This window comes from Acanthopleuribacter pedis, assembly GCF_017377855.1.
Taxonomy (GTDB): domain Bacteria; phylum Acidobacteriota; class Holophagae; order Acanthopleuribacterales; family Acanthopleuribacteraceae; genus Acanthopleuribacter; species Acanthopleuribacter pedis.
The window spans coordinates 57,672-115,342 of the sequence record NZ_JAFREP010000031.1; the positions used below are offsets into that span (position 1 = coordinate 57,672).

The 57,671-nt window shown below is 58.4% G+C and carries 37 protein-coding genes (1 of these 37 only partly in view); 21 read left to right on the top strand and 16 right to left on the bottom strand.

All coding sequences use genetic code 11. The annotated features are described in order from the left end of the window. Positions 1-266, bottom strand: partial view of a bifunctional adenosylcobinamide kinase/adenosylcobinamide-phosphate guanylyltransferase gene (gene cobU, locus J3U88_RS26655; RefSeq protein ID WP_207862056.1) — the 5' portion only. It extends 274 nt beyond the left edge of the window; 266 of the gene's 540 nt are visible here — the first part of the coding sequence; its start codon is at positions 264-266; its stop codon lies beyond the left edge, outside the window. Between the two features lie 750 nt (positions 267-1,016). Between cobU and J3U88_RS26660 the strand changes: the two genes are divergently transcribed. The 3 genes from J3U88_RS26660 to J3U88_RS26670 all read left to right on the top strand — a co-directional run bounded on the left by J3U88_RS26660 (position 1,017) and on the right by J3U88_RS26670 (position 7,247). Next, positions 1,017-3,977: a PKD domain-containing protein gene (locus tag J3U88_RS26660; protein ID WP_207862057.1), complete on the top strand. Its 2,961-nt coding sequence runs from the start codon at positions 1,017-1,019 to the stop codon at positions 3,975-3,977. A gap of 942 nt (positions 3,978-4,919) precedes the next feature. After that, on the top strand, positions 4,920-5,927 hold the full coding sequence (locus tag J3U88_RS26665) for a winged helix-turn-helix domain-containing protein (RefSeq protein ID WP_207862058.1): 1,008 nt from the start codon (positions 4,920-4,922) through the stop codon (positions 5,925-5,927). Between the two features lie 303 nt (positions 5,928-6,230). Further along, the gene (locus tag J3U88_RS26670; protein ID WP_207862059.1) at positions 6,231-7,247 is read left to right on the top strand and encodes a DUF2804 family protein; all 1,017 of its coding nucleotides are present in this window, start codon (positions 6,231-6,233) and stop codon (positions 7,245-7,247) included. Here J3U88_RS26670 and J3U88_RS26675 read toward each other — a convergent pair whose 3' ends face one another. Further along, entirely contained in the window at positions 7,248-7,793 is a 546-nt protein-coding gene (locus tag J3U88_RS26675; protein WP_207862060.1) for a pyridoxamine 5'-phosphate oxidase family protein, read from the bottom strand. Between the two features lie 203 nt (positions 7,794-7,996). On the opposite strand from J3U88_RS26675, the gene J3U88_RS26680 reads away from it, so the two are divergent. The 7 genes from J3U88_RS26680 (at position 7,997) to rodA (ending at position 16,642) form a co-directional block, all read left to right on the top strand. Continuing rightward, positions 7,997-9,055: a mechanosensitive ion channel family protein gene (locus J3U88_RS26680; protein ID WP_207862061.1), complete on the top strand. Its 1,059-nt coding sequence runs from the start codon at positions 7,997-7,999 to the stop codon at positions 9,053-9,055. Between the two features lie 208 nt (positions 9,056-9,263). After that, positions 9,264-10,940: a methyl-accepting chemotaxis protein gene (locus J3U88_RS26685; protein WP_207862062.1), complete on the top strand. Its 1,677-nt coding sequence runs from the start codon at positions 9,264-9,266 to the stop codon at positions 10,938-10,940. A 248-nt stretch (positions 10,941-11,188) separates the two neighbouring features. Further along, positions 11,189-12,232: a rod shape-determining protein gene (locus tag J3U88_RS26690; protein WP_207862063.1), complete on the top strand. Its 1,044-nt coding sequence runs from the start codon at positions 11,189-11,191 to the stop codon at positions 12,230-12,232. A 123-nt stretch (positions 12,233-12,355) separates the two neighbouring features. Next, positions 12,356-13,258, top strand: coding sequence for a rod shape-determining protein MreC (mreC, locus tag J3U88_RS26695; protein WP_207862064.1), 903 nt, complete (start codon positions 12,356-12,358; stop codon positions 13,256-13,258). After that, positions 13,255-13,737, top strand: coding sequence for a hypothetical protein (locus tag J3U88_RS26700; RefSeq protein WP_207862065.1), 483 nt, complete (start codon positions 13,255-13,257; stop codon positions 13,735-13,737). Before mreC ends, J3U88_RS26700 begins: the two co-directional genes overlap by 4 nt. Beyond that, entirely contained in the window at positions 13,734-15,536 is a 1,803-nt protein-coding gene (gene mrdA, locus J3U88_RS26705) for a penicillin-binding protein 2 (protein ID WP_207862066.1), read from the top strand. The genes J3U88_RS26700 and mrdA overlap by 4 nt, the downstream gene beginning before the upstream one ends. Further along, entirely contained in the window at positions 15,533-16,642 is a 1,110-nt protein-coding gene (rodA, locus tag J3U88_RS26710) for a rod shape-determining protein RodA (RefSeq protein ID WP_207862067.1), read from the top strand. The genes mrdA and rodA overlap by 4 nt, the downstream gene beginning before the upstream one ends. A gap of 107 nt (positions 16,643-16,749) precedes the next feature. On the opposite strand, the gene J3U88_RS26715 is transcribed toward rodA, so the two are convergent. The 3 genes from J3U88_RS26715 to J3U88_RS26725 all read right to left on the bottom strand — a co-directional run bounded on the left by J3U88_RS26715 (position 16,750) and on the right by J3U88_RS26725 (position 19,800). Next, the gene (locus J3U88_RS26715; protein ID WP_207862068.1) at positions 16,750-17,493 is read right to left on the bottom strand and encodes a LytR/AlgR family response regulator transcription factor; all 744 of its coding nucleotides are present in this window, start codon (positions 17,491-17,493) and stop codon (positions 16,750-16,752) included. Next, positions 17,474-18,583 carry a sensor histidine kinase gene (locus tag J3U88_RS26720; RefSeq protein WP_207862069.1) on the bottom strand — a complete coding sequence of 370 codons (1,110 nt, stop codon included), beginning with the start codon at positions 18,581-18,583 and terminating at the stop codon, positions 17,474-17,476. Before J3U88_RS26720 ends, J3U88_RS26715 begins: the two co-directional genes overlap by 20 nt. Before the next feature lie 98 nt (positions 18,584-18,681). After that, the gene (locus J3U88_RS26725) at positions 18,682-19,800 is read right to left on the bottom strand and encodes an acyltransferase family protein (protein ID WP_207862070.1); all 1,119 of its coding nucleotides are present in this window, start codon (positions 19,798-19,800) and stop codon (positions 18,682-18,684) included. A 184-nt stretch (positions 19,801-19,984) separates the two neighbouring features. On the opposite strand from J3U88_RS26725, the gene J3U88_RS26730 reads away from it, so the two are divergent. The 5 genes from J3U88_RS26730 (at position 19,985) to J3U88_RS35440 (ending at position 23,124) form a co-directional block, all read left to right on the top strand. After that, positions 19,985-20,266 (top strand): hypothetical protein, encoded by a 282-nt coding sequence (locus tag J3U88_RS26730; RefSeq protein WP_207862071.1) that lies wholly within the window; start codon positions 19,985-19,987, stop codon positions 20,264-20,266. Positions 20,267-20,358: 92 nt separating this feature from the next. Then, entirely contained in the window at positions 20,359-20,691 is a 333-nt protein-coding gene (locus J3U88_RS26735) for a hypothetical protein (RefSeq protein ID WP_207862072.1), read from the top strand. Positions 20,692-20,710: 19 nt separating this feature from the next. Next, a complete protein-coding gene (locus J3U88_RS26740; protein ID WP_207862073.1) occupies positions 20,711-22,384 on the top strand; it encodes an ABC-F family ATP-binding cassette domain-containing protein in 1,674 nt (557 codons plus the stop codon). 228 nt (positions 22,385-22,612) lie between these two features. After that, a complete protein-coding gene (locus tag J3U88_RS26745; protein ID WP_207862074.1) occupies positions 22,613-22,840 on the top strand; it encodes an addiction module protein in 228 nt (75 codons plus the stop codon). Continuing rightward, positions 22,837-23,124, top strand: coding sequence for a type II toxin-antitoxin system RelE/ParE family toxin (locus J3U88_RS35440; protein ID WP_207862075.1), 288 nt, complete (start codon positions 22,837-22,839; stop codon positions 23,122-23,124). The genes J3U88_RS26745 and J3U88_RS35440 overlap by 4 nt, the downstream gene beginning before the upstream one ends. A gap of 47 nt (positions 23,125-23,171) precedes the next feature. Here J3U88_RS35440 and J3U88_RS26755 read toward each other — a convergent pair whose 3' ends face one another. The 6 genes from J3U88_RS26755 to acnA form a co-directional block, all read right to left on the bottom strand. Further along, positions 23,172-25,001, bottom strand: coding sequence for a phosphopantetheine-binding protein (locus J3U88_RS26755; RefSeq protein WP_207862076.1), 1,830 nt, complete (start codon positions 24,999-25,001; stop codon positions 23,172-23,174). Between the two features lie 242 nt (positions 25,002-25,243). After that, positions 25,244-29,335, bottom strand: a complete 4,092-nt coding sequence (locus J3U88_RS26760) for an SDR family NAD(P)-dependent oxidoreductase (protein ID WP_207862077.1) — start codon at positions 29,333-29,335, stop codon at positions 25,244-25,246. Between the two features lie 40 nt (positions 29,336-29,375). Further along, a complete protein-coding gene (locus tag J3U88_RS26765) occupies positions 29,376-32,198 on the bottom strand; it encodes a type I polyketide synthase (RefSeq protein ID WP_207862078.1) in 2,823 nt (940 codons plus the stop codon). 408 nt (positions 32,199-32,606) lie between these two features. Continuing rightward, positions 32,607-32,789 (bottom strand): hypothetical protein, encoded by a 183-nt coding sequence (locus tag J3U88_RS26770; RefSeq protein ID WP_207862079.1) that lies wholly within the window; start codon positions 32,787-32,789, stop codon positions 32,607-32,609. Positions 32,790-32,839: 50 nt separating this feature from the next. Further along, complete coding sequence (locus J3U88_RS26775) at positions 32,840-33,706, bottom strand: RNA-binding domain-containing protein (protein ID WP_207862103.1); 867 nt, start codon at positions 33,704-33,706, stop codon at positions 32,840-32,842. A gap of 154 nt (positions 33,707-33,860) precedes the next feature. Beyond that, positions 33,861-36,545, bottom strand: a complete 2,685-nt coding sequence (acnA, locus tag J3U88_RS26780; protein WP_207862080.1) for an aconitate hydratase AcnA — start codon at positions 36,543-36,545, stop codon at positions 33,861-33,863. 814 nt (positions 36,546-37,359) lie between these two features. Here acnA and J3U88_RS26785 point away from each other — a divergent pair. After that, positions 37,360-37,722 (top strand): STN domain-containing protein, encoded by a 363-nt coding sequence (locus tag J3U88_RS26785; protein ID WP_207862081.1) that lies wholly within the window; start codon positions 37,360-37,362, stop codon positions 37,720-37,722. A gap of 9 nt (positions 37,723-37,731) precedes the next feature. Here J3U88_RS26785 and rfaD read toward each other — a convergent pair whose 3' ends face one another. Continuing rightward, complete coding sequence (rfaD, locus tag J3U88_RS26790; RefSeq protein WP_207862082.1) at positions 37,732-38,694, bottom strand: ADP-glyceromanno-heptose 6-epimerase; 963 nt, start codon at positions 38,692-38,694, stop codon at positions 37,732-37,734. A 241-nt stretch (positions 38,695-38,935) separates the two neighbouring features. Between rfaD and asnS the strand changes: the two genes are divergently transcribed. The 4 genes from asnS to J3U88_RS26810 all read left to right on the top strand — a co-directional run bounded on the left by asnS (position 38,936) and on the right by J3U88_RS26810 (position 44,990). Further along, a complete protein-coding gene (gene asnS, locus J3U88_RS26795; protein ID WP_423842085.1) occupies positions 38,936-40,228 on the top strand; it encodes an asparagine--tRNA ligase in 1,293 nt (430 codons plus the stop codon). Positions 40,229-40,675: 447 nt separating this feature from the next. Further along, the gene (gene rimO / locus J3U88_RS26800; RefSeq protein ID WP_207862083.1) at positions 40,676-42,034 is read left to right on the top strand and encodes a 30S ribosomal protein S12 methylthiotransferase RimO; all 1,359 of its coding nucleotides are present in this window, start codon (positions 40,676-40,678) and stop codon (positions 42,032-42,034) included. Beyond that, positions 42,031-43,287, top strand: a complete 1,257-nt coding sequence (locus J3U88_RS26805) for a carboxypeptidase-like regulatory domain-containing protein (RefSeq protein ID WP_207862084.1) — start codon at positions 42,031-42,033, stop codon at positions 43,285-43,287. The genes rimO and J3U88_RS26805 overlap by 4 nt, the downstream gene beginning before the upstream one ends. 398 nt (positions 43,288-43,685) lie before the next feature. Continuing rightward, the gene (locus tag J3U88_RS26810) at positions 43,686-44,990 is read left to right on the top strand and encodes a Rossmann-fold NAD(P)-binding domain-containing protein (protein WP_207862085.1); all 1,305 of its coding nucleotides are present in this window, start codon (positions 43,686-43,688) and stop codon (positions 44,988-44,990) included. Positions 44,991-45,098: 108 nt separating this feature from the next. Here J3U88_RS26810 and J3U88_RS26815 read toward each other — a convergent pair whose 3' ends face one another. Next, positions 45,099-46,160, bottom strand: coding sequence for a TIGR00266 family protein (locus J3U88_RS26815; protein ID WP_207862086.1), 1,062 nt, complete (start codon positions 46,158-46,160; stop codon positions 45,099-45,101). Between the two features lie 534 nt (positions 46,161-46,694). On the opposite strand from J3U88_RS26815, the gene J3U88_RS26820 reads away from it, so the two are divergent. After that, on the top strand, positions 46,695-53,645 hold the full coding sequence (locus tag J3U88_RS26820; protein ID WP_207862087.1) for a hypothetical protein: 6,951 nt from the start codon (positions 46,695-46,697) through the stop codon (positions 53,643-53,645). A 401-nt stretch (positions 53,646-54,046) separates the two neighbouring features. Here the strand turns inward: J3U88_RS26820 and J3U88_RS26825 are convergent, their stop codons facing one another. The 3 genes from J3U88_RS26825 to J3U88_RS26835 form a co-directional block, all read right to left on the bottom strand. Next, positions 54,047-55,486 (bottom strand): serine hydrolase domain-containing protein, encoded by a 1,440-nt coding sequence (locus J3U88_RS26825; RefSeq protein ID WP_207862088.1) that lies wholly within the window; start codon positions 55,484-55,486, stop codon positions 54,047-54,049. Positions 55,487-55,556: 70 nt separating this feature from the next. Next, positions 55,557-56,954: a sensor histidine kinase gene (locus J3U88_RS26830; protein WP_243436174.1), complete on the bottom strand. Its 1,398-nt coding sequence runs from the start codon at positions 56,952-56,954 to the stop codon at positions 55,557-55,559. A 2-nt stretch (positions 56,955-56,956) separates the two neighbouring features. Beyond that, positions 56,957-57,634, bottom strand: coding sequence for a response regulator (locus J3U88_RS26835; protein WP_207862090.1), 678 nt, complete (start codon positions 57,632-57,634; stop codon positions 56,957-56,959). Positions 57,635-57,671: the final 37 nt, after the last annotated feature.

The window sequence follows — 57,671 nt, forward strand, 5'->3', positions numbered from 1 at the left end:
ACCCACAGGGTGAGGCAGTCGACCAAAACAACCGGGACCGATGCGTTTTGGGACAAGGCGCCGGCCAGATCGGTTTGTTCCTCCACTGTCCGCCAGTGTGCCCCGCGTTCCTCCCGATGGCGGCGAATGCGTTCCTTCATTTCTTCGTCCAGCGCGGGGCTGGTGGCGATAAAGGCATGGGGACCGGGATGTGCTTCTCCCTGTTGCAGGGCAAAACGGCTTTTCCCTGAACGACTTCCCCCGGTGATCAGGGTGATATGGCGCATGAACGGCTCTCCGATCTCTTGAATGTCCCCATCCTACACCCTTCTCGGCAAGCGATGGGCGGCCTCGCGGAGGTGAGCCCTTAACCCAATTCGAGACCCTTTTTCATTTTTGTAAAGGTTGTGTAATCGACAGGCAAGGACCTGTTTCCTGGATCGAGGCGTGAATGGGCGTGCACGGATGTGAAAAGAAGTTGAACACGGGTGTCAACATTTTTTGGGTCGATGTCTGAAGTGTCGCTGAAATACCTGAAAACGAATCTGAAAGCCTTATGTAAAAGTCAGTTATCTTTATTAGAAAAAGAGGTTTGGCGCGAAATGTTGCCGGCCGAATTGCGTTTCCCGAAATCGTCCGGGTCTTTCAACCCGTTTCAAGCATCTTTCATTAGGACGGAATTCTCCGCGCTGATAGCTTTGGGTAACACACCTGTAAAGCGAATTTCGATTCTGTGTGGATGTTTTGTGGTTTTAAAGATTGATGTGGTGGCATGATTTTTTGAGTATTCCTTTATTTACTCAGGTTTTGTTTGGCCGCACATTCCCTTTTGCTCACCTGCCGCGTTCAGCATCTACATTGCCGCTTTATGGGTTTCCGCCGCCTCCCGGTTTTGGTAACGAACCGACCCGATCAAAGGACTGCGACTCGGTTGGTTTTTAGGTACGGGGTGGGTACGGCGGTTTCCGGTTCTCTCCTAAGCCCTTGCGACCCTTGCGGGCTTTTGATTGAGAGGCCGACCATTTTGGAGGAACACCATGAACCAGTTTCAATGGAGCCGTTTGGCTCTGATCTTGGGTTGTTTGCTGCTACCGATGATGGTGGTTGCACAAGATACCCAGACGGCTCGTAGCGCCCGCGACTTGGGCTTTTCACGCGTATCTTTGGATCAATCCGGCAGCCCGCGTTTCCTGGGCGGTCAGACCAATTTGATTGTCCGCGACAGCAAAGATGCCGAGGGCTTGTTTCAAGGCAAATTGGCCAAAATCTACCAGTTGGGTAAAGCCGATGCGGTGCGATTTGTAAGTATGGAGAAGTTTAACGGGACCCGTACCTATCGCATGCAACAAACCTTTCAAGGCCTCGAGGTGCGCGGCGGCGACCTGGTGATTCAAATCGGTGCCGACGGCCAAGTCCTCGCGGTCAGCGGCCGTGTGATTAACAATATTAATGTAAACGTCCGCCCGGTTCACTTCTTCAACGGACTCTACGAAAACGCAATCAGCGACTTGCTCGGTATCGACGGCATCGCGGCCGGCGCCATTCCCTACAACGTTTTGAAACCGGCCGACTTGGTCATTTACGCGCATCCCGAGGGCGGCGTGCATCTGGCGTTTGAAACGGATGTCGAGTTCGCCCACGACGACCACTTCTACATGGAACGCATGATGATCGATGCCGAAACCCAAGGCTTGATCGGTTCCGAAACCCTGATCCACAGTGCCTTGGACCGTCGCGTTCATACCGCCAACAATGGCTGTTTCGCGCCCATCTTCGGTACCTCTTTGCCAGGCCGCCAGGTGATAAGCGAAGGCGGAGCTTCGGATGATTATGTGGCGCAAGGCGCTTATGACAATACCGGTACCACCTACTGGTTCTTCTACCACATGTTCGGCCGCGATTCTTACGACGGCCGCGGTATTCCCCTCGTCTCCACGGTTCACATCACGTTTGCCACCGGTTTGTTTCCTTCCAACTGCTCACCCAACAACGCGGCATTCTTGCAAGCGCCTTATAACCAAATGCTTTACGGCGACGGTGACGGCGAAATTTTGCGTGAGACCGCTTTGTCCCTGGACGTAACCGCTCACGAATTGGCCCACGGTTTCACCAACAGCACCTCGCGTTTGGTGTACCAGCGAGAGTCCGGCGCCATTAACGAGGCGATGTCCGACATCTTCGGTGCCGGCGCCGAGGCGTGGAAAATGTCCCTCGATGCGGAAGGCAAACGGCCTGAAGACGGCAATCCCGCCAACTACCAAACCTTCCGCGAAACCTGGCTGCTGGGCGACGACATCGCGGGCTCCCAGCTCGGCGAAGCGCTGCGTTACATGAACAACCCCACCCTTGACGGTCGCTCCCCCGACTTTTACCCCGAACGCAACTACCCCAACAACTGTAGCCCCGGCGCCGGCAACGACAACTGCGGCGTTCACACCAACAGCGGCATCGCCAACCTGGCTTTCTTCCTCCTGGTTGAAGGCGGCACCCACCCGCAAGGAAAAACCACCGTCAACGTGCCGGGCATCGGCATGATCGACGCACTCAACATCTTCTACGAAACCAACGCCCAGCTTTTGTCGCAAAACGCCACCTTTGAAGATTTGCGTTTCGCATCCGCTCAAGCCGCGGCCAACCAGTTCGGCGAGAACTCCTGTCAGTTCAGCGCGGTCATGAAAGCCTGGGACGCCGTGGGTGTCAACGGTTCCTGGAACGATCCCGGCGGCACTTGCGGCGGTCCCGTTAACGAGGCGCCCACCGCTTCGTTCTCCTTCACGACCGACGAACTCAGCGCTGCGTTCGACGGCTCCGCCAGCACCGACAGCGACGGTTCTATCGCTTCTTATGCGTGGGACTTCGGTGACGGCAACCAAGGCAGCGGTGTTTCCGCCGCCCACACCTACCGTTCCGAGGGCACCTACCGCGTCGTCCTGGTGGTTACCGACAACCAAGGCGCCACCGGTCGTGCCGAAGCGGACGTCACCGTATCCGAAACCGACATCATTCCCCCCACCGCCGCGTTTACCTTCAGCGCGGATCGCCTGAATGTCAGCTTCGACGGTTCCGCCAGTTCGGGCCCGAATGGCGCGATCACCGATTACGCCTGGGATTTGGGTGACGGTTCAAGCGCCTCCGGCGCCCAGGTTAACCACCGCTACGGCGCCGCCGGCAGCTACAGCGTGACCCTGACCGTGACCGACGCCGCCGGCCTGCAAGGCAGTACCAGCCAAACCGTCACCGTCGACGATCCCGGCGACGATTGCGGCAACGGCTTCCAAATCGGTTCCTCCGTGGTTACCTTCAACAACAACGGTCGTTCCATCCAAACCGACCTTTATTACCCCAGTGCAAGCGGCGGTTCCAACGCCGACATGATCGAAGGCTGCGGCTTCCCCGTCGTGGTCTTCGGACACGGTTTCACCATCGGCACCAACGCCTACGACTATCTGTTCGAAGGATTGGTTCCCGCCGGTTACATCGTCGCCATGCCCCGCACCGAGTCTGGTTTCTCCCCCAGCCACGGCCGCTTCGGCAGCGACATCGCCTTCTTGGCAAGCGAAATCATCCGCGCTTACCCCAACAGCACGAGCGGCACCTCGGCTGTTTCGGGCCACAGCATGGGCGGTGGTTCCGCGTTCCTGGCGATGGCGGAGAACCCCTCCATCACAGCATTGTTTTCCCTTGCTGCTGCTGAAACCAATCCCTCGGCCATCGAAGCGGCGGCTTCGATTGACCGACCCAGCCTGGTGATCGCTGCGAGCCGTGACTGTGTGACTCCGGCTGAAGATCACCAAACCCCGATGTTCGAGGCGCTCGCCGCCGCGGATAAAGAATTCGTCATGCTTGACGGTGCCTCGCACTGTCAGTTCACCACGGGCAACTTCAACTGCTCGTTTGGCGAATTCTTCTGCGGTCAGCGACCCTCGCTCAGTGAAGCCGAACAACACGCCCAAACCCTGGCGACGATCCTGCCTTGGTTGGATCGCGTGTTGCGGTAACACAGCTCGTCTTTTGGGCCCGACACCTGGTGTCGGGCCTTTTTTTATTGGGGTTATCTTGAGGTGTTGCCGCGTCGCGTCAGAGGGTGGAAGCCGTCAGGGGTTCTGGAACTAGCCTACTTTTATTCGTCAATATGCGGAAAATGAACGCCGTCTTTAGGTGTGATAGTAGGTTGCTAAACTTATGTTCTGGGTATTTGTTTTTTGCCTTCTTAGTTGAAGTGAGAGAGTTGACACGTTACGGCAGATTTTGACTTGATAACCAGCCGCTGAGGACTATAATAATCCTTAAGTAAACCGACTGTAAAAGCTATGTAAAGTGGATGCTTTTGGTCGTCCGTCCTGCCCTTTTCGTCCTGGGCTTTTGCCCCAAATGGTGCTTTTCAATTGCTTTGCCCTTTGTTCCATGTTTGCTCAAAGGTCTCTTAACGGATTCGTTTTCACACGGGTTTTTCGGGCCGACCACTACCCAGCATCGACGTGTTGGGTAACGCGGGGTTCACCTTGCAGAAATCGCCCGAAGACATGGTGTGAAGGTTTTGCCACTGTGCCTGTTTCTCCCCGCACGTTTTGCCGGGTGGTGTTTCTTTGTGTGTCGGTTCCTCTAAAGGCACGAACGGCATCCCTGGATCTGGTAACCGCGCGTTACGTGAAACCGCTGCTGGGCGTTGGTCAAGGTAGAACCCGTTCCCCACGGTCCTTGTGTCGCGAAACGCCGGTGCTGCTCCGGTGCTTGTTCGCGGTGTTTTGTTCACGGTCGTTTTCTCCCCCCGTTGACCGGCCGACTGCTCCTAAGGAGGGGATCCCTGCCCCCGATTCGGTTGTTTTCGCGTTGCTCACCGCGCTCCTCCTATGGCACCGAATCGCTTCCTTCAAACGAACAGACCCCGCAAGGATTGCTTAACTTTTCATCAATCCAGCTTCAATAAGGTAGGTTGCCCCATGAAAATTTATTCATTCGATACATACCTATTCGAACCCGACTCCGGTAAACTCTCATGGCCGGGTGGGGAAGAATTGCTTCGCCCCAAAACTGCTCGTTCTTTGGAAGTTCTGATTGAAAATCGCGACCGCCCCCTGTCGCGTCAAGAGTTATTGGAAATTGTCTGGAAAGAGACATCCGTAACCCCTAATGTGCTTTACCAAAGTATTAAAGAAATTCGTCATTGCCTCGGTGGTCGTGAACCGTCGCAAGCATACCTGACCAGCTCCCGCAATCGGGGTTACCAGTGGGTGTTTCCCGATACCGAAGCCCACCAGGAACCGCCGCCCCGTTTGACGCCCGCCGTCACGGTCGCGGCGCCCAACCCCACGGTAGAAGCGGCGCCTGTCGCCGTTGCCGAGGAGGCCTCCGCGGAAACCGTGACCGCCCCATCGACCGAAACGGCCGGTCCCGCGCGCCGGTTCGCGCGCCATTTTAGCTTTGCCCTTGCCATGCTGGTCTCCACCACCGCCGGCTTTACCTTCCACTCCTTGCTCGGTGATTCGGTTCTGCGTCCTGAAATGCCGCGCCCCGCGGCCATGCGTGCGGTGATCCCCGAACACACGCCGCGTTTGCCGGGCACCCTGAAAATCGGGGTGGTCCACAAGCAGGTCGAGGCCATGCAGCCGGTTTCCTGTATGGTTCGTCAGCGTTTGGATGCGCGTTTTGAGTTTGTCTGTATCCCCGAGGTTCAGATCGACCAAGCCCTCAAAGCCGCGGGGAAAACCCTCGACCAGCGGGAACACGTCAACCTTGCCGAGTTGCTTCACTGTGATTTGTTGTTGGATCCCACCTGGGATCACGAGCGCAATAAATTGTCTTACGCCCTTGATTATTCCGGCGGGCAAATCGACATGGGCGCCTTGCCCTTTGAAACGGTCGACGACGCCGTCGCCTTTCTTGTCAGCCAAGTGGGCCATCAGGCGCATTTCGTGAACACCTTCATCTTGGCCGCCAACCAACCCTAATTCGCATTGACCGCCGGCCGCTGCATCGCGTGCCGTTGCTCCTTCGCGCTTACGCCCGGTCGTAAACCTTGTGCTAACAAAGCTTTTTACACGCTCGCGACGAAGCCTCGTGAGAAATGCGGGCTGACTTTCCGTCATACTCCTTGCCGCCGCCCACGTCCAACCAACGTGGGCGGTTTTGCCCGTACAGGCGAGAAAAGCGTGCTTTTTGGTAGAATGGGCCGTTTCTTTTCAAAACGTTGTTTGCCGTGATCGCGAACAACGCGCTTGACGCTACCACCGGTAGCCTTTGGAGGAGGAAAGGTGCCCCAACGTCTCATCGAAGCGGGAAACGCGCGCTTCGGTCTTTTTGACCAACCGGTCGAAACCATTAATGCCGATGATTTTGTGCAGCGTTCCAGCATGGATCGATTGGCGCCCACGCTGTTGCGACGTTTCGCCTACAACCAATTTCAGTTTGTCGGGGTGTGTAGCCCCGAGCTGGTTTTGGGTTGTGCCGTGGTAGACCTCAAATGGGTCGGCTCCTCGTTTTTTTATGTCTATCTACCGCCCAGCGGTGAACTCTTTGAATGGAGCCGTCTCCAACCGCTTGCTCGGCGTACCGCGCTGGCACTCACGCCGGACCGGGGCTGTTCCGTTTTTTCCGGGCGTGGCTTAAACGTGACGATTCAGGCCGAAAGCGATCCGCGACAACGCCGGTTAACCGCAACCTTCGGCCGCGACGGTCGCCTGGACGCGCGCCTCGTTGAACCCGCCGCCTTCCGGCCGCTGGCGCTTTGCACCCGTGCCGGCTACAACGGCTGGGTTTACACCCAAAAAGCCGCCGGCTTGCCGGTGACCGGATCCCTCCAGTTCCGCGGACGCGACTTTGATCTCGGTGCCCTTGCAGCCCACGGCAATTACGACTGGACCTGTGGTTTCATGCGCCGTCATACCTTTTGGAACTGGGCCTGTTGTACCGGTGTTCTGCCCGACGGGCGGCGTTTCGGTCTCAACCTCGCCGCCGGTGTCAACGAGACCGGGTTTACCGAAAACGTGTTTTGGCTCGGGGACCGCTTCGTCAAAGTCGATACCGTCCATTTTCAGTTTGACCGCTTGCAGCCGACCCAACCTTGGACGGTTTCCTCCTACGACGGCCGTGTCGCGCTGCGTTTCGAACCCGAGGGGTTGCGCCGCGAGAAATTGCATGTCGGGTTTCTGGCGAGCAACTTCAAACAGGTGTTCGGCCGTTTTTACGGGACCGTGCATGACGCGGACGGCCAAGCCGCCCCCATCGATGGCTTGTACGGTTTCTGTGAGGACCACTACGCGAAGTGGTGATCAGCGCGGGATATCGGGGTAGGCCTGATGGCCGTCGATGCTGACTTGGTTGCGGTTCTGTTGGTAGGCTTCGATGCCGTCGCGGCCTTTTTTCTCCGCGTGGTCGATTAATTTGTCCCGCTGTCCGATCAATTGGTAACGGGGGACCGCGAAACCGCAGGATTTTTGCACCGATTCAATGTGCAGCAGGATGATTTGCCGGTAGCCGGGTAGCAAGTCGAAATGGGGCGCGTGTTCCGCCCAACCCGCGTCGGTCGGGCGAATGACCTCGCCGCGGCCGTACAAGCGCAGAATCAGCATGCGCGCGTCGTAGCTGCAAAACATCATGGTTAGGCGGCCGTTTTCGTTGATGTGGGCCGCCGTCTCGTTGCCGGAACCGGTGAGATCCAAATAAGCCACGCGGCTTTGGTCGAGAATGCGAAAGGTGTCCAAACCCTTGGGGGAGAGGTTGATCCGGCCTTGTCGCGGCGCGGTGCCCGTGAAAAACATCGCCTGCGCGCGGATGAAATCACACAAATCATCGTCCAAACGTTCCTGAAACGGCATAAAGCCTCCTGTGTAGGATTGATCGTTGGGTCCGCTTCTCGGAACCCCGCCTTGTGAGATAAGATAGTTCACGCCATTCAGCCGCGAACCAAACCGTTTAGCCGACCCCTGTCTCATTGGGTACGGTTGCATCTTATTCTAAAACGATGCGGCACTGCATGACACGGCCCGAGGGTTCTTTATTTTACTGAGGAGATACCGTTATGGATGAATTGTGGTTATGGCTAGATAAGCCGTGGGTTGCGAGTGCGTTAACCATGGGCGGCGGCGTTCTGGTCGCCCTGTTGATCCGTGTTCTCTCACAAGGTTCCGTCAAACGTTTGGCCAAACGCACCAAAACCAGGCTCGACGATCAAATCCTCGAAATTTTCCAAGGACCCTTGACCCTCACCATTGTGGTTGTGGCTTTTATCCAGGCATACAACATCCTCGGCTTGGCCGGCCACTGGCGAACCTTTGCCTTTGGTGGGGCGGTCACCCTGGCGGTGGTTTCTTGGATGATCGCGGCGCTGCATTTTGCCGGCGCCTTGATCGATTGGTTCGGCAGCGGCGACAATCCCCATCGCATTGTCCAGCCCAAAACCAAACCGCTGTTTTTGTTTGTCTACAAAACGCTGGTGGTTGCCTTTGCCGTATACTTTATTATCCTCGCCTGGGGTCAGGATCTTTCCGCCTGGCTGGCCTCGGCCGGTATTGCCGGTATTGCCATCGGTTTGGCGTCCAAGGACACCTTGGCCAACTTTATTTCCGGTATTTTCATCATCGCCGATTCGCCCTTTAAGATTGGCGACTTCATTGTCCTCGACAATGGCGACCGCGGTCGGGTCACCCACATCGGCATTCGCTCCACCCGTTTGATGACGCCCGACGATGTCGAGGTCATTATTCCCAACGCCGTCATGGGTAACTCGACCATCATTAATCAGAGTGGCGGTCCTTACGAAAAGTTTCGTTTGCGCGTGCCGGTTTCGGTGGCCTACGGTTCCGACATTGATCAGGTTCGCGGGATCTTGATGAGCGTTGCCGAAAAGGGGGAGCTGGTTGAGCAGATTCCCAAACCACGGGTTCGCTTTAGGGAACTGGGCGATTCCGGCCTGCTGTTCGAAATTTGGGTTTGGGTCAGGGAACCCGTTTTTCAGGAGGACGTTCGCGACCAGATGCTTACCGAGAGCTATAAAGCCCTGAATCAAGCTAAGATCACCATCCCGTTCCCACAGATGGATGTTCACATCAAAGAAGTGCCCCGCGCCGCCGACGCCTAAATCCCGGCGGCAGGCAGGGGGCACGCGCGTTTTCGGCGTGCCCCGGGTAAATTAAACTTTTTTCTTACTGCATGCGATAAGATGGGTACATTTTCTCGGGCATGAAAAACCAGGCTTTGTATTGAGGCTCTTAAATTCAAGCGGCGCCGTTGACGATATTTTTTTGTTGGCGAAGTTTGCCGGCTTTCGTTGACTTGGAGGAACCAGGGTGGACACCAATAAAGGTTCTTTGTTTATCTACATTTTCGGACCGATTTTGCTGATGGTGGTGTGTTTCGGTGTGGTCGCCTTCACCGCGGTTGATGTTCTGGATCGGCAGAATAGCGACGGCTTGGTAATCAACCTTGCCGGTCGCCAGCGCATGTTGTCCCAAAAGTTCACCAAGGAAGTCTTCATCGAAATGAAGAACCCCGGTATGGCGACTTCGAGCGAGTTGCCAAGACCCCAGCAACTCCATGTAACCCGCCAACTGTTTGAAGCGACCTTGAAGGCGCTGGATCAGGGCGGCACGACCTACAGTGATTTGGGGGCGACCAAGGAAGTTTCCACGCCGCCGACCCGAGACAACGAGGTGAAAACGCTGCTGAAAGAGGTTGATGCCAAGTGGAGCACCTTGACCAGTCACAGCGAGTTGCTGATCGGCATGGCGAACCGCGGTGAAACCGTGCCCCCTAAGGAAATCGATTCGCTGAAAACCCAGAGTTTGGCGGTTTTGGGCACCATGAACAAAGCGGTGGGTTCCTACCAAAAGTTGTCCGAGGCGCGTGTTAGCAAACTGCGCACCATCCTTTTCGGCGGTTTGGTTCTGATGGTGCTGTGTGCCGGCGCCGCCTTCCTGGTGGTGCGCAACCGTGTGCTCAGGCCTTTGAAAGAGGCCTTGGATTTGGCCGAGGCCGTGTCCGCCGGAGACCTGCGCCGACGGGTCAACCACACCCGCAACGATGAGGCCGGCCGTTTGTGTCAGGCGCTGAACCAGATGTGCGACAACCTTTCTCAAATGGTGACCAGCATTAAGGACCATTCACAAGATTTGTCCGACAACGCCACCGGATTGTCGAGCTTTTCCGACCAATTAAACAGCGAGGCCCAGGGCTTGATTCGCAAGGCGGAAACCCTGGGTGGGTTCTCCCGCGACATTACCCAAACCACCGAGCGGGTGCAGGCCAATTTCTCCGAATCGACCCATAACATTTCCACCGTGGCCGCCAGTACCGAGGAAATGTCGGTGACCGCCGGGACCATCGCCGAAAATTCGCGCATGGTGCAAAACGCCAGTGAGGGCGCGGTGAGTTCGGTGAAAAATGCCGTGGACCGGGTCGACCAACTGCGTGATTCGGCGCGGCAGGTTGATCGGGTCGTGGAAGTGATTGTCGACATTTCGGAACAGACCAAGTTGTTGGCGCTGAACGCCACCATTGAGGCCGCGCGGGCGGGAACCTACGGCAAGGGTTTCGCCGTGGTTGCCGAGGAAGTGAAGTTGCTGGCGCAACAAACCAACGAGGCGATTAACGAGATCCGCGGCAAAATCGAAGGGATCAAAGGGGCCACCGAACACACCGTCACGGAAATCAACAGCATTGCCGGCGTGATTAACGAGGTGAACGTCCTGATCGGGAACATTGTCAACTCGGTCCAGGAGCAAAAAATTGCGACCCAGGGCATCAGCCAGACCATTGCCGGCGTGTCCGACGGGTTCCGCGATGTGAATGCCTCGGTTGAGTCCTTGGCCGACGGCCAAAGCCGGTTGAACAACGATGTCCACGGGGTCAACAACTCCGGCCAGGAGTTGGCCGGTGCCGTTGGCCAGGTGCGCGAACGTTCGGTTCGCTTGGTGAACCTGAGCGATGAGCTCAACGGGATCGTAAAACACTTCGAACTCGCGTGAGGGCAGGCGTGCCTTGACGCGGTGCCGTCGGGCGCCATGAAGCCCTCCTCATCGGGTTTTGGCGCGGTGCCTTCGGAAATGAACCGAACCCAATCCCATCGGGTGTTGCCGGGGCGTGGTGCGGGGTGATCCTCACGCAATCCTCCATTTCAGCCAAAGCCCCCCGCTTTCTCCTGGCACCCGCATCGGTTCTAATGTATGATTCCCGACGTTGTTGGGCTCGAACACGCACTTTTGGTTGACATCTTATGGCATTTAATTTCACTCGCATTTTTTCCGCGTTTAATCGCGATCTCGCAATCGATTTAGGGACCGCGAACTCTTTGGTTTACGCGAAGGGGTTGGGCATCGTTGTCCGTGAACCCTCCATCGTTGCCATCAATAAAGACGAAAGCCGCGTTGAAGCGGTGGGCAACGAAGCAAAAGAAATGCTCGGTCGTACACCGAGCAACATCGTGGCGATCCGTCCCATGCGCGACGGGGTGATCGCCGATTTTGAAGTCGCCGAGCAAATGCTCAGCTACTTCATCCGCAAGGCGCAGCGGCAATCCTCGCCGTTTAACCTGTTTCAGGTGGACGTCGTTATTGGGGTTCCGGCCGAAATTACCCAGGTCGAACGCCGCGCCGTGCGTGACAGCGCCAAAAAAGCCGGCGCCTCAAACGTCTACCTCGTTGAAGAAGCCATGGCCGCCGCCATCGGCGCCGGCCTGCCCGTTACCGAACCGACCGGTAACATGATCGTCGACATCGGCGGGGGTTCCACCGACGTCGCCGTGATCTCCTTGTCCGGGATTGTGTATTCCAAAACCCTCAAGGTTGCCGGTAACGCCATGGACGAAAACATTGTCCAGTACATCAAGCGCAAGTACCGCTTGTTGATTGGTGAGCGCACCGCCGAGAACATCAAAACCCAAATCGGTAGCGCCTACCGCCTTGACGAACCCATGGAAATGGAAATCAAGGGCCGTTCCCTTGAAAGCGGGATTCCCAAAACCTTGGTGATCAACGATACCGAGATCCGCGAGGCACTCGCCGATACCGTTGACGCCATCGTGGAAACCATTAAAATCGCCTTGGAACGGACCCCGCCCGAATTGTCCGCCGACTTGGTCGACAAAGGCATCATCCTGACCGGCGGCGGCAGCCTCCTGAAAAACCTCGACATCCGCCTGCGGGAAGAAACGAACCTGCCGGTGAGCATCGCCGAAGAACCCCTGCTTAGCGTGGTCATGGGGGTTGGTAAAATGTTATCCGACCCAAAACTGCTCAAACGCGTCTGCCGCAAAAGCTAAGTCCCGATCCGCCGCTTAACGGAGATTCGCCCCATTGGGAATGCGCCGCGACCCGGCGCTGTTCCACGCCCAGAACCCCCGCACCGCCCCGCGGCGGTTGCGTGAAAACGAGAGGGAGGGAAGTTGGCAGCCTTCGGCCTTGTCAAACGCTACCCCGAGTTAAGCCTCTTACTTGTCCTTGAACTGGTGGCCTTCCTCATTGTGAGTTACCAGATTCAGGTGGGCGAGCGCTTAACCCTGCTTGAACGGCTGAGCCTGATGGTGGTCGGTCCCGTCCAAAACCTCAGTGACGGCGCCGTCGGCTCAGTCACGCGCCTGGTTGAAGACCGCGAAACCATGACCCAGCTCAAGCAGGAAAACGAGCGGCTCCAGAAAAACGTCGAAGAACTTTTTCGCGTGCGTACCCGACTGATTGAAGCAGAGAAGCAGAACCAACGCCTGCGCGACCTGTTGGCCTTGCCCAAACCCGAATCCTGGAAGTATGTCTACGCCGAGGTCATCGGGCGCACCAGTCGCCGCGAGGACACCATGATCCTGATCAACAAAGGTTCCAACGACGGCCTGCTGCCGGACCACGGCGTTTCCAGCCCGAGCGGTGTTGTGGGCGTGGTGTGGGAGGTGTCGGGCGCCTACGCCAAGGTCATGCCGCTCAACAATCCCCATTCTTCCGTGGCCGCCCTGGTCCAAGAATCGCGGTTCTCCGAAAGTTTTGTTTCGGGGATGGGCGGCTCCGTCGGTCGTCTCCAGAACTTTCCCAATTTTGAAACCATCCAGGTCGGCGACCTGATCACCACTTCCGGCCTCGATCGCATCTTCCCCAAAAATTTGCACATCGGTAGGGTTACCTCCGTGTTGCCTTCGTCCGATATGTTCCAAGAGGTACGCATCAACCTCGCCACCGATTTCTCTCGCTTGGAAGAAGTCGTGGTGCTCATTCAGATCGAAGACGACGCCGGCCAAACCATCGTGCTCGACGCCGAGGCAGGCCAAACCCCGCAAGAAACGCCGAGGGAGGACCGTCCATGAAGTGGTCGCACTTTTGGAGCGGGTTCCTGTTGGTGGTGCTGCTGACCTTCGCCAAATCCCAAATCACCCACTTTAACGTCCCGCTCGAGTTCTCCTACTTCTTGGTTTTTTTTATTATCCGTTCGTCGGACACCGTCCGCGCCTTGTTGATGACCTTTACGCTTTCGCTCGGCCTCGACTTTATCGTGCAGGTCGGCCAGGTGAAAGGGCTGGCTTGTATGAGTCAGCTTCTGTTGGTTTACATCGTGATGTTGCTTAAAAAACACGTGATCCCCAATTTTGAAGACCTGTTCCTGCTGGGTTTGTTTGCCTTGTTTTACCTGGCCGACTTTTACCTGCGCCTGCTCATCGGTGTGGCGCTCAACAGTCCTGTTCCCGGCGTGAGTCCGACCGTGCTGGTGTTCCACGCTTTGGTGCATACCGCCCTGTTCGGTGCCATGCAGGTGCTTTACCTGCGCTTTTTCCCGGAGGAAAAATGAGACTGGCGCCGACCCCGCTGTTGTTCCAGGGCCGCATTTTGTTTTTGCGGGTGTTGGTGATTATTGGGTTCTTGCTGGTGACCGGCGGTTATTACCGCATTCAGATTTTGAACCAGGAACGCTACGAGCGGCTCGGCGAAAAGTACCGCATCAAAAAGCGGCGCATCAAAGCTACGCGCGGCTTGATCTACGACCGTCACGAACGGTTGATCACCCAGAACATGCCCACCTACGACCTTCTGCTACGTCGCGATGAGATGGAACAACCTTGGCGCAAGGTGAAGGATGAACTCGCCGAATTTTTGCAAGTTGATGTGGCACAGTTGCAGCGCAAGTACGACAGCCGCTCCACCCTTTTGTCGCAGCCGGTCAAGCTGATTGAGAACATTACCTTTGCCGAGTCGATGCGCATCCGCCGCAACCTCAAGCGTTATCCCGGTTTGGCCGTGGAGACCACGGAGAAGCGTTACTACACCTACAACACGCTGTTTTCCCACGTGTTGGGTTACGTTAGCGTTGCTTCTGAGAGCGCGTTGCGACGCAATCCGCGGCTGCGGCTCGGGGATGTGGTCGGCAAAAGCGGGATTGAGCTGGCCTACGACGACATGCTCACCGGCATTGACGGGGAACGCACCATTTTGGTCGATCACCGCGGCATTTACCATTCCACCGAGGTCACCGCGCCGCCCGTTCCCGGCGGTGATATATTCCTGACCTTGGACCTGGATCTACAACAGCTCGCCGTTGAGGCTCTCGAGGGCCGCCCCGGCTCCGTGGTGATGATGGACACCCGTACCGGGGGATTGTTGGTGTGTGTTTCTTCGCCGACCTTTGACCTCAACATGTTCACGCAACGCTTTACCCAAAAAGAATGGGACGAGTTGATCAACCGCGAGGGGAATCCACTCCTGAACCGTCCATTACAAGGCGCTTATGCGCCAGGATCCGTTTTTAAAGTGGTGACCGCTTTGTCGGCGTTAAAGAACGGCGCCATCACCCCGCAGACCACCTACTTCTGTAACGGCGAGTACAAGTTACACAACCGCATCTTCCGGTGCCACAAACGCGGTGGGCACGGCCATGTCGATGTGACCGCCGCCATCAAGGGCTCTTGTAACGTGTTTTTTTACAACATTGCCCGTGATTTGGACATCGATCAACTGGCCAAAACCGCGCATGAAATGGGATTGGGTGAAAAAACCGGCGTGGATTTGCACGGTGAGAAAACCGGGTTGGTGCCGACGCCCGCCTGGAAGCGCAAGCGGACCGGTGAGATTTGGTATCCCGGCCAAACCTTGTCAGTGTCTATTGGGCAGGGGAGTTTGCAGACCACCCCGCTGCAGTTGTTGAGTATGATGGCGACCGTGGCCAACGACGGCCGCGTCGTGCGCCCGCACCTGCTGTACAAAAGCCGGCTTGGAATGGAATCCAAGCTCCACGTGCCGGAATCCGGTGCCGTGGAAGGCATGATGCCCGAGTACTACACCTTGGTGAAAACCGCCTTGTGGCAGGTTGTCAACAAAGAGAAAGGCACCGGTTCCACCGCGCGGGTCGCCGGCTTTGATGTCTGCGGCAAAACCGGGACCGCCCAGTTGATCACCTTCAGCTCCGAGGCCGACCACAAGGTGGACCGTTACAAAAACGCGTGGTTTGCCGGATTCGCGCCGCGCGAGAACACCGAGGTGGCCATCGTGGTGTTGGTGGAGCAGGCCGGGGCGGGCGGTGCCAAGGCCGGACCCGTCGCGCAAAAGTTGCTTGAGGCCTATGCCCGCAAAAAGAAAGAGGTCGACCCCACATGAACCGTTTGAATTTACTGGATCGCGGCGCCATGCTGATTACCTTCATTTTATGCGGACTGGGTGTGTTGTTTATTCGTTCCGCCACCGCCGCGCCCTATTTGTCCGGCACGCTTTGGATCAAACAAATTGTGTGGGTGGTGCTCGGTGGTTTGTTTTACCTGTTCATCAGCCAAATCGATTACAAACGCCTGGTGACCCATGCCCATTTCTTTTTCATCGGCGGCATTGTCTTGTTGGTGTTTGTGCTGCTGTTCGGCGACAAGATCAACGGTGCCCGTTCGTGGTTCCGTCTGCCGTTTATGAGTTTCCAGCCGTCGGAAGTCATGAAAATCGCCACCGTGTTGATGGTCGCCAAATACTTTTCCCGTTTTCAGGAGCGGCAGTCGAGTTTGCTTGAGTTTGTGGTGTCTTCCTTGCTCATCGCCATCCCCGTATCGCTGATTATTTTGCAGCCCGACATGGGGACGGCCTTGTGTTACGTACCCTTTTTCGTGATTCCCAACTTTCTGTTGGGCAACAAAGAATCGATTTGGGTGACCGGTTTGGGGACCTTATTGGCGGTGGTGTTGGTGGCCGGCGTGGTGTTTAAACCCGACTGGATCTTTTTTATGAAGGATTACCAGAAAAACCGCATTGTGACCTTTATTTACCCGGAGAAAGGCACGCTGAGCACCGGCTACCAGGTGCACCAAAGCAAGATCAGCATTGGCCAGGGCGGCTTGCTTGGCAGTGGCTTGGGTCAGGGCCAGCAAACGCAAATGGGGTTCCTGCCCGCGCAACACAATGACTTCATTTTGGGCGTTGCCGCCGAGGAGTTGGGTTTTGTCGGCGTGGCCACCGTCTTCGCCTTATTTATGATGTTGTTCATGCGTTCCTTTACCACCGCCCTGGAGGCCAGCGACGCCACCGGCAGTATTTTGGTGATGCTGGTGATCGGAACCCTGGTGACCCAGACTTTGTTCAACGCCGCCATGCTGATCGGCATGGTGCCGACCACGGGGATCCCCTTTCCGTTGTTAAGTTACGGGGGCAGCAGCTTGATGACCAGCATGGGATTATTGGGTTTAATTCAATCCGTGCGCACCCACCGCTTCGTGAACCATTGACGGCGTAATCATTCGGGTATTGTTTTCCCTTGGGTTTGCCGGCGGATTACTTCGAATATTATTTGGCGCCCAAGATTGCCTAAAGCGCTAAGAGAAAAAGATAGGTTTCAGCGGCTGCCGAACGCATTGAAAAAGGTGTCGCGGTAGGATTTGCTTAGGGTGATTTGTTTGCCGTCGCTGAGGGTAATTCGGTATGCGCCTTTGGTCCAGGGCTCCAGGGTTTGGATGAAGCCCAGGTTGACGATGTCGCCGCGGTGCACCCGCAGGAACACCGTCGGGTCCAACTTCTGCTCCAGCGCCGAGATGGGTTCCCGGTGGAGGTACGATTGACCGCCGTGGAACAGGCGCACGTATTTTTCTTCCGCCTGAATATGGGATACCTCGGCCATGGTTAGCGGGATCAGTCGCTTCCCCTGGCGGATGAGCAGGCGTTTGAGCGCGCCGCCTTGGGGGGCCAGGTGGCGTAACAGTTTGTCCAAGTGGGCGCGCTCGTCGCTGTCGCGGCTTAATACCGCGGCCAGCGTTTGTTGGAAGCGGGCGCGGTCGTAGGGCTTGAGGAGGTAATCGACCGCTTGGACTTCGAAGGCGCGTACCGCGTATTGGTCGTAGGCGGTGGCGAACACAAATTTCGGTGGTTTTTCCAATGGCAACGCCTCCAGCACCTCAAAGCCGTTGAGCCCCGGCATTTGGATGTCGAGGAACACGAGGTCGGGTGGATCGGCTTCGATTTTTTCCAAGGCCTCCAGCCCGTTTTCCGCCTCGCCGATGATCTGGAAGCGTGGGTCTTCGCCCAGGAACCGGCGCAGCTTGTTGCGGGCGGGTTGTTCGTCGTCAACGATCAGGGTTCGCATTGTGTTCCTCTTCCTTGTGGCGGGGTTGGGGTGGGATCACCAAGCGGGCGGCGCCGCCCGCCGGGGTTTTTTCCAGTTGGAACTGCGCGGCATCACCGTAAAAGGTTTCCAGACGGCGCAGGGTGTTTTCCAGGCCGACACCTTGGCGGCGTAATTCGGCCAATGGTTTGTCGGGTCCGCTGCCGTTGTCGGTCACGGTTACTTCCAACCTTTCACCGGTTCGTTTCGCCGTGACCTCGATCTCCATGGTTTGGCCCGCGGCGCGCGGGTGGTGTTTGATGCAGTTCTCCACCAAGGGTTGTAGGAGCAAAACAGGGACGGCGTGGTCGGCCGCGGCGGGATCCGCGTCGACGGTCACGCGCAGCCGGTCGGGAAATCGCGCGCGCATCACATCCAGGTACAATCCCAACAACGCCAACTCGCGCCTCAACGGATGGGCCGTTGCCCCGCGCGCATCCATGCTGAAGCGCAGTAAGCGACTGAGCGACGATAAGATCTGGTCGGCGCGATCCACATCCTCGTACATCACATCGCTGACCGCGTTCAGCGCGTTAAACAAAAAATGAGGATCGAGTTGGGCACGCAGGGCTTGCAGTTGGACCTCGCGCAAATCGGCCTGGAGGCGCACACTTCGCAGTTCGGCATCGCGGCTGTTGCGCCACCACGCCGCCGCGCTGAAGATGAGGATGACGGCGATGTAGGTAAAGGTATCCTTGTAGAGTTCCATTAGGGCGCGGTTGAGCGGTGACCCGTATTCGTAGGGCTCCAGGCCCAGCAGCGCATAGATCACCTTGCGCAAGGCAACCATACCGGCGGTGTGCAACCCGCTAAAGGTTAGTAAACCCAGGAGATGGGCGGGGACGGCGGCGGCGAACTTGCCGCGTTCCAACTTGAAGCGGGAAAAAAACCACCAAATCAACGGCAGCAGCAACAACAGCGTGTAGGCGCTGGTGAGCTCCCAGATCAGCGGTTTGTAGAGGGGAACTTGCGTTTCCTCCGCTCGGAACAAAAAGGCAACCGACCCGAAGCTGATCAACCCGGTACAGGTTGTGAGCAGCAAGACGGTAAGGAACAAACGTGCGCGCGCCAATGGGGCTCCTTGGTTGGGTTTCCGCATCATACCACCCATCGTATTAGCCCGCATTTCTCACAAGGAATTCTGCTGCGAAGCCTTTTGAAAAGTGCGGGTTAGAGCACGCGGGTTAAGCCGGGCACTTTTCGAAGCAGGTGGGCACAGAGGAAACACAGCGCGGTAGCGGTGAGGGTGGCGACCGCGAATTTGGTGGTGGGCGATAAGGCGAACCGGAGCAAAAGGCCTTGGATGGTGACAAGAATGAGGAAGTGGATGATGTACACGGTGTAGGCGCCGGCAGCCAGTTGCTTTAGGAAATCGTTCTGTCGGTTGAGTGCTTCGCGGAAAAAGACGGGAAGTCCGAGGCACATGCTGATGCAAATGGCTGCTTCCAGCAGGCTGTAGCGGAATGATCCCCAGGAAGGCCCGCCGGTCTCAAAGCCGAAGGACACATAGTTGCGAATCACGAGCAGGTAGAGGTAAACAAAAGCAACCAAAGCGATGGCGATGCCGAATAATTGGAGGCCGAATCGGGCCGAGATGGTTTCAAACCAACGGTTGCGGCCGGCGGTGATGCCGATGAAAAACAGGCTGAGGTATTGGGGTAGGTGGGCGACCTCGGAGGGGAAAACCCCGGCGATCCAGATCCAGCGGTCAATGGGGAACCCTATGCGTACCAAATAAGTGACGACGGTGAGGGCCAAACCGTAGGCGACCAGTTGGCCGGTGGTCGGCGCGGCGGTGCCGGCCGTTGTGGCCGAACCGCGCCACCGGCGCCAAGCCGCGTAGGCCAGGCTGTAGAAAAGCAGGTGGACCAGAAACCAGAGATGGCCCACTTCCATGTTGGCGCCCAGCACATAGTCGGTAACAAACCAGGTAACGAACGACTGCTCGGTTTGGGCCGCGCGGTATTCGTAGATGCCGAGAATCGGCGACCAAAACAGGACAATGGGCAACCCGAGGCGCACAAACCGATCCTTCAAAAAAGCCTTGGCGCCTTTGCGGTCGAAGGAAGCAGGGGTGAAGTAACCGGAGAGCAGGAAAAACAGGCCCATGAACCAAGCCGCGTTGGTGGCGAAAAAAGGCAAAAGCCAGGGGGCACGTACTTCTTCAAAAATCGGCCAATCGCCGCCCGTGGGGCCGTAGGCTTGGCCCGCGTGGTGGGCGACCACCAAGATGGTGACGAAAATGCGAAGGTTGTCCAAATACCCAAGTCGGCTGGTGGTTCGGCACATGATGTTTTCTCCCGTGTCACAACAAAATCAGGGGGTTACCCGCGTTGTGTGAACGATACCTGTACCGGAATCCGGTGCCCACCGATAAGGCATGAAGGGGCACACTGATGGCACGAAAGGGATTGGGCACGGCACGAATGGGTTTGGCGAAGGGGGTCCGATTCCCCGGCGCGAGGCCGGCGGCATGACGGATTTCGAGGGGAAGCCGGCTCCCTGGCTGCAATTTTCCGATATCTCGGTCGGTGATCTCGGTTGGCGAATGGGCGCCCTTGAGGATTATTTAGGCGATTGGATTGACGGTTTCACAAGCATACCGCGCGTAGAAAGAGAAGCCGTCCTCCGAGCGTCGTGCCCCATTCCCAACGATTGGACGGCGCTCTGTGTGACGCTTTTGGCAAGGCCCAGTGATGAAGATGACGATTTGGATGAAGCCTACCAATTCGTTTCGCAGTTGCTCAGGGGTTGAAGATGAATTTTGTTTTGCGTGCGTAAAAAGGATAATGGATTAATGAGCGATTTAAACAAGGGTTCTAAGGTGGTATTTAAGAGTTGAGGACAATGAAGTCTTATCCTTTGGAAGTCGTGTTTCAGGACTTGAAATGGGATCATGTTCCGCTGGAGCGTGTTGTGTTCGATGCTTCCAGTGAGGTTTTTGTCATCAAGGCAGAGCTGGAGACGGGTTCAACAAAAACGGTAAAGTTTTCTCAAGTGGTGCGCGCCACAATGTCGCCCTGTGAAGACTATGACATGACCATTTTCTGTATCAGTGATTTTTTTTGTGTGACGCTCTACAGGGTTCTGGAGCCTTCAACTGATGTTTTCACCTTTTTATTTCCAACCGAATCGCGTGTTTGGGAAGTTCAAACCCCCGAACTTCCCATCCTTACCTGAAAAAAGAGGTCCCGTCCTGATGCATGATTCTTCCCAGTGTGAAGCGCAAGCCCAGGAAACCGCTTTCTTGGTGGCCGACGGCGTTGGTTTTTCCTTTGCCAACGGCGCGGCGTTGTTCGCCGATTTGTCCTGTTCCATCGGTCGTCGCAAGGTGGGTTTGGTAGGCCGCAACGGTGTGGGCAAAAGCCACCTGCTCAAGTTGTTTACCGGTGATTTGGCGCCGACCCATGGGCGCGTGGATCGTTTGGGTCGCATTGCCTATTTGCCGCAAAACCCAAGGCCTGCCGGTGACCTCTTGATCGCGGATGTGCTTAACGTGGCGCCCAAAATCACGGCGCTCCACGCGATTGAACGGGGTGAGACCGATGCGGTCCATTTTGATGTGTTGGACGGGGATTGGGATATCGAGGAACAGGTGGCGCGGTTGCTGGAAGACATCGGCCTGGCGGGGTTGGATCAGAGCCGCCGGTTTGCGTCTTTGTCCGGTGGAGAAGCCACGCGGGTGCGCTTTGCCGGCTTGCTGCTCGCCAAGCCGGATGTGTTGGTACTGGACGAGCCGACCAACAACCTCGACGCCGCCTCCAAGGATGCACTTTACCGCTTGCTTCAGGCGTGGCGGGGTGGGGCGTTGATTGTCAGCCATGACCGCACCTTGCTCAACATGTTGGACCGCATCTGCGCGTTGAGTACCCTGGGTATGAAACAGTACGAGGGGAATTACGACCACTACGTCGCCCAGAAAGCGGTGGAAGAAGAAGCGTTGCGCCGCGATTTTAAAAACGCCGAGACCGCGCTCAACAAAACCAAACGCGCGTTGCAAAAAACCAAGGAAAAACACGAACAACGCCAGGCCAAGGGACGCAAGGAGCGCCGCGGCGGCAGCCAGCCCAAGGTGGTCATGAACGCGCGCCGAGAGCGCAGCGAAGGCACTTCAGCCGCCCTCAAAAAAACCGCGGACCGACAGCTAAGCCAACAGAAGGAACAGTTGGATGCGGCCCGAATGCGGGTCGAGGCGCTGGAAACCATGGATGTTTCCATGGTGGGCGGGGCGGTGCCTAATGGCAAAATGGTGTTGCATCTAAAAGACTTGGCCTTCACCCACCCCGGTGCGGTCCGACCGCTTTTTTCCGGGATCAACCTCACCGTGACCGGCCCGGAACGGGTGCGCATCAAAGGCGGTAACGGTTCGGGCAAAACGACGCTGATGCGGCTGCTGGAGCAAGCGGCGGGTCGCGATCCCCAGGTATCTGAGGCGACCCCGTGGCAGGGAACCCTCGCGGTTGGCGTTGCGCGGGTGACCTACCTGGACCAGCACATCGCGGTGTTGGATGCGGAACGGAGTATTTTGGCCAATTTCCGCGCGGTTCAACCGGATATGCAGGAATCCGAGGTGCGGTGGCGCTTGGCCAAATTTCTGTTTCGCGGCGATGCGGCCTTTAAGAAAGTGGGTGTTCTTAGCGGTGGGGAGCGTTTGCGCGCGGCAATGGCTTGCTTGTTCGCCCACGCCGATGCGCCACAATGCCTGCTGCTGGACGAACCGACCAATCACCTCGACTTGGACGCGATCCAAAGTTTGGAAACCATGCTGCGGCAGTTTCGCGGTGCGCTGGTGGTCATCACCCACGACGAACCTTTCGCGGCGGCAATCGGCATCACCCGTGTGCTCGACTTGGACAACCCCGATAGGAGCTAAGTAATTTAACCGAGGGTTTGTGGTCGGATGCCAAAATCTTGTTGAATAGGGTTGCTCCATTTAGGTTTAGCGCGCATTTCTCGCAAGGATTCGTAGCAGAATTCCCTGTGAGAAATGCAGGTTAGGCATGACCGACCGGTGCTCAAAAAAATTCTTTCCCTTTTGGGTTACGCATTACAGGCGTAACATAATCTCTATTGCCAATGTCTGAACCCAGAAGGAGGAAGCATGGACGCCGGCTTATTAGAACTCAAAAATAAAGTGTTAGGGCTTCCAATGGAGCAGCGTGTTTTCCTGGCTCAAGCATTGTGGTCTAGTTTTGATGCGTGTGAGGCACCCGAGGCGCTGGATGCCGTTGATGAAGCGGTAAGGCGAGATGAGGAAATGCGTTCGGGCCGGGTAAGCGGCCGTTCTCATGACGAGGTTATGGCTGCCATGGCCAAACGCTTAAAATGAAGGTGTTCTACCACCCACTCGCTGAAGAAGATATTGGGAACATTCTAGATCATTACCAACCCATCTTTCCGGCTCTAGCGAAAGCTTTTCTAAAAGAACTGGATCTGACGATAGCGGCATTGTCGACCCAGCCCTTCCGTTACCGGTTTATCCAAGAACCCATCAGAATGTGTAAGTTGAAACGTTTTCCCTATGCGGTTTTGTTTCGGGTTGAAGGTGACACAATTCGGATTTTGGTTGTCCGGCATCATCGTCGTCATCCTTCCTACGGGCTAGATCGATAAGTGGCCAAGTTGTCGGTGCCGAGTCTTGTTAAAAGCCGAGACAAAGATCACGGCGTCCTTGATCCCCGCTGCATCGGCTGGGTTAAATCCGCTTCCAGGGGTTGCCCGCCCAAGTGGGGTGCGGCGGCGGTGATGTTGAGCGCCTGCATTTGGGCCAGACGGCGTTCGGCGTCGGCGATGGTGACCGGTCCACGCAAGGGCGCCTCTCCCGGTGCGAGGTGGTGGAGCAAGGCGCCGGCTTGGTTGCCGGTTAAGGCCTCGGGGTAATTCGGTGTGATGTTGGCGAAAACCCGCACCATGCGCGCCAATTGGATCGGTAAGTAGCGGGTTAATCGGCTCGGTTTGGGCAAGCGCAGAATGTCACCTTCCATGGCTTGGATATCGCCCTCGTCTTCCATGCGGACCAGCGCGGGTTCCGATTTGAAACAAGGCCTGGTGGATTCGGCCACGAGCAAGGTGCCCGGCTTGAGCTTGTCAATGCGCAGGATGTCCTTCATATCGCTGGTGGCCAGCATCAGGGTTGCCTTGTAAAACGCGGAAGGAATGCCGCGCTTGAAGGTGAGACGGCGCACCTCGCCCTGGTAACCAACCGCGTCGAGGTGGGTTTGCAGGCCGGTTAAATCGCGGTTCTCGGGATCACACAGGATGAGGGTTTTGGGATGGGGCTGTTTGGCCAGCAACAAACCGACCGTGGCGGTACCAACCGGGTCCAAACCCAGCAAACCCAGGGTTTCCTCGGCCAAGTCACGGTCTTGGCGTGCTAACAAGCCGGCGGTGCCCAGGTACAGCGCGGCAACCTCGGTGTCTTGAGCAATGGCGAGGCGCGGCAAATCGGGATCGGCCGCCACCGCTTCCTCGAGCAATCGCCCGTAATCGGTGGCGACGGCCATTAGGCCTGAGAGTGAGACGGTGTCGGCCCCGGCCGCGCGGGCCATGTGGAGCGCTTCCAGCACGTGTTGGCGCAAACCCTCGGGATCGCCAAACAGTTGCTTGTCGAAACGGGGGAGGGTGATGGCGCCGACGCGGCCCCAAGGCGTTTCGCGCAAGACGGAAACCACCGGTTTGTAATCACACCAGCCCCCGAAGATTTCGTCGTCGGTGAGGCCGCCCCTTGACTCGTTGGCAAAGTTTTCCAGGGTGATCGTTTTCACCGGCTCCAGCTCGCCGTTTTGAATGAGAGGGAACAATTTCCGCGTATCCAGGGTGGTGCCGTTGGGGGTGACCACGGTGGTCGCGTCGTCGAAGGGGCCGGGCCTGGTCGCGGTGTGCCAGTGATCGCCCATCGCGGCGCTTTGGCGGGCGTGGCGGATTTCGGAGCGTTTCATGCCGGGTCGGATGACGGGGCCGGGGTCCACCTCGAGCAGGTAGTCCGCCAATTGGGCGACGGTTGGATGGTCCGCAATCATGTCGGGATCAATCGAGGTCCCTTTTCGGTGGCGGATGCTGTTACACAGTCGGCCTGCTTTTTCCGCGTCGCCGCCGAGCGCGAAGAAATCATCGTCGATGCCCACATCGTCGCGACCCAAGACGTCTTCCCAAATGGCTAGGATTTCACTGTCAAATAAGGAGCGAATGTCGCGCTTGGCCGTGGCGGTGGTTCTCGGATCCGGGAGGGCGGCGGTGTGGATGGCGCCGTTTTCCAAAAGCGGAAGTTTCTCCAGTTGCACAAAGTGGTCGGGCATATGGTGTTCGGGAAGGGATTCGGCCATAAACGTCTTGAGCCGCTCCGTGTCGAGGGTGTCGAGGGGAACCAGGTAGGCGGCCAAGGTTGGCGGATCCGCCAGGGTGTGCACATGGGCCTCGGCAACGTTCGGAAAGCGGGCGGCGAGCGCGGCGATCCTATCGGGGGTGGGGGGCGGCGCGGTGTGTGACGTCATAAGGCTTCTCCCAAATAAGTGAAAGGTGCCGTTCAGAGGCGAGCAACGTTTGCATCGTGGGATCTGAACGGTTAAAGGCCGGACCTCGCGATCAGCTTGTGGTGCAAGGGGGGCTGAGATTTTATTTTTGTTAGCGCGTTCTTAAGCGCCAATATAGCAGTGTCGCCGTGGTTTTTAAATGGAAGTTGTTCCGAGCTTAACCCGCGGCCCGTCGCATGGATCGCGGGGAGCGGCCCAATAACTTAGCGATGGGTTGGGCGTGGTTGGTCGTTGTTGTCCGAGGTTTTTTGCGCGGCTTGAAGCAGAAACCGGGTCAAGGCGAAGAGGGTCGGGTAGCTCGAAAGCAGGTTGGTGGGGAGCGACAAGGCGAAGGTGCGCTCGAGGCTTTCTCGCAGGTGGGTGCCGGTAACGGAGTCGACCCCCAATTCAACCAGGGGGATCTCGTCTGGGAAGGCGCCGGGTCGTGTCATGCCGGTGAGCTTGGCGAGCTGCTCGCGCAGGTGCCGTTTCAGCCATGCCTCGCGCTCGGACGGCGGAACGCTTTCCAAAATGAGGTCTGGTTGGCTCGGAAGGGGGTTGGTCGGTTTTTGGATGATGCCGGCTTGGGTCAGGGCGGTAAGCAGGGGGGGCACCTCGCCCGCGAAGTGCTCGGCGTAACCTGACCAATCGATGGATGCGGCGATGAGGTCGTGACGTTCGCCGAGGATGAGGCGTTCGAGTAGGGCGAGGCCTTGTTGTGGGTCGATGAGGCCGATCCCTTCGAGGGTCAGACGGTGTCGGGCCGGCGCGGCGAGGTCGGCGGTCATACCGATTTTGGACCAGCCGCCCCAGTGAATCGCGGTGGCGGGAAGGTTGTGGGCGCGGCGATGGTGGGCCAAGCCGGTGAGGTAGGCTCCGGCGGCGGCGCCGGCGCCCTGTCCGCCGCGGCCGAGGACGGCGTTCATGGACGTGTAGAGGATAAAAAAGTCGAGGTTCAAGCCGCGGGTATGTTTGTGGAGCAGCCAGGCGCCCGCGGTTTTGGGTTGCATCACCTTGACAAAACGCGGTTGGGATTGTCCCGCGAGTAAGCCGTCGTCGAGGATGCCCGCGGCGTGGATCACGCCCTTCAGGGGCGGTAAGCTGTCGTGAATTCGGGCGAACAACGCCGCGGTAGCGTTGCTGTCGCCGATGTCCGCTTCATGGACGACCACCTGTGTGCCGGCCGCCTCGAGACCGGTCAAAACCTCGCGTACCGCATGGTTGGGGGCGCGACGGCCGGCGAGCACCAAGGTCTCGACGCCGATGTCGACCAAGCGTTGTGCCGCGGCAAGACCGAGCGCCCCCAGGCCGCCGCAGATCAACACCGTGCCCTGAATGGGCGCCGGCCGTCGCCGCGTCGGGGTGGCTGTATGGGGTAGCAGTCGTGCCACGTACCGTTCGCCGTTGCGAAAGGCGATTTGATCCTCGCGATCACCTTGTAACAGTTCCGCCCAGGCCGGATCGGCCGCCTGCCACGCATCGAGGTCGAGTAAGCGACAACGGAAATTGGGGTACTCGCGTTGGATCACGCGAGCCATACCCCAGAGGGCCGCACCGTCCGGGGGACCGACCGGGTCCTCCGCCCTGATGAGCCAGGTGCAGCGGGTGACAATGTTCAGGCGCGGTCGTTTGTCGCGGGCGCGGGTGGCGAGGCTTTGGACCAAGCGCAGCAGTGCGGCGCACTCAAGGGCCGGCTTGGCCGGTGCCGCCGAGTCGGCTCCGGGATCGGCCGCGAAGTAGACCACGGCCTGGGGACCGCTTTCGCTTTTGAGGAGGTGCTCCGCGGCGGCGCTGTCGGCGATCACTTGGACCCAGCGTCCGCGGGTTTGCAGGAACCGTTCGAAGGCGGCGGCGGCTTGACCGCGGCCGACCAACAACCAGCGGGTATCGTCCATGGGGTCGGTCTCATGGGGTAGCGGTTGCCTGCGCCATTGGAGCCGGTGCAACAGTTGCTCCGTTGCGCCGTGGGCCTGGTCTTTCTTCCGTTCGGGACGCCGCACGGTAAGGCCGATGAGTTCTAAGAGCACGGTGCCGGATGGGTCGCACAGGCGCAGGTCGGCGCAAATCGCGTCACGGTTGGTTTGATGGGGGCGCAGGAGGGTGTGGTGGAACAGGTCGCCGTCCGCGTTGGGTGCCTGGTGGAAACGCAGGCTCTCGAGAGAATGAGGGGTGTAGCGGTCTTGGCTGGTTGCGTGATCACCAAACAACAAACCCGCACCGGCCACGGTTAAAAACTGGAGGCAGGCGTCCAGAATCCCCGGCGTGGTGCCGCTTTTACCGTGGTTGGGGAGGGCGTGTTCGAGACAGCAGAGTGCTTGGTTTTCGCGCGTCCATATTTGGGTGATGCGGCGGAACGAGGGGCCGAGGCCGCGTCCCGAGGTTTCCAGGTCGCGGTAGAGTTGGTCCGCGTCCCGTGGGCTCCACCGTTCCCGCCATTGGGCCACGGGTAATGGGGTCGGCCTGGTATTCGGTTCGCGTCTCGCGAGATGCCCCTTGAAATGGGTGATCCAGGACGCGTCGTCATTGCTGCTCAATACCTCGAATGATTCGTGTTCTTGGGATGGGCGGAAGACCAGTTGCACGGTGCGTTTTTTGGTGCCCTTTAAGACCATGGGTTGGTGAAAGCTGAGCGCGCGGGGCTCATGATGGTGGGGTTCGAAAGCCGCGTGCAGGGCCTCGAGCAGCATGGCGAGGTAGACGGCCTCGGCCACGGAACAGGCGTCGTCGAGATGATGGTCCTTCAGAAAAGGTGCAGCGTCGGCGGCAAACAGGGTTTGGAAACGGATCTCAGCGGAGCCTGGCAATTTGAGGCGTTGGCCGAGGAGTGCGGCGGCATCGGGCGGCGGGGGCGCCGGCGAGGTTGCCCGCGGTTGGAACAACGTGCGCTGGAAGGGAATCGGGACAGTTTCCAGCGCGGGTTGGCTACCGTGGGTAAAAGCTTCCAGCGAAAAAGCTTCCAGGGCGACAAAGGCATTGGTACCCGTGGCGCCGAACGCGCCAACCCCCGCCCGTAAACCCTCCGCGAGGGGATGCCAGGGCTGGCGCTGTTTGGGAATGATCACGTTCAGATGTTCCCAGTCGATGGTGGGGTTGGGAATGTGGAAATGGAGGTGGGGCGGGATGAAGGTGCCGTGCATGGCCAGCACCGTTTTGATCAGGCCGGCGATCCCGGCCGCCGCCTCGAGGTGACCGATGTTGGTTTTGACCGAACCGACGATCAGGGGTTGCGCCCGTTCAGCCGAGGCAAAAACCTTGCCGAGCGCGGCCATTTCGACCGCGTCGCCGATGGGGGCACCGGTGCCGTGGGCTTCGATCACACTGATTTGGTTGGGGCCGAGTCCCGCGCCCGCGAGCGCGGTGCGGACGACCGTTTCACGGGCGGGTTTGCTGGGGATCGCGAGGCCGCCGCTCGCGCCGTCTTGGTTGACCGCCGAGCCGCGGATAATTGCCCAGATCGGGTCGCCGTCGGCGAGGGCGCGAGACAGGCGTTTGAGCACGACCAGGCCGCATCCTTCACCGCGACCGAACCCATCGGCCGTGGTGTCGAAGGTTTTACAACGGCCGTCGCCTGCCAGCAGACCGGCCTTGTTTAAGGCGATGTGCGGTTCAGGGGCCATGATGAGGCTGACCGCGCCACAGAGGGCGGTGCCACATTCGCGGCGGCGCAAGGCGGCACAGGCGAGGTGGACGGCCACCAAAGAGGAGGAACAGGCGGTGTCGACCACCATGGCCGGGCCGTGGAGGCCGAGTTGGTTGGCGAGCCGGCCCGCGGCCGCACCGGGCGCCGTACCGCTGATAAAGAAAGGGTCGACCCCCGCGCGGTCGCCGGTAGCGATGCGTTGGGCGGCAAAGTCAAAGCTGCCGACGCCCAGAAACACGCCCGTGCCGGTTCCGTAAAGTTCGCGAGGGTGGATGCCGCTGTTGGTGACCGCTTCCCAGGCCACTTCGAGGAGCAAGCGTTGTTGCGGATCTAAGCCGCGGGCTTCCGCGTGGGTGATGCCGAAAAAGGCGGCGTCGAAATGATAAATACGGGACAGAAATCCGCCGCGGCGGCAGGGGATGGGGCCGTCGGTTTTGGGGAGGGCGTCAAACAACGCCTCGAGATCCCAGCGGTCGGTCGGGATGGGTTTGACCGCGTCAACGCCCTCGTGAAGTAACCGTTGAAAGCCGGCGAGGTTGTGGGCACCGCCGGGAAAGCGGCAGCTCATGCCGACCACGGCGATGGGTTCGGCACGAAGGACCGCATGGTTGGCGCTGAGTTTTTTGGCCGCGTAAGCCAATTCGAGTGCGCTCATGCCCGCGACGGGATTGGTCATGCAAAACTCCCTTTGGGGCGGCATCGCGGATGGGTGGGGATCATGGGTCGACGCCCAGTGTTAATTTTCCGAGCAGTTCACCGGCGCTCATGCGGCGGACCTCGGCGAGCATGGGATCGAGTTCGCGGTGGAGGCCGTTGTTGTCGGGTTTCTCGGTGCTCCTGCTGAAATCGAGTTTTTCCAGAAGGTGTTGGTGCAGGCGTTCAAAGGTTGGGAAATCGAACAGCAACATGGCGCGCAGGGAGAAGCCCAATTCGTTTTCGAGGGTGCGTTGCAGTTCCATCGCGAGGATGGAGTTGAGGCCGATGTCGAACAGGTGTTGGCGGGGTTGCAGGCTGTCGGCAGATTTGAGTTTGAGTAAGGTTGCGATGCGCGTGCGTAGAAAGCGGGCCAGCAGGGCGGGGCGCGCATGGTGATCGGCGGCTTGAAGTTGGGCCGCGAAACGGCCTGTCGGCGGGTTTGGGTGAAGGGTTGTTTGGGCGACTTGGCCGAGATCGGCGAGCAAGCGCGGGGGGCGCCCGTTGAAAAAGGCGCGCGCGAAGCGTTCGGGTTGATAGGCGGCGACAAGGGCGCGCGTCCCGTGGTCGGCGAGCAGGTGGGCCAGCGCTTGGAAGCCTTGCTTGGGGGTGAAACAGCCCGCGCCCTGATCTTCCAAAAGGTTTTGTTGCCAAGGGCTTATGCGCGTCGACATGCCCGTGCTTTGCCAGGCGCCCCAGTTGATGGATGTACCGGGGAGACCGAGACGGCGCCGGTAATGTGTGAGGGCGTCGAGGAAGGCATTGGCCGCCGCGTAATTGCTTTGTCCGCGGGAGCCGAACACCGCGGCGCAGGAGGAGAAGCAGACAAAATGGTCGAGCCGGTCCGTACGGGTGTGTTGGTGGAGGTGCCAGGTCGCCGCGATTTTCGGCCAAAAAGTTTGGTGCATCGTGCCGCGGTTTTGTTGCGGCAGGCCGTGGTCCTCGGTGGTACCGGCGGCGTGGAACACCCCCGCGAGCGGGGGGAGGTGGTCGCGGATCGTTGCGAGGTGGTCGTGGACGACTTTGGCGCGGCCGATATCGCCGAGTTTGACGTGGAGTTGGGCGCCGCGGGCGCGTAGGTCGTCGAGGCGTTGTTGGTCCGCCGCGTCGACGGGCCGGCGTGCCGAAAGCATCAAATGACGGGCGCCTTGGTTGACCAACCATTCAACGAGCAAGAGGCCGAGCCCGCCGAAGGCGCCTGTGACCAAATAGGTAGCGTCGGGTTTGATGGACGGGGTCGCCTCGGGATTGATGCGTGTGGGTTGCAGGCGTGGGACCAAGCGCTGGGTTTCGGTGAAGAGGACTTGGTCCTCACCGTCCGTGTTGCGCATTTCGTCGAGCAGAAAGCGGGCTTGGTGGCCGGCGGGCATCGGCGCGAGGTCACAGGTCACCAGGGACAGGGTTTCGAACTCCAGTGCCGCCGCGCGGGCGAGGCCCCAGATGACCGCGTTGTGGGGGACCATGTTGGTGCCGAACCCTTGCCAGAGGCCGGCTTGGGTGGCGAACAGCACCTTGGGCAAGGTGGCGGCGCCGCTGTTGAGCAGAGCCTTGAGCAGGTTGAGGGTCACCTCGGCCGCGTCCAGTTCGCTATTGAGCATATCTTCGCCGTTGGGTTCATGGCTTCCCGAAAAACCCTCGCGTTCGTTGGGGGTGGTGGTCTGCAGGTCCCATAGTAGAAAGAGCCCGGCGAATTGGGAGGGGGGATGTTTTTCGAAGAGGCGGTCGAAGTTGTCCTGGTTAAAAGGGTTGAGGTTGACTTGGTCCGCGCTGGGGGTGCCGTACCCGAAGTTGGCGGAAACGTGCAAGACGTGGGCGCCTTGGGCCGCGGCCTGATCGACGAGCGCCGCGGCGACCGTGTTGTGGTCGCCGAAGACCAGGTAATGCATGTCGGGATGGGTGTCGACGCGGGCGGGCCGCGGGTGACAGGCGAATTCGTAGAGCAGGTCGGGCGCGGGTTCATCGCCCGCAAAGAGGGTTTCTGCTTCGACGCGGCGAAAGGCGAAGCCGTCGACGGTGAGCAGGGGACGGCCGTCGGCGTTGCAGAGCAGCAGACTGTTGGGGTCGCCGTCTTCGGCAAAACATTGCCAGGTTCCCGCCGCTTCTGTCACCGCGAACCAGGCGAGTTCGTCGATGCGGAAAGGGACGTCGATCAGGGTTTCCTCGCCCGCCGCCTCGTTGTCGCCGGGCAGAAATGCGCGCAAAAGTTGGAAGCAACCGTCGAGCAGGCCGGGATGGATCGGGATCTGGGCGTTGACGGGCGCGTCGGCGGGCCGTGCCAACGCACACCAAGCACGGCGGCCGGCCAAAAAGACGGTGCGGTGCCATTGAAACCGCGGTCCGAGCCAAAAGCCTTTTTCCGCGAGTTGGCGCGCCATTGCCGCGCCGGATCGGCGGGTTTGACTCGCGGCGCGGATGGTGCTCGCCTCCGGGGCTTTTGGGGGCGGGGCCGGATCGGCCACCGCGTGGGCCGTCAGGTGTTGGGTCCAAGAGGCGTTGGGTTCGGCGAGGGGGCGGCTGACCAGAGCGACCAGGAAGTTGGTGTCTTCCGGTCGCAAGATAAGTTGCACCAAGCGTGGTGTGGTGAGGACCAGCGCGCGTTGGAACAGGATGTTGCGCAGGTGGGGCGGCCGTTCGGGATGAAGCGCCTGCATCCCCGCGAGAATCATCGCGAGGTGGTGGGCGGCCGGAACCACCGGTCGTTCCAGGACGCGGTAGTCGGCCAAAATCGGGTGGGTCGCCGCGTCGAGGCACAATTCAAAGCGAACTTCGTCACTGAGGGGCAGGTTCAAGCGTTGTCCGAGGAGGGGATGGGCCGATTCTTCGGGGGTTCGTGGCGGTTTGTTCAAATCGGGTGTTCCCTCCTGGTGCGCGGCCGGTGCCGGTCGATGGGGGTCAGGTACGGTACCAGAACAAGAGAAGCAGCGAACACAGGGCGAAAAGCGGCGTGCGAAACAAGGACCAAGGCGGGGGTATCACCAAAAAGGTCGCAACCGAACCGCATAATTTTGTCAAAAACGAGGGTGGCCGATTATAGCCCGCGCACCGGGCCAAAGCAAGGGCACGGCGGGGTGCGGCTCCGTGAAGGACCCGTGCGCCGGTCGGAGAACCGCCGAGATGTTTTGGGGCTTATTCGGGGATGAAAATGCCGAGAACGTGGCTTCGAATCATGGGAGCGAAATCGGAAATTGAGTTAAGGCGATGATGGGTGCCTGATCTTCAGCCCCGTTTGGTAGTGGCTCGCCGCGGTAACCGGCTTAATGGTCTCTTTGTTCGGCTTTCCAGCGGTCGTATTCTTTTTTAATCCGAGGTTCTTGCTCAGAGAGGTTGAGCGCCGTCAGAAAAGCATGGTCAATTTCGCTTCGTGGGTGGGACAGCCAAGCTTTGACGCGGGCGAGATCGCGCCAAACCCAGGCCTGGCGACGCGGATGGGTTTTCATTTGGAGCACGCGTTCTAATAGTTCTTTGGCGTCGAGGAGAAGGCGTTGGTTTACGGCCGCGTTGTTGCGAACCTTTCCAAATAAGCCAAGGCATTTCTGAGCTGATCTTGAAGGCTACCGCGGAAGTATTTTTCTTCAATGATGTTGCCTGAAGCGTCGTCGGGGAAATGAACCACTTCGATTCGCGCTCCTGGAAACCATAACTCGGGGTCATCACTAAACATCAAGAGTCCGATATTTTTGGGGACGTCGTGCCCGTTTACCGGTGTCGCGATGCGCAGTTTGCGATACAGGCTTTTGGTGTCGGTTTCCTGTAATAATCCACCGCGGATGTCTTTTAGGAACTCGCGTGTTTTACCTTCTCGGAGATCGTCGACGGTTGCTTGTAAAGCACGGCGATCATCAAAGGGGACTCTTGCCGTCAATTGCATGAGTTGGTCCAGGACGCCGTTTTTCTCGGCATTAACCGTTTCGGAACCAAGCCTTACGTAATAAACGCGTCGTCCCTTTTCTGAGCCGTCTGGTGCTCGGTGGGGGCGGGTTTCACTGCCGGGGACCCATAAAACCAGGATCTGACGGTCATCGACTTTTTCTACCGAGGTCACTGGCTGGTAAGGTGGGTCAATGCGATTTGCATTTCCGCGCAGCCATGATTGTGCTGCTTCTGTTTGTTGGCCGTTGAGACCTTTGGGTGGAAGCACGGCCTGCCCATCTTTCTCCTCGACGCCGATAACGATGTAGCCGCCGTTGAGGTTTTGTAAATCATTGGCGAAGGCGCAGATGGTTTTAAGGACTTGAACCCCGGTGGTTTTAGGATCCCAGCTTGCCTTGAACTCAACCCTCGCCGACTCAACGCCTTGGCAACGGAGAAGGTCATCAATATTAATGGGGAGTATAAGGCTCCTTGGGGATCCTATTCCTGTATTAAAGAAGCTAGTGCTTTCAACCTTTTACAACAAAAAGTTAAAGGGCGTAAAGGTGTATTGACGTGTCCGTGGGTGGGCAGAGGTGCCCGGGAAAATTAAAAAAGCCGCCGTGACCGGCGGCTTTTCGTTCGGAAACGGGGCTTGCTTAGGCTTTGGCCAGTTGGCGCAGAACCGTGTGCAGGATGCCGCCGTTGCGGTAGTACTCGATTTCAACCGGCGTGTCGATGCGGGACACAACCGTGAAGGTTTTTTCCGTGCCGTCGGCGGCCTTGGCAACCACCTTAATGTCTTGGCCGGCGGTCATGTCGTCGCTCAGCTCGGGCAGGGAGAAGTGCTCTTCACCGGTCAGGCCCAGGCTCGCGTGGCTGTCGCCGTCTTTGAACTGCAGCGGCAACACACCCATGAACACCAGGTTGGAACGGTGAATGCGCTCGAAGCTTTCGGCCAGCACCGCGCGCACGCCCAACAGAATGGTGCCCTTGGCGGCCCAGTCACGGGAGGAACCGGTGCCGTACTCTTTGCCGGCCAATACAAACAGCGGCGTACCCGCTGCTTTGTAGTTGCTCGAGGCGTCGTAGATGGTGCTGACTTCGCCGGTGGTGAAGTCCTTGGTGAAACCACCCTCGGTGCCCGGCGCCAACTGGTTGCGCAGGCGGATGTTGGCGAAGGTGCCGCGGGTCATGACACGGTCGTTGCCGCGACGTGAACCGTAGGAGTTGAAGTCCTTGGGCAGGACGCCGTTGTCCGTGAGGTACTTACCTGCAGGCGTTTCGGGTTTGAAGCTGCCCGCGGGAGAGATGTGGTCGGTGGTGACCGAGTCGCCCAGTTTGGCCAAAACACGCATGTCGTTGATGGGTTTGATGGGTTCCACATCCAGCGTCATGTCCTGGAAGAACGGCGGCTCCTGTACATAGGTGCTCTTCTCGTCCCAGTTATAAATGGCGCTGTCCTGACCTTTGATGGCGTTCCAGGTTTCGTTGGCGGTGTAGGTGTTGCCGTACTGCTCGCGGAACATTTCCGGGGTCAGTACTGCTTTGATGGCGCTTTGGATTTCGTCCAGCGTGGGCCAGATGTCTTTCAGGAAGACATCACTGCCGTCGCGGCCTTGGCCGATGGGCTCGGTGGTCAGGTCCTTGGTGACCGTGCCGGCGAGGGCGTAAGCCACAACCAGCGGGGGGCTGGCCAGGTAGTTGGCTTTGACGTCCGGGCTGACGCGACCTTCGAAGTTGCGGTTACCGGAGAGAACCGAGGCCGCGACCAAGTTGTTCTCACGAATCGGTTTTGCGACATTGTCGGGCAGGGGACCAGAGTTGCCGATGCAGGTGGTGCAGCCGTAGCCAACCGTGTAGAAACCCAGTTCTTCCAGGTCTTTGTCCAGGCCGAGTTTTTCCAGGTAGGAGGAAACGACGCGGCTGCCGGGCGCCAAGGAGGTTTTGACGAACGGTGGTGTTTTCAGACCTTTTTCGACCGCTTTGCGGGCCAGCAAGCCGGCCGCGATCAAAACGGAGGGGTTCGAGGTGTTGGTGCAGCTCGTGATGGCCGCGATCACCACGTTGCCGTGGGTGATGGTGGCGTCGGTGCCTTCCACGGCGCCGGTTTTTTTGTGGTCGTCGGCGGTCAGCGCGAAGCCGGCGTGACCGGCGGGTGCGTCCAGCGCCTTGGCGAAGTTGCCTTTCATGTTGCTGAGCGCGATGCGGTCCTGGGGACGTTTGGGGCCGGCGAGGCTGGGCTCAACGGTGGAGATGTCGAGCTCCAGGTTGGCCGAATAGCTCGGCGTGGGGTCCTCGGCGCGGTGCCACAGCATGTTGGCTTTGCAGTATTGTTCGACCAGGTCGATTTGGTCGTCGTCGCGACCGGTCAGGGCCATGTACTCGAGGGTGCGTTCGTCGATGGGGAAGAAACCCATGGTCGCGCCGTACTCGGGCGCCATGTTGGCGATGGTGGCGCGGTCCGCGAGGGAGAGGGCGACCATGCCGGGGCCGGTGAATTCAACGAACTTGCCGACCACGCCGTGTTTGCGCAGTATTTCGGTGATCGTCAGAACCAGGTCGGTGGCGGTGGTGCCTTCTTTGAGGCTGCCGGTCAGGCGGAAGCCGACGACTTCCGGCATCAGCATGTAGATGGGTTGGCCGAGCATGACCGCCTCGGCTTCGATGCCGCCGACGCCCCAGCCCAGAACACCCAGGCCGTTGATCATGGTGGTGTGGCTGTCGGTACCGACCAAGCTGTCGGGGAAGGCCGCGCCGTCGCGTTGGCAAACGCCGGGCGCCAGGAACTCGAGGTTAACCTGGTGGACAATGCCCGTGCCGGGAGGTACCGCGCTGAAGTTTTTAAAGGCTTTTTGGCCCCAGTGCAGGAACTCGTAGCGCTCGCGGTTGCGTTCAAATTCGTACTTTTCGTTGATTTTGATGGACTCGGAGGAGCCGAAGCTGTCGACTTGAACCGAGTGGTCGATAACCAGGTCCACGGGCACCTGAGGATTGATTTTCTCGGGGTCGCCGCCCATGCGTTGCAGCGCGGAACGCAGTGCCGCCAGATCGACAACCGCGGGTACGCCGGTGAAGTCTTGGAGAATGACACGGCTGGGTTTGAAGGGGATCTCAATCTTGCCCGCGGTTTCAGGGCCCCACGTGGCGATTTTCTCAACGTCTTCCTTATTAATGGTGTAGCCGTCTACGTTGCGCAGGGCGCTTTCCAGCAGTACGCGGATGGAAAAGGGCAACTTGGCGATATCGGCCACGTCCTTAAGGGCGTCCAGCTTGTAATAGTCGAAGGTCCCCGCTTTGGTTTGCAAGGACGCTTTACTCCCGAAGGGATTGCGTTCCGTCATGACAATCTCCTGTATTCGTCATTTATTTTGACACCGTCGTCTAGGGTAAAGGTTGCGGCGCGGTTCCCGAGCAAACAAAACAAAGGTCGGAAGAACCGCGCGGTGTTTCGGGCAAAGACACGTGCGCCGCCACAAACAAGGCAAATCGGCGGCGATCGGTGGGGGTCGCTGTTCCATAAGCGCGGTAGTCGATGTGGTTGGTCGTTGCATGCCGAAAGGTACCCATAGATCGTTTGATTCTACCCGAGGAGGGCGGGAACACCGAGAGAAAAGTTTGAGGTGGGTGATGGTGAAGCAGGATTCAGTTTGGCGTGGGGATCGGTTGTTTGATGGGTGACAGGCTTGTTTAAGTAGCTGGTTGTGATGGGCTTGTGGGTCTGGGTTGTCATTGGAAAGTGGGGCTGTTGGGCATTGCGTGGCATCCTTTATTTCTTAGGATCCTTGGAAGTCAGGATGCGGCCGGGCGTCTGAACCCTATTTGGCCCCTTCCCGTCGTGGATTGAGCCGTTGCTTCGATTGAATTCATTCGGGAAAAATAAGTGAATAACAGGCTTTTTTAAGCGTCCGGCGGGTAACGGCTTTGTGCCGGCTTTTTTAGGCGGCGAAAAAAAGCGAACCGCTTTTTGGTTTTTTGCGGTTTACCAAGGGAGGCTAGCCCGCAATTCTCAAAAGGAATTCTGCTGCGAAGCCGAATCCTTTTGAGAATTGCGGGCTTGGCTTTTTGTGGCGGGATGCGGCTTTGGGATTTTTGATTTTTGTGTTAAAAACAAAGGATAACCTTTTTTATCTGCTTGGTTTTTGGGGTGAGCTTGTGATGCGTTGGCCATGGATGGTGATTCTTTTCTTGGGTGCCTGTTTGCCGTCGGCAGCAGGTACGCCCGACCGCGCCGCGTCCGCGGCAACCGTCGAGCCGCCACCCGCCCATCACCATCCCAAGCGGCGGCTGATGGATGTACGGGTTCAAAACCTCGACCTACGCAACGCGAGCCTGTTTGATACCCTGCGTTTTTTGGCGGATCGTGCCCATGTCCAGCTTGCGATTGATCCCGAGGTACGGGACCGCAAGGTGACCATCAAAATCAAAGACTTGCCGGTGCTCCAGGTGTTGGAACTGTTGCTCTACAGCGAAGGGCTTGATTACCAATTGCTTGGGGCCGATGCGATTCGGGTTCGCTAGCGCGCACCCCTAATAGGCTTTGAAATTCTGGTCGAGGTAGTTTTGCACGTAGTCGGTGACGCCGTCTTCCAGGTTGTGGAAAGGTTGGTTGTAGCCGGCATCCACCAGTTTTTGCATGTCGGCTTGGGTGAAGTACTGGTAGCGGTCGCGCAGGTGTTCCGGCATGTCGATGTACTCGATGTTGGGTTCCAGGTGTAAGGCGTGGAAGGCGGCGCTGACCAGGTCGCGGAAATTGCGGGCTTGGCCGGTCCCCAAGTTGAACAGGCCGTTCACTTGGGGGTTCTCGAGCAGCCAGGCCATGACGTTAACCACGTCCTTGACGTACACGAAATCGCGTTGCTGGCCGCCGTCTTCAAAATTGGCGCGGTGGCTCTTGAAGAGTTTGACCTTGCCGTCGGCTTTGATTTGGTTAAACGACTTGTACACCACGGAAACCATGTCGCCCTTGAAGTATTCATTGGGGCCGTAAACGTTAAAAAATTTGAGGCCGACCGTGTTTTGAAACCATCCCTCGGCGCGCGCCTTGAGGTCGAACAGGTGTTTGCTGTAGCCGTACATGTTCATCGGTTCGAAGCGGTCAATGCCGGATTCGTCGTCGCTGTAACCTTTGTTGCCGTCGCCGTAGGTGGCGGCCGAACTGGCGTAAATGAAGCGTGCATCACGAGCCAAGCAGTATTCGGCCAAACGTTTGGTGTAGCGGTAGTTGTTTTCCATTAAATAGTTGGCGTCACGTTCGGTGGTGGCGCTGCAGGCGCCCATGTGGATGATGGCTTGGACTTGGTTGTGGTGCCCCAGGAAATCAAAAAGCTGGTCGCGGTCCAGGTAGTCGTAGAACTTGAGATGACGCAGGTTCTTCCATTTGTCAGAGGTGCCGAGATGGTCGGTTACCAAAATGCGGTCATGGCCCATTTGGTTGAGCTTGGAAACCATACAGGAGCCGATGAAGCCCGCGCCGCCGGTCACAATAATCATTGGGAAGCACCTCCGTTCGCGTATTGGCGCCATCTTACCCGAAGCAGCCCGGATCGCGCTGCTTTTTTGATGCAAGTGCTTTGCGGCGTTGGGGAACCTTGACGGAAACTTTGCGCCGTCTGTAGAATGCTTGGGGTTTACGACACCAGGCCGGGAAACCTGTCTGGTTGGAAACCGGGGCACGCGCCAGGGTTTCGTTCGGTTGTGTATTTGGTCCCCGTCAAGTGGGGATGGGGAGGCAATAGTGCAAAAAGTGCGCATTAGCGACATGAAAGACCACCTCGATCAAGAGGTGACGCTGGAAGGGTGGGTTCGCCACCACCGCAAAAGCGGCAAAATTCAATTTATTGTCATACGTGACGGCAGCGGTTTCTGCCAGTGCGTCATGGTGAAAGCGGAAGTGGATGAGGCGTTGTGGGAAGAAGCGCGCAAGCTGACGACGGAATCCAGTTTCCGCGTGAGTGGCGTGGTTCAGCAAAACCCGCGCAACCAAAAATACGAACTTTTGGTCAAAAACCTGGAGATCATCCATCTGTCCGAGCCCTTTCCCATTACACCCAAAGAACACGGCACCGAATTTTTGATGGATCGCCGCCACCTGTGGTTCCGCTCCAAACGGCAGTGGGCGGTGCTGCGCATTCGCCATACCTTGGTGCGCGCGATTCGTGACTTCTTCGACGACCGCGGCTTTATTTTGACCGATAGTCCGATTTTGACACCGACCGCGGCGGAAGGTTCCTCGACCTTGTTTGAGGTTGATTACTTCGATGAAAAAGCCTTTTTGTCTCAATCCGGCCAGCTTTATTTGGAACCGGCCGCGGCGGCATTTGGCAAAGTTTACTGTTTCGGGCCGACCTTCCGCGCGGAGAAATCGAAAACACGGCGCCACCTGACCGAGTTCTGGATGGTCGAGCCGGAAATCGCGTTTGCCCACCTGGAAGACATTATGGTGTTGGGCGAAGAATTCATGAAACACCTGGTTCAGCGCGTGTTGGAAAACTGCACGTTCGAACTGGAAGAGTTGGAGCGCGACACGAGTAAGTTGGAAGCCGCCTTGGAGCCGTTCATTCGCATGACCTACACCGAGGCCGTTGAAAAACTCAAAGGCTTGGGCAGCGACATCAACTGGGGCGAGGATTTCGGCGGCGACGACGAAACCATGCTGACCAAGGAATACGATCAGCCGATCATCGTGCATCGTTTCCCCAAGGAATTTAAGGCGTTTTACATGGAGCCCGATCCCGAGGACGACCGCGTCGTTTTGGGCATGGACGTGCTGGCGCCGGAAGGTTACGGTGAAGTGATCGGCGGTGGCGAGCGGGCCTCCTCGATTGATTTCCTCAACGACCAGATCGCCAAACACGAATTGGATCCCGAGCCGTATCAATGGTACTTAGACGTGCGTCGCTACGGTTCTTTCCCCCACGCCGGTTTCGGGATGGGTCTGGAACGCGCGGTGGCCTGGATTTGCAAATTGCCACACGTTCGCGAAACCATTCCTTACCCACGTATGTTGTATCGTTTGAAGCCTTAACATCAAAAGGCGCCGGTGTCGAACAGGCCCCGCGTCCTTGTGTTGCACACCGCGCGCCGCCGAATCGGGAGGTGGCGCGGTGTGTTCATTTACGGGAGCAACACAAAAGTTTTTATTGATTAACCCTTGCAGAATTGGGTTCAATGGAGTTTGGTGTGGCTTTTTGTCTCTACGCCGCGAACCCCACTGTTTGGACCACACCGATTGCGACGCGGCCCAACCTTAAAACCTAAAGTAAGCGATCCTCGGCGGCGCTCTCACGTAACCTGCTGGGCTACAACATGTCGTAAAAATGCGCGCCGTACGTTCCAAGTACGCCTGTGCTTTTTCCAACACATTTCGCTCCAGCATCTTACGCGATTGCATCCACCAGAATCACCCACTTTAGGTAAAATTGTCACCGGTTGTTAAGAAAAGGGAGTATGGCTCCCGAAGAAGGTTTTCTCCATGAAAAAAGTTGGGATGCTGAGTTTAGGCTGTGCCAAAAACTTGGTCGATTCCGAGGTCATGCTGGGCGAATTGGCACGTGAAGGTTACGCCCTGACCAACGACGCAAGCGACGCCGAGGTGGTGATCGTCAATACCTGCGGTTTTATTGAAAGTGCCAAAGAAGAATCCATCGCCGCCATCCTCGATATGGCGGAAATGAAGAAACAAGGCAAACTGAAGAAACTAATCGTTTCCGGCTGCTTGTCACAGCGTTACCACACCGATATGGCCGCCGACCTGCCCGAGGTCGATTTGTTTTTGGGCATTAACCACGTGGGCAGCATCCGCAAATTTTTGGAAGATCTGCGTTCCGAACAAGGGCAGCCGGCGGAAGCGGCGCAACCCGAGGATTGGCGCCCCGACTTTTTGTATTCGTCGGAGCACACGCGGGTTTTAACCACGCCCAAACACTCGGCTTATGTGAAAATTTCCGAGGGTTGTGACCACGTTTGTTCCTTTTGTATTATTCCGAACCTGCGTGGCAAACACCGTAGTCGGACGATTGAGGATATCGTGGCCGAGGTCGAACAACTCGGCGCCCAGGGCGTTCGTGAAATTAACTTGGTCGCCCAGGATTCCACCTATTACGGTCGCGACATCGGCCTCAAGGACGGCTTGGCCCAGTTGATGGAAGCGGTCGCCAATGTGGACAGCATTGACTGGGTGCGTGCCCACTACATGTACCCCTACCAGGTGACCGACCGTCTGTTGGCGCTGATGGCGCGCCACCCCAAAGTTTGCAAGTATATGGACATCCCGTTGCAGCACTGTGACCGCGAAGTTTTGGCGGCCATGAAACGCGGCAGCGGCCGTCCCCAATTGGCGAAGTTCCTTGATCGCATTCGCGAGGCGGTCCCCGATGTGTGGATCCGAACTTCGTTCATTGTGGGTTTCCCCGGCGAGGACGAACGGGCTTTCGACGAACTCTGTGGGTTTGTCGGCGAGCAACAGTTCGATTACATTGGCGTCTTTACCTACAGTCACGAGGAAGACACAACCGCCCATCCATTGGGGGACCCGGTTTCCGAGGAAGAGAAGATGCGCCGTAAGGAGCACTTGCTGGCGCTGCAGAAAGAGATCTCGCGTGAAAAGCTCACCCGTCAGGTGGGACAAACGTTTGATGTGTTGATTGAAGGGGTTCACCCTGAAACGGAGCTGCTTCTGCGCGGTCGCCACCAAGGCCAGGCCCCGGATGTAGACGGCGAAATTTTTGTAACCGAAGGGTTTTACCAGCCGGGCGATATGGTCGCCATCACCATCGAAGAAACGTTTGACTACGATATGGCGGGCAGGGCAACAGGAGGAGTTGCAGTATGAAGAATTTAATGGTTTGCGTTCTGTTCATTGCCGGTGGGTTACTCCTTGCGCAAAAACCCCATGCGGGTCGCGTGACCGGTAAGGTATTGACGATTAGCGGCGACCCGATCGAAGGGGTCACCATCGACCTGAAATTTGCCGATCCGACCTCCGAAAAGTGGAACGCCCAAGGGATTACAACCAAAGGCAACGGTGGTTTTGTTCAGGTGGCCTTGCCCAGTGGCGGCGCCACGCTGTCCTTGAGCAAAGAAGGCTTCGAATCCCGTGAATACACCTACACCCAAGACCAAAGTACGGTGAACCTGAAGATCCGTATGTTGAAAGAAGGTCAAACAATTACCGACGCCGAAATGGGCCCGCAACCGCTCGTTAAAGGCACCATCATCGACACCGAGGGCAACCCCTTGCCCGAGGTAACCCTGATCATTTCATCTCAGGATTTTCCCGGGTACACCAAAACCTACGTGACCGCTGCCGACGGGACCTTTGATGTTGAATCCATCGGCGACGCCAAGGTAGAAATCCTGTGCAAAAAAGAAGGCTACCGCGACGAGATTCTGCGCTACAACCACACCAAGGGCACCTTTAAGTTGAAAAAAGGTGAGTTGCGCATGATGACCATCGAGCAGGCCATGAAAGAAGCCGGTATCGAGAAACCGGAAATGACCCCGCGCGACAAAGCCATTCTGAAATTCAACGACTCGGTTGATCCTTACCAGGCCAAAGATTATGCGCTCGCCGAGCAACTTGCCAAGGAAGCCGTGGCAATCGATCCCACGCTTGATAAAGCGGTCCAGGTGGTGGTTTACAGTAACTACTTCCAGCAGGATTGGGACGAGGCGGCTGAATACGCCCAAAAATATTTGGAACTGGTTCCCGACAACGAGAACATGATGAAGTTGGCCGTGGAAGTGGGCGGTAAGTCCTCTAAGGGCGGCGCATTTGCCAAAAAGGTTGCCGCGAAGTTGCGTGAAATGACGCCGGTAACGCCCGATTCACTCTACCGTGAAGTCATCGACGCTTTGAATGCGAACGATGACGCAACGGCCAAGGCCAAGTCGGAAGAGATCCTGAAAATGGATGAAAAGTACGCGCTCGCTTATTTCGAGCTGGGCAAGATCTATGTTCGCGAGTACGAGTTTGAATCCGCCATTCTCAACCTCAAGAAGTACTTGAAATACGCGCCCGAGGGGTCGCCTGCCGCGAAACACCGCGCCGAGGCAACCGAGCTGATTGTAACCTTGTCGGAATAACGGCAAGACCAACCGCGCCGATGAGAGGGATAACCCCCTTCATCGGCGCGTTTTTTGTGGACCCGTTTCCTTCTGCAGGGGAACGGATTTGGGGATCGTGCTGTTTTTTTTGCGCCTTTGATGCGTTAACGCCGATCACCGATTAAGTGACGATTCATTCATTGATGGATGCTTCAACCGACAGGGCAGAACCTGAAGTGGACGACGCTTCGCGGCGAAATCCCGCAATGGATTGGGCTACAACACCGGGTGAAAAGGCACACCGACCTTTTCAAGTTCGTTTCTGCTTTTCACCGCGCGTTTCGCCCTACTTCTCGGCGTAGGACGCGCCCCTCGCGAGATTTCATGCACCCGCATCGCACACTTCAGGTTGACAAACACCGCTTTTGGGGGATTTTTTGGACAAAAATCAAGAATCACGAAAACCATTAACCGCTTACGTACGGGCCGAACACAAAAGCCCGTGGGAAGGCCGCACACCGCTCACGCCCGACGCGACCCAGGCGTTGGTCGACCGCGATATTCCGGTGGTGGTCGAGCGCAGTGAATTTCGCTGCCACAAAGACAATGCCTTCGCCCGTGCCGGTGCGACCTTAAGCGAAGATTTGCACGGTGCCCAACTGGTATTGGGCATCAAAGAGCCGGCCTTGGATTCAATTGAGCCTGGCCAGGTCCATGTGGCCTTTTCCCATACGATTAAAGGGCAGGCCTACAACATGCCGTTGTTGCAGCGGTTTATCGATCAAAAAGCGACCATCATCGATTACGAAACCATGCGCGACGCGCAAGGTGTTCGCACCATCGCGTTTGGCCGCTTTGCCGGCATTGCCGGTGCGGTGGACACCTTCCATATCTTGGGCCGCAAGTTGGTTAAAAAAGGGATTGTTTCGTCCCTGAGCCAAATTGATCCGACCTACCGTTACGACACCATCGCCCGCTTACGCACCCAGTTGAGCGGCTTGGAAGACTTTACCGCCTACCCGGTGCGCGTGGTGATCAACGGCACCGGTAACGTGAGCCGCGGCTGCCAGGAAGTGTGCCGCTGGATGGGTTTAAAAGAAATTCAGCCGGAACAGATTGTCGATGGGAAAGGCCCCGAGGGCTCTTGGTTCTGCGTCTTGGGTTCCAAGGACATCGTGAAACGTCGTGACGGCGGCGCTTTTGATGCGGCGGATTATCGCCACCACGGCAAAGATGCCTATGAGAACGACTTCCACAAGTATCTGGGCAGTTTTAACGTCTTGTTGCAGACCATTTATTGGGATGAAACCTATCCCAAACAAATGGATCACGAGGCGTTCCTGACCTTCCGCGACGCCTTGCCGACGGTGATCGGCGACATTAGCTGCGACATCGACGGCAGCCTGGCCTGTACCAAAAAGGCCAGCACCATCGACGAACCCGCCTTTTCCTACAACCCGGAGGACGGCACCATCGAGGACGGCATCCACTGGGATCGCCTGAGCGTGATGTCGATTGACCACTTGCCGTGTCAGCTCTCGCTGGACGCCTCGGACCATTTCGCCAATATTTTGGTGGACTACGTGGTGGAAATGGCGTCGATGGATTTGACCAAGCCGCTGGAAGAATGTGGTTTGGGCCGTCTGCTGCGCGAGGCGACCATCGTGTACCGCGGCGAATTGACGGAACCTTATTCCTATCTGCAAAGCTTTTTAGACGCGGCCGCCAAAGAGGTAGGCTAACGCAAAGACACCCACCTTCGCGGGTGGGTGTCCTCATCGTGCGGTTGCATCCGCGGTCCAATCGGGGTTCCAGTCGCCGGTTCGACCAGTGACTTGCGGCCTGGTGGTTTAGTCGCCGCCCAGCATGTCGCCGAGGCCGCCGAGGATACTGCCTTCACCCTGGCTCCGTCCGCCGGTTTGCGGCGCCGCCGCGTAGATCCGGTCGGCCAAACGGGAAAAGGGCAGGCTTTGCAGCCAGACTTTGCCGGGACCGGTGACCGTGGCGAAAAAGACACCCTCGCCGCCGAAGACCATGGATTTCAGGCCTTTGACCATGGTGATGTCGTAGTTGACCGTGTTCGTGTAAGCCACAATACAGCCCGTATCGACGCGCAAGGTTTCGCCGCGCGCCAGTTCCCGCTCCACGATGGTGCCGCCCGCGTGGACAAAGGCCATCCCGTCGCCGTCCAAACTTTGCATGATAAACCCTTCGCCGCCGAACAGGCCGGTCCCGATTTTCTTTTGGAGGGCGATGCCTACTTTGGTGCCTTTGGCCGCCGCCAGGAAGGCGTCTTTTTGGCAAATCAGGCGGCCACCGATTTGGGCCAAGTCGACCGGAATAATTTTGCCGGGATAAGGCGCACCGAACGCGACGCGTTTTTTACCGTGGCCTTGGTTGGTGAACCAGGTCATGAACAGGGACTCGCCGGTTAATTTGCGTTTGGCGCCTTCAAACATTTTGCCCAAAAGGCCTTTGTCCGGTTCGGAACCGTCGCCGAACTTGGTTTCCATCTCAATGCCGTCTTGCATGAACATCATGGCGCCTGCCTCGGCGATGACGGTCTCTTGTGGGTCAAGTTCGATCTCGACAAATTGCATCTCGTTCCCGAAGATTTCGTAATCGACCTCATGGGAATGGGTGGGGGTGACGGCTGACCCATTTACGCCCGAGCTCGCGGCGGTGGGCACGGGGTTTGCCGCGGCGGGCTGCGCCGCCCGCGCGGGTGGCGGCGATGCCGCGGCGGCCTGCCGCAAGGCGGGTACCTCGCTAATGGCGGTCCATTGCGTCATACCGTCCCCGTAAACCAGGGTCGACTCGTCTATTTGCCCCGCGTTTAATTTCTGAACCACGGTGTTCTGGTCGAAGGGTCCTTCTTGTTGACCGTTGACGGCGATATACCAATTCGACATGAAAACTTCCTCCAAAATTAGGCTTCCAACTGGGTTAGTGAGACGCACGCTTTCATGGTTGCGGCTTCCAGGACGGTTTTCCACGGCTGGGCAACGGGGTTGCGTCTGTTGGGGATGTGATGCTCCATTGTAACCGATACGCGCGGCTTAGCGCCCACCCTTGTTCACTTTTCAACCTTCGCAAGAAGTAGCCGGCGAAGCCTGAAGGCCGGCGATAAGAGAAAAGTTCGTGTATGATATCCCTTTTCTTGGGTCGGGTTTTGTGGAGCAGGTTTTCATCTCCGGCCTTTAACTTTATGAATGTTGTCGTCACACCCTTAACCGTTATCAGTGGCCTGTTTCCTCGCGAGTTTCGCTGTTTTTGGCTTCTGTTTGCGCGTTCTTTCTGAGGGGAAGTTTCATGCTGTCCCACGCCTTGCCGTTTGAAACCATTTCTGCGCGGTTCTTTGTGACTGCCGGTTGGCCCCCTCCGCGATGGGTTCTCTGAAAATCATCGCGGTTGGAAACGGACTGTTTTTTGCCCAGGAGGCCCTCTTGACACCTGTCCATCGCGCCCTGTTTATCGTGTTCCTGACGGCGAGCGCCATCCCCGCCTTGGGCCAACAGCCCTGGTCCGTTTGGCAGGATCCCGATCTCGCAACCCTGATTCGGGAACCGGGTTCTTCCGCCCTGTTCCAGGGACGTGTGTTTTTGCGCAAGGATCTCCCGCGCGCGGATGTGCCCGAATTTGCATCCGCGCCCGTGGCAAGCACCCTGTGGGCGACGGACGGGACGGCGGCCGGCACCGAGCTCGTCCACCCGGGACCGGTGGTCGGCAACCCGGTGACCCTGGGTGACCAACTTTTCTTTTTGGTGGGTAACGGGCGCGAGGGGACGTCGCTGCTTGCCTACGATGGGCGTGTTTTTGAAAGTCTTGCCGAAATTCCCGTCTGCGGCAAAGCTTGGCGGATCCAGGTGTTTGAACCCTACCTCGTGCTGGCTCAGGAGAACACGACTTTTTCTAACTATCAGGAGGTGGCTGTCTTTCGTTACCACCTTGAGACCGAGGCTGTTACGAGGGAAGCGCACGACGGGACCGAGATGGAAACCAATGGTGAGATCCTCATTACCAGGCGCTATTCCCACAATCCGTTTCAGGTCCTGCGTTTTGATGATCGTGGCGATTTCGCCCGCACCATCCCCGCGAGCGCCTATCCTACCTTTTGGCGCGGCCTGTTGTATTGGCTAGGTTCCGGTTTCCCCGAGGATTTGGCCGCTACCGACGGGACCGAGGCCGGAACCCTGCGATTTGCCCGTTCCGAGGACCACCCCATCGCCGAGGTGAAAACGATTCTCGGGAGCAACAGCGCCTTTTTGTTTCTCGGCGCGGTTCTTCGCGATGCGGTAACCCCGGATCTACCCCTTTACCTCGCCACCGCCGACGGGACCGTTGACGGTTTTCGCCTCATTCGACCCGACAACCCGATCCAAGTAAAAACCACGGCGGGAATGCTTGCCACGACAGACGGGCACGGCGTTTATTTTCAAGGTGCCGACAACCGCACCTATTACTCAAACGGTTTGGACCTTCATACTGAAGCATTAATTTCTTGGCCGACCGCAACTGAAGTTGTTTTACGTCAGGTGGATAGGGATGGTGATCGCGATCTGTTGCTGTTTGAAACCAACCAGTTCGGCCGACGCATCTGTGTGCTCTATACCAGCGACGGCCGCGCGGCAAACACGGAACAACGGTTCGCGGATCCCGAGCGGCAGGTGACCCAAATCCACGGCGACCTCGGCGAATCTTGGCTCGTCGCCTACAAAATGCCGAGCGATGATCCCGATGGGTTTATCTACCGCTTTGGCCGCCTCAATCTAGCCGACGGAACCTTGACCGACAGTGGTGCCCATGCCGATTTGGTGGGGCCCGGCTTCACCTTTCAAACTTTTGGCGACGACGGCGTTCGCTTCGCCTTTACCACCAAAGATGAATTTTGGGAAAACGACGGCCACCTCTTCCTCTATGACCGCACGACGCGGCAGACGCGGCACCTGGGCCGGCACCAAGACCCTTGGGCCGCGGCCGACGGTGAGGCCTTGTTCGTGGGTTATCGTGAAGCGGACCGCAACCAGGTATTCCAATGGGATGCCGCCGCTTCGACCCTGCGTCTTGTGACCACGCTCCCCGAGGAAGCCAACTTCCAACCAACCCGTGTTCAGGTACTTCGCTTGGGCGCCCAAACCGCGATTGCAACCGGAGCCAACCTCTACCGATACGACCCAGCCACCCGCGAACTCACCAAACCCTACGGCGATGCGCTCTCAACCATCGGGCAGGCGGTGCCGGGCCGTCGCATGGTCGTTGGTTATGACGCGCTTCGGTTTTTTGATTTTCTTGCACCTTACACCATCGATCAGGTTTCCTTTGAAGGTTTCATTGATGCCGTCGCGGTAGGACCGCAACACGTCTATGTCAGTTACGATTTGAACAGCAGCTGGTTTCTGCAACGCGTGGATCTCGCCAATCTGGCGGTTGATCAGGTGGTTTCCGTTCCCGAAAACGAAGAAACGGTGCGCTTGGCCGTTTCCCCCAATCGGGCCGTGGTGCAAACCATCCATGGGGACAGCGACGCATCCCGTCTGTACGGCGTGGATCTCCAGACCGGTACCGCCGTCAAAATTGCCGATCTTGAGGTAGTTTGCGAAACCGATGAACGTTTTCTGATCTGGGTCGGCGGTCGTTTTCTGTTTCCAAAATACACGGCGGAACACGGTTTCGCACTGTGGACCACCGACGGCACCTTGTCCGGCACCCGTTTGCTTGCCGACCTGACGCCCGATCGGGTCGGCGGTTTCCCGCGCGATCCGTTGGTACTTGGCGATGATTTTTATTTCCGTAGCTGGACTCCCGAGGACGGTGAGCGTTTGTGGCATCTGGCCGCGGCAAGCCAAAGCCCCCAACCCATCGACGACCCGGCCGGACTCGGGCGTCGTGCGCCGCGGCTGCTTTCCGGCCACGCGGGCGAACTCATCATGACCCGTACCGACCGCGATTTGTGGCATTACCAACCGGCCTACCCGATTACCCTGGCGGCCCCGGCAAGCGTCTGCAACAACGGCGAGACGGTTACTTTACGCGTTGATGCCGTCCACCCGGACAGCAGCTTTCACTGGCAACTCACCGACGCAACCTTGGTCTCCGGCCAGGGGACGGCTGAGGTGACGCTCATCCCCACGGGCGAATTTTCCTTCGGTGCCCAGGTGATGGTCACGCTGGGTGAGACGACCCGCTCCGAATCGGTACAGATTCCGGTGCGTGCCGCGGCGCCCACCATGCCGACCACGATCACCGGTCGCACCCTAGCCTGTCCCCTGGAGCAGGGGGTCACCTACAGCGTGGCCCCCGTCGCGGGTGCCGCCGCTTACGAATGGGCGGTTCCGGCCGGCTCGGTCATCCAAAGCGGGCAAGGCACGGCCCAAGTGGTCCTTGCTTTTGGCGAACAAAGCGGCGAGGTCCGGGTCCGCGCGGTGAACGCTTGCGGCGGGAGCGACTGGCAACTTCTGGCGGTCACGCTTGACGGCGACGGCATTGTCGCGGATGCGGGCGCGGACCGCGTGACCTGCGATGCCGCGCTTCAGCTCGACGCGGTGCTGCCAAAAGGCATGTCGGGTACCTGGACCTTGGACGAACCCGGCGCGGCGGAGCTTTCGGATGCCTCCGATCCGCGCGCCACGCTGACCTTCATTCAATCAGGCCAAGTGACCCTGACCTGGACGCTTAGCGCGGGCAGTTGCCCGTCTGCCGCGGACCAAGTGACCCTGACCCATTACAACAGCTTCGAAACCGCCAACGCCGGTGAAGACCAAGAAGTGTGCAGCAGCGACACCGTGCGCCTCACCGGCAACATGCCGGACTGGGCTACCGAATTGCGTTGGGAAATCGTGGCAGGGGTTGGCGGTCGCATTTACGAACCCAACGCGGTTTCAACCCTTTTCGAGGGGATTCCCGGCGAACCCTACCGCTTGCGTTTGCGCCTTTCCGGTGCACCCTGCGGGGACAGCGAAGATACGGTGCGAATCGTTTTTCGAAACAGCAGGGAGATCGAGCCACCGCCCCACCAGTGCGCGGTGCTGGGTGATACCCTGTCGTTGCAGGCTACCGCGGTCGGAGCCGGGTACTGGGACATTCTGGTCGGCCCGGATTCAGACCCGCGCCAAATCCTTGACAGCGAATTGCCGGTCACGGGGTTCCGACCCAACAAGGTCGGTGAATACCACCTGCGCTGGAACAATGTGCTCGGCGGTTGCGAGGCCAAGCGGGTGTTGATGGTGGTGACCGTCACCGAGGCCGCGCCGCCCGCCCCGACCGTCGTCGCCTATCCATCCCTCGAAGGCGCCCTACCGGCCCAATTCTATGTTGAAGGGGTTCCGGTTGCAGCGGGCTTGCTGCTGGGCGTCAACGAAAACGAAGCTTACGGTCGCGACTTGGTGCTTGTCGATGAGACGGAAACCCGGCGGGTCTTTGTCGGCGACGCCTGTTCCGCGGCGGTACTCCCGATTGACGGCGATACCTACGTGGCGGCAACGACCTCGCGCGGGACGCTGAACCTGTGGCGTCAATCGGCAGGCCACGATGAATATCGGTTCGTGACCGGTTATGAAGGCGAAGGGACGGTATCGGTAAGCCGCTGTGGCACCGTGGGAAGCCAAGCGCTTTCTTTTGACGGCGCCCTCTATTTTTTGATTGGCGGGTCTTTATTCCGTTTTGATCTCCAGACCGAGGTCCTTGAGTCTGTTCTCTATGTAGGAACATCGCGTGGCGAGTGTTTCGTTTGGAACGGGGCCTTGTACGCGGCCGGTACCTCGCTGTGGCGGCGCGATCCCGGCGCGGTGTTTTTTGAGCGGGTTTGGGCCAAGACCGACAGAAGCGAGATTCAGACACCGGTTGCCCGCGCGACCCATCAGCTTTTTTTCCGTACGGTGAAGCCGCCGCGGGCTAATTTTGGTTACATCGGAATGTGGGCGAGTGACGGAACCGCCGCCGGCACCGTGGATTTGGCTGGGTTGCAGCGTACGTTGTTCGAGCGCAATCCCGGCCTCCCAATCGTCGCCGGCGATAAGGTGGTTTTCCATGCGGACAGCGAGAAAGAAGGACGCGAGCCTTGGGTGAGCGACGGCACCGAATTTGGGACCCGCCCCCTGACCGACCTCGATCCCGGCCCCGATTCGACCGCCGGTTCCCAAGTCAAGGCTTTTAGCTTGGGTGGCTTTGCCTTTTTCTTGCGGGACGGGCGCCTGTGGCGCAGCGACGGCACCCGCGAGGGGACCCACGTTTTTGCGGACCTGGTCGATGTGCGCTGGATGCGCGCCTGGGAAGGGGACGCGCTGGTTTGGACCGGGCGGCGCCTGGTTCGCTTCTCGCCCACGCAAATCGGGCTAACCGAGTTGTTCGCCCTGAACTTCACCGACGAATTCCCGGTCACGCCGCTTGGCTTCGGCAACAACCGCTTCCACATTCAGCTTCAGGAGCCGGGGGGCACGCGCATTTTGGCCGTCGGCCTCGCCGGCGGCGCGGTGCAAGAGATCGAACAACGGCATCGCCGCCCCCGTTTCGATCAATCGTTCATCGCACGTCTGGGTGAGCGCTTGCTCTTGCTCGGTAACGAGACCGCGCCGGTTTTGCGCGCGCTGATGCCCAACGGCCAAAGCGAAACCCTGCTGACCCTCGCGGAAGGGGAGAGCCTCAACGATGTCACCCGCATCGGCAACACCCTGTTTTTCACCCTGGGCGCCGAACGCCGCCTGTACCGCACCGATGGTTCCCTCGCGGGTACCTTGCCGGTGGGTATCCCGCAACACCGGTACCTGGATTCGCCGACCGCGACGGAGCGGGGCCTGCTCTACTTCGCGGCCGACGGCCAGGGGACACGCGTCCCGTTTTTTGCCGACCTCGCCGGTGTTGCCCGTCGCCTCGGTGAAGGCGTGCAACTGCAATCACCGCGGCATGGCGAATCCGCGGGCGGCATCCACCGACTGGGCAACGGGTCGCTGCTGCTGTTTTTGGAAACGGCGCCGGGTGCGGTCGGCTTGTGGCGATTTGATGCCGCGGGTTCCACCCTGATCCGGCACGGCGTCTACACCCATGACCCCGAAACAGGTTTGCAAGCGGTGGCCGAGGGCCAGGTTACCCAACTGGTGTTCCACCTGGCCGACGTGGTCTACACTTTTGACGATCTGGCCGAAACCACGACCGCGACCGCCCAAGGCAACCTCCGCTACCAAGGCACCCTGCAAGGCGATCCCGTTTTCTTGGTCGACGCGCGGGTTGTCGCCTCGGTGGATGCCTCGGGTTCTTGGCGTGTGCACCATAGCTTGGACGCCGATGTGGAACGGGTTATCGCGCGGATCCACGACTTTTTCTTGTTGGTCATGCGCGAGAGAGATCACCAGGATTTCGCGCGCTGGGTCGGGCCCTGGTTCTACGGGGACGACGCTTTTCAGAACACCCTTTTGCAAAATTTGGTTTTGATCGCGCCTCTCGGGAATTTCCTCATTTTCCAAGACAGCATTAGCGGCGCGCTGGAAGGCCTTCGCTTTGGCCAAGGTGACAAGGATACCGTTGCCGGTCGGCGGTTCTTCGGGGGAACGGAACGACCCTTTGTGATCACGGGCGACGCCGTATACGCCGTGGATCAGCCCGACAAGCAGCAATTCGGTATTTGGCGCTTCAACGGACCGGATTACGAGACGGTGAATGGTAACTTTTCCCGCTTGGTGCTGGACCTGTTCCCGGGATCCGGGAGCAGCAGCGTCTCTTGGATGCGGCGCCTTGGCAACGGGGTGTTGGTGTGCGGCAAAACGGCCGGTGAGGGCGAGGTTTTATGGCGCCTGAACGGTTATTGCGCCGAACGGATCGCGGCCAACCACGCCAACCCTGGGCGCTTTAGCGTGCTGCAAGCCGATGAGGACCAGGTGATCGTGGCCGATCAGGGCGATCCCACCCAAACCACCGTGATGACCTTCTCCGCCACCACCCCGCCGACGATCCCCGACGCAACCTTGCGCGCCGCTCTGATCGCGCGTTTCGACAGCGACCAAAACCAAGTCCTCGATGCCTCGGAGCGCGCGGCCGTAACGGAGCTCGATATCCAAGGGTTGGGCATTCAAAGTCTGGCCGGCATCGCGTTGTTCCCGAACCTGTCGCGACTTAATGCCAAGGACAACATGATTACCGATCTCACCCCGCTGCTGCGCCATCCGAACTTGGGCGATGCAGCGGAGCACGAGGTGGATGTGCGTGAAAACCCACTCTCTTGGCATCACTGCCGCGTCATGATTTCGCTGGAAGAACGGTTCTCGGCGAGCGGTGCCGGCCTCGAGTTGTACTTGGTCAAAGCCACGGGTTTGCCGCCGCGCTCAAGTTGGCCCGAACGCAATGTGCTCGAGCTTTTGCGACCCGGTTTCTATCCAGGCTATTGGCCTGGCTTTGATCGTTGCCGGTAGGCTTTCGTTGCGTTCTTCCCTCTGTCTAAGCATGAACCGGTCCCGCGGCGTCGGCATTGCGTGGACGCGCCGGGGTTACTTGGCAAGGACGCCGGATGCTTGGTCGTTTTGCGTGTCTCTCTTTAGTGGGTTGTTTTTTGAATTTTGCCGTTAGCCCGCAATTTCTCACAAGGATTCGTAGCGAGAAGCAGAAAGCCTTATGTGTACGAAGATTATGACCATGCCACCGCACAGGGGGCCGACCTCTCGCGGGGCCAACCCTTCGGCGCAGCAGCGCTACGTCGCGTTTTGCTCTACAGAGTATAGCGGATGGCCGCCCCGCGGAAGGCCGCCCCGCGGATGGCAAACCCTCGTGATCGGAGAGGTTGCCCCGCGGACGAATGCCTTGTGAGTAAGGTGGGTTAGTTCAACTTTTTCAGGGTTTTGGCCGCGGGTTTGAAACCCAGGGCAACCGCTTTTTGGTAGCTTTTTCGCGCCGCGGCTTTGTCGCCCAGGGCCAATTGACCTTCGCCCAGTGAATCCCAGGCGTTGCCGTCCTTGGGGAACAATTGCGTGTTCATTTTGAACACCTCGACCGCCCACGCCTGTTTCTCCGGCAGGTCCAGCAGCAGGTAACCCACTCGGTTGAGCACCTCGGGATGCTGAAAATCGGTTTTGGCGCGCGCTTGGATTTGCTTGAACAGCTTCGCGCTTTCCCCTAGCGGGTGGTGATTGCTGAAGTTCAGCACCAGCGCGGTCGGGTTGCTTTTGATCGGATCGGGTTGGAAGTCGGCGTCGAACAACATGCGTTCCAAGGTGAACGAAACCTCGGTTTGACGGCTGGTGGCGTTGGTGCAGAACAAAACCACCGCGTCTTCCTCCGCGAGCCAAATGAAATCAAAGAAAAAAATGCGGTTTCCCCCGTTATGGGTCACGACTTTGGTATCGCGAGGGGAGTTGAAAATCGCCCATCCGTAAGCGTAGTGGCTCTCCGTGTTGGGACCTTCCGGGATGTAAGGTGTGGTGAGGATCTCCGTGCTCCGCGCTGAAAGCACCTTGTGGTTGCGCAGGGCAAGGTACCACCGGAACATGTCGTGAAGCGTGGATTGGATGCCGCCGTTGCCTTTCAGCACCCAGGAGACATCTTCCGCTTGTTGGAAGCGGCCGATCATGGTCCCGACCGGAACCACCCCGGCAAAGTAACCCTTGGCGAGGGGAGCGCCTTTCCAATCGGGTAACAGGTAACCCGTGTGTTGCATCCCCGCCGGCAGGAACAGGTGTTGGCGCAAATAAGCTTCGTAGCTTTGGCCGGAAACGATTTCGATGATGCGGCCGAGTACGCTGTAACCCGCGTTGGAATACTGGTAACGCGCGCCCGGCGTGAAGGCGAGCTTGCCCGCGAACAATTGTTTGAAGTAGCTGTCGCGGGGGATCATGTCCCAGTCGCCTTTGTCCGGCAAGGCGCGTAACCCGGAAGCGTGCGTCAGCAATTGGTGGACCGTGATCTTTTGTTTGTCGGCGGGCAGGTCCTTGAAAAACCGGGAGAGCGGATCGTCCGTCGTGAGTTTGTTTTTTTCGACCAAGGTCAGGATCGCCGCTGCCGTGAACTGTTTGGTGACCGAGCCGACCGTGACCACCGTGTCGGGGCTGAAGGCACGGTTGTTTTCCCGGTCGGCTAGACCGTAGCCGCGCGCAAAAACGATTGCTTCACCTTGGCCCGCCAAAACCGCGCCCGAAAAACCTTGCGCGACCCCGGCTTTGAGGTAGGGGTCCCAGCGGGTTTCCACCAGGTCGGGGGTCCAAGTTATCGGTGTGGGTGCGGCCCAAACCAACAAGCAGCTCAAGAATAATAAAGATGTCATGGGGTCCTCCATCGTGTTGATGAAGCCAAACTACCCAACAATGTTTAAGAAAATCTTAATCCTGCGCTTTTCACGCGCTCGGCAGGCGGATCTCAAAGGCGAGGCCGCCTGAAGGGGGCAATTCACAGTGAATCGAACCCTGTTGTGCTTCGACTAGGGACTTGACGATGCTGAGTCCCAAACCGGAACCGCCCTTGTCCGCCGTGCGCGCCGCATCGACGCGGTAGAGCCGTTCAAACAGCAGTGGCAGCGATTCGGGTGGGACGCCGGGGCCGTTGTCCGCGAACCGAATGACCGTTGTACCGTCCTGCAAGCCGATGGTTATCGTGAGGATCAAGCCTTCGCCGCGGGCTTTGACCGCGTTGCGCGTCAGGTTGCCGATGATCTGTTTGAATCGGTTGCGGTCCAAAAAGACCGGGTGTTCCTCGCCCGTCAGCTTCCAGGTAAAGGTTTGGCCGAGTGCCGACGCGCGCAACATCTCGGCCAAAGCGGCTTTGATGGGAAATCGGCTGTAATGGAGTTCCAGCTTGCCCGCGTCGAAACGGCTGAGCAGTGCCAAATCTTCGACGATGCGGGTCAGGTCGTCGATCTGGGCCGCGGTGAATTGGATCAGGCCGGGCGCGTCGTCGATTAAACCGTCTTGGTAGGCCTCGATGCGACCGGAGAGCACCGTGAGCGGTGTTCGCAGTTCGTGGGCGATATCGCTCACCATGCGTTTGCGGACCGCCTCGTTGGCGGCTAATTGTTCCAACGCCGTGTTAAACGCCTGCACCAGTCTGCCGACCTCGTCGCGGCGAACCACCGTTTCAATCGGTGGCGGGATGTGGCGTTCGATGAGCTGGTGCGCCGCGGTTTCAATCCGGCGCAGGGGGAGGAGTCGGCGCCGGATGAACACCACAAAAAAGAGGATCACCCCCGCGTAGAAAAAACCAAATATTTCAAAATGGTGGCGCAGGCCTTCAAACAGAATCGGTCGGATCTCCGGTGGATCGATCAGGAACGGACGCGGAATCATTAATAATGTATAGATCCTTCGGTCCCGGCCGCGAATTTCGCGGTAGGGCAGCATGTGAAACATGAGGATGAAATCGAAGCGTTCGGATCGCGAACTGGTGGCTACCACAAAAAAGTTGGGGTCCGGTTCCTTGCGGACCAGTTCGATTAAGGCGTTTTCGGGTGTCGTTTCCGCGATCACCTGGTAGCGGTCGTCGACGATGAGCAACAAGCGGTCTGCTGGAATCATGGGCGCCAGGCGTTGCAGCAAGCTGTCGAAGGAGGATTGTTCTGGTGCCGCCTCAAAGGCGCGCAGGGCCGGCTCCAGGGCGACCAAATCGGTATCGTATTGGAAGTGGGGCCCCACCATGTTGATCAAATGCCCGCGTTGGTGAATCCAACCGGTTAAACTCACCGTGGCGGAGAGCACCGCCACGAAAATCAAGGTTAGTTGGACGTCGAGCCGGTGCAGCATTTTCACGATGGAACCCATTTGTAGCCCAGACCGTAGACCGCGGTGATGCCGTGGTTCACAAGTCCGGCATGGGTAATCTTGCGGCGGAGGTTGTGGATGTGGACATCAATGCCGCGGTCGCCGGACGCGGCGGGATCTTCTAAACCGAGGCGACACAATTGGTCGCGGGAGAAAACCCGTTCCGGGGCGCGCACCATCGCCGCCAACAGGCGAAACTCGGTTCGGGTTAAGCGCAGGGATTGATCCAGGCAACGCGCGCTGAAGGCGGCATCGTCGATTTCAAAGGGACCGATTCGGCGCGCTGTCGCCGCCGGTTGGCGGCGGCGCAGGTGGGCCTTGACGCGGGCCACCAACTCCTTGTTGCTGTAGGGTTTTTTGACATATTCATCGGCGCCTCGTTGCAATCCTTCGACCAAATCGCCGCTTTCGGCCCGTGCCGTCAGCATGATGATCGGCATATCGCTTTGCGCCCGGATCTGCTCGCACACGGAAAAGCCGTCGAGATCCGGCAACATTACGTCGAGAATGACCAAATCGAACGGCATTTGCTTGGCCAGGGCCACCGCCGCCGCGCCCGAGGCGGTTACCTGGCAGGAAAAACCGTGGTGTTCCATATACAGGCAAATGTTGCGTGCGGTTTCAACATTGTCTTCGACGATCAGCAGTTGGGCGGTGGCCACGGAAACTCCGGTGTGTGGTATGGAACCAGGATTAAGC

Coding starts and splice junctions, on each gene's coding strand:
- J3U88_RS26660 (WP_207862057.1), top strand. CDS start 1,017: ATGAACCAGTTTCAATGGAGCCGTTTGGCTCTGATCTTGGGTTGTTTG.
- J3U88_RS26665 (WP_207862058.1), top strand. CDS start 4,920: ATGAAAATTTATTCATTCGATACATACCTATTCGAACCCGACTCCGGT.
- J3U88_RS26675 (WP_207862060.1), bottom strand. CDS start 7,793: ATGCCGTTTCAGGAACGTTTGGACGATGATTTGTGTGATTTCATCCGC.
- J3U88_RS26680 (WP_207862061.1), top strand. CDS start 7,997: ATGGATGAATTGTGGTTATGGCTAGATAAGCCGTGGGTTGCGAGTGCG.
- J3U88_RS26690 (WP_207862063.1), top strand. CDS start 11,189: ATGGCATTTAATTTCACTCGCATTTTTTCCGCGTTTAATCGCGATCTC.
- J3U88_RS26700 (WP_207862065.1), top strand. CDS start 13,255: ATGAAGTGGTCGCACTTTTGGAGCGGGTTCCTGTTGGTGGTGCTGCTG.
- mrdA (WP_207862066.1), top strand. CDS start 13,734: ATGAGACTGGCGCCGACCCCGCTGTTGTTCCAGGGCCGCATTTTGTTT.
- rodA (WP_207862067.1), top strand. CDS start 15,533: ATGAACCGTTTGAATTTACTGGATCGCGGCGCCATGCTGATTACCTTC.
- J3U88_RS26715 (WP_207862068.1), bottom strand. CDS start 17,493: ATGCGAACCCTGATCGTTGACGACGAACAACCCGCCCGCAACAAGCTG.
- J3U88_RS26725 (WP_207862070.1), bottom strand. CDS start 19,800: ATGTGCCGAACCACCAGCCGACTTGGGTATTTGGACAACCTTCGCATT.
- J3U88_RS26730 (WP_207862071.1), top strand. CDS start 19,985: ATGACGGATTTCGAGGGGAAGCCGGCTCCCTGGCTGCAATTTTCCGAT.
- J3U88_RS26735 (WP_207862072.1), top strand. CDS start 20,359: ATGAAGTCTTATCCTTTGGAAGTCGTGTTTCAGGACTTGAAATGGGAT.
- J3U88_RS26740 (WP_207862073.1), top strand. CDS start 20,711: ATGCATGATTCTTCCCAGTGTGAAGCGCAAGCCCAGGAAACCGCTTTC.
- J3U88_RS26745 (WP_207862074.1), top strand. CDS start 22,613: ATGGACGCCGGCTTATTAGAACTCAAAAATAAAGTGTTAGGGCTTCCA.
- J3U88_RS35440 (WP_207862075.1), top strand. CDS start 22,837: ATGAAGGTGTTCTACCACCCACTCGCTGAAGAAGATATTGGGAACATT.
- J3U88_RS26755 (WP_207862076.1), bottom strand. CDS start 25,001: ATGACGTCACACACCGCGCCGCCCCCCACCCCCGATAGGATCGCCGCG.
- J3U88_RS26760 (WP_207862077.1), bottom strand. CDS start 29,335: ATGACCAATCCCGTCGCGGGCATGAGCGCACTCGAATTGGCTTACGCG.
- J3U88_RS26770 (WP_207862079.1), bottom strand. CDS start 32,789: ATGAAAACCCATCCGCGTCGCCAGGCCTGGGTTTGGCGCGATCTCGCC.
- acnA (WP_207862080.1), bottom strand. CDS start 36,545: ATGACGGAACGCAATCCCTTCGGGAGTAAAGCGTCCTTGCAAACCAAA.
- J3U88_RS26785 (WP_207862081.1), top strand. CDS start 37,360: ATGCGTTGGCCATGGATGGTGATTCTTTTCTTGGGTGCCTGTTTGCCG.
- rfaD (WP_207862082.1), bottom strand. CDS start 38,694: ATGATTATTGTGACCGGCGGCGCGGGCTTCATCGGCTCCTGTATGGTT.
- rimO (WP_207862083.1), top strand. CDS start 40,676: ATGAAAAAAGTTGGGATGCTGAGTTTAGGCTGTGCCAAAAACTTGGTC.
- J3U88_RS26805 (WP_207862084.1), top strand. CDS start 42,031: ATGAAGAATTTAATGGTTTGCGTTCTGTTCATTGCCGGTGGGTTACTC.
- J3U88_RS26815 (WP_207862086.1), bottom strand. CDS start 46,160: ATGTCGAATTGGTATATCGCCGTCAACGGTCAACAAGAAGGACCCTTC.
- J3U88_RS26825 (WP_207862088.1), bottom strand. CDS start 55,486: ATGACATCTTTATTATTCTTGAGCTGCTTGTTGGTTTGGGCCGCACCC.
- J3U88_RS26830 (WP_243436174.1), bottom strand. CDS start 56,954: ATGCTGCACCGGCTCGACGTCCAACTAACCTTGATTTTCGTGGCGGTG.